Annotated in this window: 45 protein-coding genes (1 of these 45 running past the window's edge); 20 read left to right on the plus strand and 25 right to left on the minus strand. The window is 54.5% G+C overall.

Annotation, left to right across the window (positions count from 1 at the left end; translation table 11 throughout):
• Nucleotides 1-325 precede the first annotated feature (325 nt).
• On the minus strand, nucleotides 326-3,211 hold the full coding sequence (locus ABQ298_04100; protein MEQ9823545.1) for a DEAD/DEAH box helicase: 2,886 nt from the start codon (nucleotides 3,209-3,211) through the stop codon (nucleotides 326-328).
• Between the two features lie 226 nt (nucleotides 3,212-3,437).
• Here ABQ298_04100 and ABQ298_04105 point away from each other — a divergent pair, with 226 nt between their 5' ends.
• Genes ABQ298_04105 through ABQ298_04115 form a run of 3 tightly spaced genes read left to right on the plus strand, consistent with a single transcriptional unit; the run spans nucleotide 3,438 to nucleotide 6,811 of the window.
• Nucleotides 3,438-4,652 (plus strand): hypothetical protein, encoded by a 1,215-nt coding sequence (locus tag ABQ298_04105; GenBank protein MEQ9823546.1) that lies wholly within the window; start codon nucleotides 3,438-3,440, stop codon nucleotides 4,650-4,652.
• Nucleotides 4,653-4,678: 26 nt separating this feature from the next.
• The gene (locus tag ABQ298_04110; GenBank protein ID MEQ9823547.1) at nucleotides 4,679-5,122 is read left to right on the plus strand and encodes a hypothetical protein; all 444 of its coding nucleotides are present in this window, start codon (nucleotides 4,679-4,681) and stop codon (nucleotides 5,120-5,122) included.
• A gap of 27 nt (nucleotides 5,123-5,149) precedes the next feature.
• Nucleotides 5,150-6,811 (plus strand): methyl-accepting chemotaxis protein, encoded by a 1,662-nt coding sequence (locus tag ABQ298_04115; protein ID MEQ9823548.1) that lies wholly within the window; start codon nucleotides 5,150-5,152, stop codon nucleotides 6,809-6,811.
• 107 nt (nucleotides 6,812-6,918) lie between these two features.
• Here ABQ298_04115 and ABQ298_04120 read toward each other — a convergent pair whose 3' ends face one another.
• The 3 genes from ABQ298_04120 to ABQ298_04130 all read right to left on the minus strand — a co-directional run bounded on the left by ABQ298_04120 (nucleotide 6,919) and on the right by ABQ298_04130 (nucleotide 8,582).
• Entirely contained in the window at nucleotides 6,919-7,272 is a 354-nt protein-coding gene (locus tag ABQ298_04120) for a DUF6768 family protein (GenBank protein ID MEQ9823549.1), read from the minus strand.
• A 20-nt stretch (nucleotides 7,273-7,292) separates the two neighbouring features.
• Entirely contained in the window at nucleotides 7,293-7,886 is a 594-nt protein-coding gene (locus tag ABQ298_04125) for a sigma-70 family RNA polymerase sigma factor (protein MEQ9823550.1), read from the minus strand.
• A gap of 99 nt (nucleotides 7,887-7,985) precedes the next feature.
• Nucleotides 7,986-8,582 (minus strand): HD domain-containing protein, encoded by a 597-nt coding sequence (locus ABQ298_04130; GenBank protein ID MEQ9823551.1) that lies wholly within the window; start codon nucleotides 8,580-8,582, stop codon nucleotides 7,986-7,988.
• A 249-nt stretch (nucleotides 8,583-8,831) separates the two neighbouring features.
• On the opposite strand from ABQ298_04130, the gene ABQ298_04135 reads away from it, so the two are divergent.
• The 3 genes from ABQ298_04135 (at nucleotide 8,832) to ABQ298_04145 (ending at nucleotide 11,359) form a co-directional block, all read left to right on the plus strand.
• Complete coding sequence (locus tag ABQ298_04135; GenBank protein ID MEQ9823552.1) at nucleotides 8,832-9,134, plus strand: co-chaperone GroES; 303 nt, start codon at nucleotides 8,832-8,834, stop codon at nucleotides 9,132-9,134.
• A gap of 54 nt (nucleotides 9,135-9,188) precedes the next feature.
• The gene (gene groL, locus ABQ298_04140) at nucleotides 9,189-10,823 is read left to right on the plus strand and encodes a chaperonin GroEL (GenBank protein MEQ9823553.1); all 1,635 of its coding nucleotides are present in this window, start codon (nucleotides 9,189-9,191) and stop codon (nucleotides 10,821-10,823) included.
• A 179-nt stretch (nucleotides 10,824-11,002) separates the two neighbouring features.
• Entirely contained in the window at nucleotides 11,003-11,359 is a 357-nt protein-coding gene (locus tag ABQ298_04145; protein MEQ9823554.1) for a hypothetical protein, read from the plus strand.
• A gap of 113 nt (nucleotides 11,360-11,472) precedes the next feature.
• On the opposite strand, the gene ABQ298_04150 is transcribed toward ABQ298_04145, so the two are convergent.
• From ABQ298_04150 to ABQ298_04170, 5 genes are all read right to left on the minus strand, one after another.
• Complete coding sequence (locus ABQ298_04150; GenBank protein MEQ9823555.1) at nucleotides 11,473-12,540, minus strand: type IV pilus twitching motility protein PilT; 1,068 nt, start codon at nucleotides 12,538-12,540, stop codon at nucleotides 11,473-11,475.
• A 61-nt stretch (nucleotides 12,541-12,601) separates the two neighbouring features.
• Entirely contained in the window at nucleotides 12,602-14,275 is a 1,674-nt protein-coding gene (locus ABQ298_04155) for a GspE/PulE family protein (GenBank protein ID MEQ9823556.1), read from the minus strand.
• 94 nt (nucleotides 14,276-14,369) lie between these two features.
• Entirely contained in the window at nucleotides 14,370-16,397 is a 2,028-nt protein-coding gene (gene rho, locus ABQ298_04160) for a transcription termination factor Rho (protein MEQ9823557.1), read from the minus strand.
• Between the two features lie 130 nt (nucleotides 16,398-16,527).
• Entirely contained in the window at nucleotides 16,528-17,112 is a 585-nt protein-coding gene (coaE, locus tag ABQ298_04165; GenBank protein MEQ9823558.1) for a dephospho-CoA kinase, read from the minus strand.
• A complete protein-coding gene (locus ABQ298_04170) occupies nucleotides 17,109-19,385 on the minus strand; it encodes a hypothetical protein (protein MEQ9823559.1) in 2,277 nt (758 codons plus the stop codon). The genes coaE and ABQ298_04170 overlap by 4 nt, the downstream gene beginning before the upstream one ends.
• Nucleotides 19,386-19,540: 155 nt before the next feature.
• Between ABQ298_04170 and ABQ298_04175 the strand changes: the two genes are divergently transcribed.
• From ABQ298_04175 to ABQ298_04185, 3 genes are all read left to right on the plus strand, one after another.
• A complete protein-coding gene (locus ABQ298_04175) occupies nucleotides 19,541-20,050 on the plus strand; it encodes a nitroreductase family protein (protein MEQ9823560.1) in 510 nt (169 codons plus the stop codon).
• Nucleotides 20,051-20,307: 257 nt separating this feature from the next.
• On the plus strand, nucleotides 20,308-22,188 hold the full coding sequence (locus ABQ298_04180) for a 2-oxo acid dehydrogenase subunit E2 (protein ID MEQ9823561.1): 1,881 nt from the start codon (nucleotides 20,308-20,310) through the stop codon (nucleotides 22,186-22,188).
• Between the two features lie 181 nt (nucleotides 22,189-22,369).
• Nucleotides 22,370-24,046, plus strand: coding sequence for a GspE/PulE family protein (locus ABQ298_04185; protein MEQ9823562.1), 1,677 nt, complete (start codon nucleotides 22,370-22,372; stop codon nucleotides 24,044-24,046).
• Nucleotides 24,047-24,127: 81 nt separating this feature from the next.
• Here the strand turns inward: ABQ298_04185 and ABQ298_04190 are convergent, their stop codons facing one another.
• Nucleotides 24,128-25,060: a tyrosine recombinase XerC gene (locus ABQ298_04190; GenBank protein ID MEQ9823563.1), complete on the minus strand. Its 933-nt coding sequence runs from the start codon at nucleotides 25,058-25,060 to the stop codon at nucleotides 24,128-24,130.
• Between the two features lie 48 nt (nucleotides 25,061-25,108).
• A complete protein-coding gene (locus ABQ298_04195; GenBank protein MEQ9823564.1) occupies nucleotides 25,109-25,633 on the minus strand; it encodes an STAS domain-containing protein in 525 nt (174 codons plus the stop codon).
• Nucleotides 25,634-26,067: 434 nt separating this feature from the next.
• Between ABQ298_04195 and ABQ298_04200 the strand changes: the two genes are divergently transcribed.
• Nucleotides 26,068-28,497 carry an outer membrane beta-barrel protein gene (locus ABQ298_04200; protein ID MEQ9823565.1) on the plus strand — a complete coding sequence of 810 codons (2,430 nt, stop codon included), beginning with the start codon at nucleotides 26,068-26,070 and terminating at the stop codon, nucleotides 28,495-28,497.
• A gap of 204 nt (nucleotides 28,498-28,701) precedes the next feature.
• Here the strand turns inward: ABQ298_04200 and ABQ298_04205 are convergent, their stop codons facing one another.
• Nucleotides 28,702-29,715: a glutamine synthetase beta-grasp domain-containing protein gene (locus ABQ298_04205; protein ID MEQ9823566.1), complete on the minus strand. Its 1,014-nt coding sequence runs from the start codon at nucleotides 29,713-29,715 to the stop codon at nucleotides 28,702-28,704.
• Between the two features lie 173 nt (nucleotides 29,716-29,888).
• On the opposite strand from ABQ298_04205, the gene ABQ298_04210 reads away from it, so the two are divergent.
• From ABQ298_04210 to ABQ298_04230, 5 genes are all read left to right on the plus strand, one after another.
• Nucleotides 29,889-30,314, plus strand: a complete 426-nt coding sequence (locus ABQ298_04210) for a serine/threonine protein phosphatase (GenBank protein ID MEQ9823567.1) — start codon at nucleotides 29,889-29,891, stop codon at nucleotides 30,312-30,314.
• 19 nt (nucleotides 30,315-30,333) lie between these two features.
• Nucleotides 30,334-31,170 carry a protein phosphatase 2C domain-containing protein gene (locus ABQ298_04215; protein MEQ9823568.1) on the plus strand — a complete coding sequence of 279 codons (837 nt, stop codon included), beginning with the start codon at nucleotides 30,334-30,336 and terminating at the stop codon, nucleotides 31,168-31,170.
• 175 nt (nucleotides 31,171-31,345) lie between these two features.
• Entirely contained in the window at nucleotides 31,346-32,737 is a 1,392-nt protein-coding gene (der, locus tag ABQ298_04220) for a ribosome biogenesis GTPase Der (protein MEQ9823569.1), read from the plus strand.
• An 87-nt stretch (nucleotides 32,738-32,824) separates the two neighbouring features.
• Nucleotides 32,825-33,355 (plus strand): zf-TFIIB domain-containing protein, encoded by a 531-nt coding sequence (locus ABQ298_04225; GenBank protein MEQ9823570.1) that lies wholly within the window; start codon nucleotides 32,825-32,827, stop codon nucleotides 33,353-33,355.
• A 127-nt stretch (nucleotides 33,356-33,482) separates the two neighbouring features.
• Entirely contained in the window at nucleotides 33,483-33,959 is a 477-nt protein-coding gene (locus ABQ298_04230) for a dihydrofolate reductase (protein ID MEQ9823571.1), read from the plus strand.
• Nucleotides 33,960-34,005: 46 nt separating this feature from the next.
• Here ABQ298_04230 and cysN read toward each other — a convergent pair whose 3' ends face one another.
• From cysN to ABQ298_04255, 5 genes are all read right to left on the minus strand, one after another.
• Entirely contained in the window at nucleotides 34,006-35,958 is a 1,953-nt protein-coding gene (gene cysN, locus ABQ298_04235; GenBank protein ID MEQ9823572.1) for a sulfate adenylyltransferase subunit CysN, read from the minus strand.
• A 27-nt stretch (nucleotides 35,959-35,985) separates the two neighbouring features.
• Entirely contained in the window at nucleotides 35,986-36,354 is a 369-nt protein-coding gene (locus tag ABQ298_04240) for a four helix bundle protein (protein MEQ9823573.1), read from the minus strand.
• 51 nt (nucleotides 36,355-36,405) lie between these two features.
• Nucleotides 36,406-37,314 carry a sulfate adenylyltransferase subunit CysD gene (cysD, locus tag ABQ298_04245; GenBank protein MEQ9823574.1) on the minus strand — a complete coding sequence of 303 codons (909 nt, stop codon included), beginning with the start codon at nucleotides 37,312-37,314 and terminating at the stop codon, nucleotides 36,406-36,408.
• Nucleotides 37,315-37,557: 243 nt separating this feature from the next.
• Complete coding sequence (locus ABQ298_04250; protein MEQ9823575.1) at nucleotides 37,558-37,938, minus strand: signal peptidase I; 381 nt, start codon at nucleotides 37,936-37,938, stop codon at nucleotides 37,558-37,560.
• Between the two features lie 902 nt (nucleotides 37,939-38,840).
• A complete protein-coding gene (locus ABQ298_04255) occupies nucleotides 38,841-39,263 on the minus strand; it encodes an iron dependent repressor, metal binding and dimerization domain protein (protein ID MEQ9823576.1) in 423 nt (140 codons plus the stop codon).
• A gap of 243 nt (nucleotides 39,264-39,506) precedes the next feature.
• Here ABQ298_04255 and ABQ298_04260 point away from each other — a divergent pair, with 243 nt between their 5' ends.
• On the plus strand, nucleotides 39,507-39,797 hold the full coding sequence (locus ABQ298_04260) for a FeoA family protein (protein MEQ9823577.1): 291 nt from the start codon (nucleotides 39,507-39,509) through the stop codon (nucleotides 39,795-39,797).
• Between the two features lie 2 nt (nucleotides 39,798-39,799).
• Entirely contained in the window at nucleotides 39,800-41,968 is a 2,169-nt protein-coding gene (gene feoB, locus ABQ298_04265; protein ID MEQ9823578.1) for a ferrous iron transport protein B, read from the plus strand.
• A gap of 63 nt (nucleotides 41,969-42,031) precedes the next feature.
• On the opposite strand, the gene ABQ298_04270 is transcribed toward feoB, so the two are convergent.
• The 3 genes from ABQ298_04270 to galE all read right to left on the minus strand — a co-directional run bounded on the left by ABQ298_04270 (nucleotide 42,032) and on the right by galE (nucleotide 46,399).
• Nucleotides 42,032-44,029, minus strand: coding sequence for an ABC-F family ATP-binding cassette domain-containing protein (locus ABQ298_04270; GenBank protein MEQ9823579.1), 1,998 nt, complete (start codon nucleotides 44,027-44,029; stop codon nucleotides 42,032-42,034).
• Between the two features lie 70 nt (nucleotides 44,030-44,099).
• Nucleotides 44,100-45,152, minus strand: a complete 1,053-nt coding sequence (locus tag ABQ298_04275) for a hypothetical protein (protein ID MEQ9823580.1) — start codon at nucleotides 45,150-45,152, stop codon at nucleotides 44,100-44,102.
• 197 nt (nucleotides 45,153-45,349) lie between these two features.
• Nucleotides 45,350-46,399: a UDP-glucose 4-epimerase GalE gene (gene galE, locus ABQ298_04280; protein ID MEQ9823581.1), complete on the minus strand. Its 1,050-nt coding sequence runs from the start codon at nucleotides 46,397-46,399 to the stop codon at nucleotides 45,350-45,352.
• A 272-nt stretch (nucleotides 46,400-46,671) separates the two neighbouring features.
• On the opposite strand from galE, the gene ABQ298_04285 reads away from it, so the two are divergent.
• On the plus strand, nucleotides 46,672-47,799 hold the full coding sequence (locus tag ABQ298_04285; protein MEQ9823582.1) for a hypothetical protein: 1,128 nt from the start codon (nucleotides 46,672-46,674) through the stop codon (nucleotides 47,797-47,799).
• Nucleotides 47,800-47,816: 17 nt separating this feature from the next.
• Nucleotides 47,817-48,914, plus strand: coding sequence for a tRNA 2-thiouridine(34) synthase MnmA (gene mnmA, locus ABQ298_04290; protein ID MEQ9823583.1), 1,098 nt, complete (start codon nucleotides 47,817-47,819; stop codon nucleotides 48,912-48,914).
• Nucleotides 48,915-48,963: 49 nt separating this feature from the next.
• Here mnmA and ABQ298_04295 read toward each other — a convergent pair whose 3' ends face one another.
• From ABQ298_04295 to yajC, 5 genes are all read right to left on the minus strand, one after another.
• On the minus strand, nucleotides 48,964-50,697 hold the full coding sequence (locus ABQ298_04295; GenBank protein MEQ9823584.1) for a GspE/PulE family protein: 1,734 nt from the start codon (nucleotides 50,695-50,697) through the stop codon (nucleotides 48,964-48,966).
• Between the two features lie 176 nt (nucleotides 50,698-50,873).
• Entirely contained in the window at nucleotides 50,874-51,971 is a 1,098-nt protein-coding gene (locus ABQ298_04300) for a type II secretion system F family protein (protein ID MEQ9823585.1), read from the minus strand.
• A gap of 130 nt (nucleotides 51,972-52,101) precedes the next feature.
• Nucleotides 52,102-53,838 carry a single-stranded-DNA-specific exonuclease RecJ gene (gene recJ / locus ABQ298_04305; GenBank protein ID MEQ9823586.1) on the minus strand — a complete coding sequence of 579 codons (1,737 nt, stop codon included), beginning with the start codon at nucleotides 53,836-53,838 and terminating at the stop codon, nucleotides 52,102-52,104.
• 16 nt (nucleotides 53,839-53,854) lie between these two features.
• Complete coding sequence (gene secD, locus ABQ298_04310) at nucleotides 53,855-56,431, minus strand: protein translocase subunit SecD (protein MEQ9823587.1); 2,577 nt, start codon at nucleotides 56,429-56,431, stop codon at nucleotides 53,855-53,857.
• Nucleotides 56,432-56,469: 38 nt separating this feature from the next.
• Entirely contained in the window at nucleotides 56,470-56,820 is a 351-nt protein-coding gene (gene yajC, locus ABQ298_04315; protein ID MEQ9823588.1) for a preprotein translocase subunit YajC, read from the minus strand.
• Between the two features lie 252 nt (nucleotides 56,821-57,072).
• Between yajC and lgt the strand changes: the two genes are divergently transcribed.
• Nucleotides 57,073-57,671, plus strand: the 5' portion of a protein-coding gene (lgt, locus tag ABQ298_04320) for a prolipoprotein diacylglyceryl transferase (protein MEQ9823589.1). The gene runs 256 nt beyond the window's last position; 599 of the gene's 855 nt are visible here — the first part of the coding sequence; it begins with the start codon at nucleotides 57,073-57,075; the stop codon falls past the right edge of the window.

The following is a 57,671-nucleotide window of genomic DNA, read 5'->3' on the forward strand; positions in this document are numbered from 1 at the left end:
TACTGCGTAGATTGCATTGTCCATTTTTCCTGGGATGCGCCCGGCGATGCCTTCGGTTTCAAACTGCTGCCACAGCTTGCCACAGTCGCGGCTCGACTGCTCATCATGGTTTGTGGTTTGGCCCGGAAGGGCCAGACCGATCAATTTGAATGCGTCAAGTTGCAGGATGGTTTCCATCGACTTTGGAGAGGTGCTTGGATGCGATTTCTGGATCGCGTGAGTCTGCAAACACAAAATGAAGCCTGAGAAGGTGCAACCCCAAACTGCCCCATTGCGCTACCATGCGTCAGAATCTCCACATCGCATCCAAATGGCCAACCAGCCGTCAATCCTCGAGAAGTGATTGAATGTCTTCGAAACGAAGCCGGGCACTCAGGCTGGCACTTTCGTCAAAGAGCGCGTCAAGCAAACCCCGTTTTTCCTGCTGCATCAGCTGTACCTTTTCTTCGACCGTGCCACTGACAATGAGGCGGATTGCGGTAACGGTGCGCGTCTGCCCGATACGGTGAGCGCGGTCCGTCGCCTGCGCCTCGACGGCAGGGTTCCACCAGGGGTCAAAATGCACAACAACATCCGCACCCGTGAGATTGAGTCCTGTGCCCCCTGCCTTGAGCGAAATCAGGAACACAGGGATCCGAGAATCCGCATTGAAGCGGTCGGCCTCTGCGAGGCGATCCCTCGTACTGCCGTCGATGTAGGCGTAGGGCAGATCCAGCTGCTCCAGTTCCTGCTTGAGCAGTTGCAGTGCACTAACGAACTGGGAAAACACGAGCATGCGGTGTCCACCATCAATGGACTCCTGCAGCAGCTCCCGAAACGCAGCTAGCTTGCACGACATCGATGCATCCAGCGATGCGTCAACCAGGCGTGGGTCGGCGCAGACCTGACGCAGTCGCAGCAGCTCCGTGAATGCCGCCATCTTGAGTTGCCCCTGCGACACTCCGCCCATTTGCAGACGGTCAAGCGTCTGCGAGGACGATTTGCGGATGCGATCATAGAGTGAGCGCTGTTCCGGCTCCATGTCACAATAGAGCACCTGCTCCAGTTTCTCGGGCAGTTCGGGTGCCACCTGTGTTTTGGTGCGCCGCAGGATGTAGTGGGCGCAACGCTCACGCATGCGTTCCATGTGCCACTGTCGATCTGCGGACTTCCCGCGTGGGTTTGCAGTGGAGTTCAAATAGCCGGGCATGAGGAACTCAAAGAGCGAAAAGAGGTCGTCAACACTGTTTTCAATCGGTGTTCCGGTCAGCAGAAAACGCCCGTCACACCGAAGTTGCTTGAGCGAACGGGCATGCTGGGTGCGACGGTTTTTGATGTGCTGTGCCTCATCTCCGATCACAATGGACCAGTTCACTCCAGCAAATCCAGCCCTATCGATGGCGAGGGTGGAATAGGAGGTCACGACAACATCATAGGGAGCCGTCCACCCGTCAGTGGTTGCACTACGGGCCGCGCCATGGTGGCACGCTGTGCGCAGCCAGGGCGCAAACTGGCGAAGCTCGCGCATCCAGTTGCCCACGAGTCCGGCCGGACAAACCACCAGCGCAGGTGCTGCAGACTCCTGCGAAGCGATCACCGACAACAGCGCGATGGCCTGGATGGTTTTCCCCAGGCCCATTTCATCGGCGAGGATGCCACCCAACTGGTGACGGTAGAGGTGGTGCATCCAGGCCACACCGATTTTCTGGTAGAGTCGCAAGCGATCATAGAGCTGCCCAGGAACCGGAGCCTCTTCAAGTTTCGACAGGTTGCGGATCGCCGCGCTGCGGGAAGTCCACTGCTCCGGTGCCGCGTAGTTGAGGCCGGAGTCCTCAAGCAGCGCCTGCCAGTCACAGGCGTCGGAATTTCCACCGCGAACTGCAAATCCGATGATAGACTCCGCTGCAGGGTCACCAGTCAAGCGCTTGACGAGCAACTCCAGCTGCTTCAGTCGCTCCGGCTGGAGCAGCCACACGTTGGCATCGGACTCGAGATAGCAGCGCCCACGCGCGAGCTGTTGCCGCAAGGATGCCTCGGATATCCCTTCACTAGCGGTGATGCGAAGTTCCACCCCGTTGCCCAGCTCGATCACCTCCGCAGTCATTTCCAAAAACCGCACGTTCCGCAGACGCTCCGAAAAATTGCTGCTGAACTGCGCCTGAAACGCAGTGCGAAAACGTTCCCAGTGCTCAGCGAGAAAGTTCAACACGTGGTGTCGGTCGCGCAACCACCACTTCCCATTGCTCGGCTCAAGCCGAAAACGCCAGGCCTGCAGCAGGGCATGAATTTCAGAATAGGAAGGATCTTCACGCGAGGGAAGTGTCACTGCCAAAAAATGAGGAGAACCATCAACCTGGACGCGTTGCAGTCCGGCAGTGGATCGGTTTAGACGATCCGTGCGACGCGCATTCCCAGAGGCGGTGGAAGGTGCAACGGCACTTTGCATGCCTGGACCGTGCTGCACCCTGCTCTCAGACCCTGCTTCCCTGGGTTCCCGCAGGTGCAGGTGCACCCCATCAAGTTCGTCGCCCTTCCACGGGATCGCCTGCTCGCGCTCTTTCAGCCAGGCGACAACGGGTTGGCCAGCAACACAGCTGAGCAGATCCCGCAGCTGCGCACGCGTCAGCTGCAGCATGGAGTGTAGCTTGCCACCACAAAGCGATTCCACCATGCCCGCAAGGGCCTGATCCCATACAGCAAGCTGATACGCCTTGCCACGGTCGATCTGCTGCAGCAGGCAAGTCACGCCGGAAGCCAGCTCAAACTCGATGCGAACGGCGATTCGATCCTGCGGGGCGGCCCTCGCAAGGTTGGGAGGCAGCAAGATTCGGAATCGTGCGGAAATGCCCTTGCTTTCGGAGAGCACCAGGGATTGCACGGAGTGGGGTTTTGGGGTCGAGCCCTCCCCACCCTCACTGGCCTGGGCAGTCATTTCGGTGGGTTCTGCCTGCGTCGGTGTTTCCATGCTCGCCAGGCAGAGTGCAATGGCATGAGCGCAAACACTGCCCCGTCGACCTGTAGCACAGTTGCAGCGGTTCTCTGCAAAGGTGAGGGAGCGCAGATTCAGTCGAGGAAAAAACGATGTTCCGGCTCCGGCAACCTCACCTTTCAAGAGCTTATCCTGCCATTCAAAGTGTTTCACCCGACCCGCTTCATGCAGGACCCTTGCCTCCTTGAGCACGGACCAGCCCGCCAAATCCACCAACACATCCCTGTTCAGCTCCACCTTCACGCCTCATGCAGCAATATCCACCCAGTCGGTTCAACGTTTTTTTACCTGCACTACGACCATTCAGCCGAAATCTGTAAAAGTTCAGTTAATGAAAACACAACGGGAAAACCACCTAAAGCCCTCCCATCGACTACCGATATTCAGGTAAATTAACACCCACTCAAGAGTCAGAGTTACCGCTCCGGTGCTCTGACTGCTTTTTGGGAGAACTCACTACAAGGGGAACATGAAACAACGCTTCATTCAACGCCTGAGCCTGCTCAGCGCAACCGCAGCCATCTGCTTGACCACTCACGCGGTCGACATGGAAAATGTCTACATCAACGGATTCATCAGTCAGGGTTATCTGAAATCTTCGGATAATCGCCTGATGGGAGATACGGACGATGGTACCTGGGAATTCAACGAAGCCGCCATCAGCGTGAAGGCACTGCTCGCCGACAACCTGTCCGCAGGCATCCAGCTGATGAGTCGCGACTTCGGCAATTCCGGAAACAATGAACTCAAAGTGGACTGGGCTTTCCTGGACTATCGCCTCAACGACAGCGTCGGTGTGCGCGTTGGTAAGTTCAAGAAGCCGGAAGGCATCTACAATTCGATTCGCGATGCAGATGCGGTTCGCACGTCCATCCTGCTTCCACAGGGCATTTACAACGAACGGGTGCGCGACATCAACATCGCCATTCAGGGCGTCGGTCTGTATGGATTTGCGGATCTGGCAGGTGCAGGGTCACTGGACTATGTCATCTATCTCGGCAACCAACCGGTGGATAAAAACGAACCCATCATCAAGGATGCTCTGCTAGCAGGATTCTACGGTATCACCAATGGTGGCAGCATTGAGTTCAAATACTCAGCGGGAACCCAATTGTTCTGGAACACTCCGATTACCGGTTTCCGTCTGGGAGCGTCTATGAACACCGCCCTCATCGAAATCAACGGAACCAATCAGGCCTATCCCTGGTTCCAATCCAGCATTACCGAGGAAGAACTCAAGGTACCCCTCAAGTACATCCTTTCTGCGGAATACCAGCGCGAGAACTGGACCTTCACTGCCGAGTACATGATTGAACCCATCGAAGCGAAAAACTCTCCCATCGGAGGCACCCCCACACCCATGGGTTTCCCCTCAGGCGGTGAGTATGACATCGAGACCGAAAGTTACTACGTGCAACTCACCTACCAACTTTCAGAAAAATGGCAGATCGGCAGCTACTACTCCTGGTCCTACGGTAGCGCAAATGGGATTCTGGATCGCAACAATCCGGCCCAACACCTCAAGGACTGGGCCTTGAGCGCGAAGCACGCCATCAATGAATGGTGGGTCGTCAAGGCAGAGTTCCATCTCTTTCAGGGATATCAAGGTGTCGAGGCCGATGAATCCGGTGTCTTTGAAAAGGACTGGAACCTGATCGCCCTCAAATCCACCATCAGCTTCTAATTCAGCCAGCAGAAAGACTTCCAACCATGAAAACCATGCAAGATTTTCAACGACTCGTACTCGTGCTGGCACTGGCATTGTTCGGGTGTTCGATCCTGATGCAACAAGCCAACGCCGATGTGGTGCTGGTGGCACATCCGGATATTCCCGATGCATCACTCAGTGCAGCAGACATCGAGAACCTGTTTCTCGGTAAACGCAAAACTCTGCCCAGCGGAGAGAGCGTCAAAGTTGTTACCCTCAAGAGCGGTGATGCGCACGATGCTTTTCTCAGTGCCTATGTCAACCGCTCGGCCAGCCAATTCTCAGCCTTTTGGAAACGGAAGATTGTCGATGGCACTGGCATTCCACCCAAGTCCTTCGATTCGGAGGCAGAGCTGATCGCCCACGTGAAAGCCAATAGCGGTACGCTTGGCTACGTGTCCAACAGCACTCCCGCCGATGGAGTGAAGGTGATTCCTGTAGAATAGGTGTTTTCACCACAACCCGCTTGAACCATGAAAATTCTTCCTCAGCGCATCTCCACCAAGATTTGGAGCATCGTCGCCGTCTTTGTAGTGTCCCTGATGGGCATCATGGCGCAGTCCTTCCTGGTGAAGGGTGACCTGCAGCAACAATTGCAGCGTTTCTCCCACAACAGCAATATCGCCAATGTAGAGGGTCGCACACTTGTGGCGCAAATCGATGCGCAACTCAAGGCCTATGAAGATGCCGTGGTCAGCGGGGAAAGTGATCTCATTGTGGGCGCAAGTCGCTCCGCAGGTGAATCGCAGGATTCCCTGAACGGACTTGCGGCCATCACTTCCGCCAGCCTGAAGACCCGCATCCAGCGCTTTTCGAATCAGCTGGAGCGGTTCACTCGTCAGGCGAGTGAAGTGTATCCCAAATTCATGAGCGAAGACGAGATGGACGATTCTGTCTTTGAGCAGGCAGGTGAACTGGCTCGCGAAAAGACAGAGATCCGTGAAGAAGCAGTTGCGATCACGGTGGCCGTATCGGATGAACTGTCATCGCAAATGGCAACACTGGTGAAGGAACTGGGTTCCACCAAGACCTTCGACCTCGTGCTCGGATTTGCGGTCACCGTCGTGGTCATTCTCATGGTGTCGTTTGTGATCCGTATCGCCATCAATCGCCCCTTTGCAGATTTCATCCAAAAGGTCAAAATTCTGTCGGAAGGAGACCTGACGGTACGGTTTTCCGATCAGCGAAAGGACGAATTGAGCCAACTGGGAAACTATCTAAACCACTATGTGGATGGATTGCTCCAGTCGATCCGACAGATTTCGGATCACTCCGCTCTGCTCAAATCGCTAGCGGATGAAACCCACCAGTCTGCCGAGGAGATCCAGCTCAATACCAACAGCATGTCGACCCAGGCGGATTCGGTGAGCAATGCGGGCAATGAACTCTCGAGCGAGATGTCAACCATCGCAGGCAATGCGAAGGAGATGACAAGTTCAACGTCCTCCGTAGCGGCGGCCATTGAAGAGATGAGCGCAGCGATCAGTGAAGTTGCCATGCAGTGCAACCAACAGTCTCAGATTGTACTTGAAGCCAATCAAAAGGCCGATGGAGCAAGCAAACTGATGCACGAGCTGGGCGAAGCTGCAAAAGAAATCCAGAAGATCGTGGAGATCATCAACGCCATCGCAGCCCAAACCAATCTCCTCGCGCTTAACGCCACCATCGAAGCCGCCAGTGCGGGTGATGCAGGCAAGGGGTTTGCCGTAGTCGCCAATGAGGTCAAGGAACTCGCACGCCAGAGCAGTGATTCATCTGGACGGATTCGTTCGCAAATTCAGAACATCACTCAAAAGACCGAGGCTTCGCTCAAGGCGGTCGATGAGATTTCAGAGATCATGTCGCGAGTCAGCGAATATTCGGGAACCATTGCAACCTCAGTGGAGCAGCAGTCGTCAACCAATCGGGAAATTTCAAGCACTATGCAGACTGTCACCGGATTTACCGAAGAGGTCTCCTCGACGGTGACGGTTTCGTCCGAAAGTGCCAACGTCGTTGCCGAGAGCATCCGGGGAGTCAACGCCTCCATCGACCGGTTCAAGAGCGTGGCCGATACGACTCTGGATCGCTCAGGTCGTCTGACGAAGCTGTCCGAGCACCTGCTGCAATCAATTGCGGCATTCAAAACGCAATAACGCTGCGACGTGGAGTCCGGTATCGCATGACGGCAATTTTCGCATTCACGGTTGCGGGGTCATTCCCGATCCCGCAATCGTGAAAACCATCTGAGGCTGTTTCGCCATCAGGGTAACAGCTTCGCCAGCAGCAGCTCAACTCGCTTGACTTCACGCATCACGCGATTGCTGTGCATGATCATCCAGAACCAGACTTTCATAAACGAAATAAAGAGCAGGCAAAACAGGGAGGCCATGCCCCACTCCAGTTTCAATCCCAGATCCTCTGTCTGAATAAAACAAAGGCTGGTCCAGATCCAGAGTCCGAAAACCAACAGACTCATTACAGCCGCGACACTGTTCATCCAGCGGGATTGGCCGCGAAAGGTCTGCAGCAGCTCCTCAGCGATAGACAGATTCACATTACCCGAAGTGCCGTTTGATTCGAGTGCGGCACGAATGCGTTCATCCAGATTATTCATGATCGTGTTCATTTGGTGGTTCATTCCAGGTCACCCGATAGCATCGCATCGCGCAGGTGCTCCCGGGCATAAAAAAGTCGTGATTTGACGGTGCCGCAGGGAATTCCGAGCACGTCAGCGATAGCAGCAATGTCCAATCCGCTCAGGTAGAACAACTCCAGCACATCACGTTCAGACTGCTGCATCCGGGACAGTGCGATCTGCACCTGATCCCATTGCTCCGTCACCGGCGAGAACGCCGATGCATCCTGCTGTGGCAACACCTGCTCCGCCTCGCGTTCCAGCACATTCTGCCGATGACGTCGGCGCGACTCCCTTCGCACCCAATCGGCAGATCGACGAAACACGATCTGGTAGGCCCATCGCGGGAAACAGGCGGGGTCGTTCAATCTGGAAAGTCCCTTTGCGATGTGCAACCAGGCCTCTTGGGCAACCTCCTCCGCGGCGGTCTCACCCTGCACTCGTGAGCGGGCGTAGCGTAGCAGGTCGTGATGCCACAGGGAGTAGAGTTCACAAATCCCGCGTTCGTTTCCATCCTGTGCCTGCAGCACAAGATATTCGGTCAAAATCTGTTTGCGGTCGCGGTCCATTGCCTTTGCAAGAAAGGTCGCCACCAGCGCGGGTTTGGTTCAGAGTATCGATCAAAATTCGATTTCCGGAGTCGCGTGGAACCTTGCCTGCGTAACCCGTGCACTTCGCCCACCCCACTGCGTTTACGTCGACTCTGCTGCGAGATAACCCAGTCGCACTGATTCCTCGATCACTTCCCTTGCGGCCTTCCAAAGTTCCGTCGAGCCCTCTTCAATAACCTGATTGATCGCAATCACTTCGTGTTTCTGAATGCCATGCTCCTGCCAGCTGTGACCCTTGGCGTGGTAATTGTGCAGGAGTGGAGTGATGCGGTCACACGCACCGGCAAACTTCGCTTCCGGGGTCGCTTTGGCTTCAAATTCCTCCCAGAGTTCCAACAGTTCCTTCGCCTGCTCAGCAGGCAACAGACCAAAGATGCGACGGGCAGCGTCGCGCTCCCGCTCGACCTTGCCTTCATTGGCCTGCACATCGTAGATATACACATCACCCGCATCGATCTCCACAATGTCGTGAACCAGTAACATCTTGAGCACGCGCAGCAGGTCAATCGATTCGTTGGCATACTCTGCAAAAATCAACGCAACCACACTCACATGCCAGCTGTGCTCACCGGAATTTTCGAGGCGTGGTTCGTGGGTGAGCAGTGTGCGTCGAAGTACCGATTTGAGTTTGTCCAGCTCCATCAGGAAGCGGATCTGTTGCTGTAGTTTTTCGCTCATGAGCATCGCAAGTCTGCCCGGGTGGGCAATTGTGTCACACTTCGTGCAAAGCGTGACACGGAAATTGTGTCAGGATGCTGAACCTGACACACCCAAAGCTCAACATCATTCCCCTAACATGCTAACAACCAAAGACTTCTGTATTTTAACTCAAATGGCACCCCGTTTGCTCTATTGCCATTCGACGCCACACCTTCTGGCATTCAGCGTCAACACAACGAATCTTTTTAATCGAAAATCATAGATAACATGAGTCTATCACTACAATCCGCAAACCTCACTCCTATTGGAGATCGAGTTCTCGTTAAACTTGCCACCGTTGAAGAACAACAGGTCGGAGGCATCTACATTCCTGATTCCGCAAAGGAGAAGCCGCAGACCGCTGAGGTAGTGGCTCTGGGAACCGGAAAGAAGGATGGCGAGACCATCGCGTTCCAGGTCAAGGTCGGTGACAAGGTGCTGATCAGCAAGTATGGCGGCACTGAAATCAAGATCGACGGTCAGCTGCACAACCTGCTGCGCGAAGACGACATTCTGGGTATCATCGGATAATTCATCCGCCTTCACCCGATTCATTTAACCACAACCAAGAAATATTCACAGCATATGGCTAAACAAATTCTTTTCGAAGAAGATGCGAGAGCAAAGATCCTCAAGGGAGTCGAAGTCCTGGCCCGGTCCGTCAAGGTGACCATGGGACCTCGCGGACGCAATGTTCTCATCGACAAAAAATTCGGCGCACCAACCATGACCAAGGACGGTGTCACCGTTGCCAAGGAAATTGAACTTGAAGATCCCTACGAAAACATCGGCGCACAAATGGTCAAGGAAGTCGCTTCCAAGACCTCCGATCTCGCAGGTGACGGAACGACCACTGCAACCGTTCTCGGTGAGGCGATTTACCGCCAGGGACTGAAGAATGTCACTGCTGGTGCCAATCCAATCTACATCAAGCGCGGAATCGACAAGGCTGTTGAAGCCGGAGTCAACTCACTCAAGGGTCTTTCCAACCCCGTCAAGGACCGCGAGGAAATCAAGAGCGTTGCCACCGTATCCGCAAACTGGGATACCGAAATCGGTGACATCATCGCCGAAGCGATGGACAAGGTCGGCAAGGATGGAACCATCACTGTCGAAGAAGCAAAGTCCATCGAAACCACTCTCGATGTGGTTGAGGGAATGCAGTTCGACAAGGGCTACCTGAGTCCTTACTTCTGCACCAACATGGACTCCATGGAAGCCGTTCTGGATGATGCCTACATTCTCATCCACGAAAAGAAGATCAGCAATCTGCAGGACCTGCTTCCCCTGCTCCAGTCGGTCTCCAAGAGCGGCAAGCCTCTCCTGATCATCGCTGAAGATGTAGAAGGTGAAGCCCTTGCCACGCTCGTGGTGAACAAGCTGCGCGGCACTCTCAACATCTGCGCTGTCAAGGCTCCGGGCTTCGGGGATCGCCGCAAGGCCATGCTCGAAGACATCGCCGTGCTGACTGGTGGACGTTTCATCTCCGAAGACCTCGGAATCAAGCTCGAAAACGTACAGGTTTCCGACCTCGGTCAGGCAAAGCGCGTCTCCGTTGACAAGGAAAACACCACCATCGTGGAAGGTGCTGGCTCAGCCGCAGACATCCAGGCTCGCGTGAAGCAGATCCGCAATCAGATCGAGGAAACTTCATCTGACTACGACCGCGAAAAGCTGCAGGAACGCCTTGCAAAGCTTGCTGGTGGTGTTGCTGTGATCAATGTCGGTGCTGCAACTGAGCCTGAAATGAAGGAAAAGAAGGCTCGCGTTGAGGACGCACTGCATGCAACCCGCGCTGCCGTTGAAGAGGGCATCGTGCCCGGTGGAGGTGTAGCACTGCTGCGCGCCGCCAAGGCCATCGACGCGCTCAAGCTCGAGAGCGAAGAGGAAGCCATGGGTGCACGCATCGTTCGCCGTGCGATTGAAGAACCGTTGCGCCAGCTCTGTGCCAATGCCGGAGTTGAAGGTTCCCTCATTGTGCAACAGGTTCTCGCCGCTGAAGGACCGAACGGCTACAACGTTGCTACCGGAGCATTTGAAGACTTGCTCGCCGCAGGCGTGGTCGATCCGACCAAGGTCACACGCACTGCCCTGCAAAATGCTGCATCGGTTGCAGGTCTGTTGCTGACCACCGAAGCCGTTATCACCGACATTCCAGAGAAGGACAAACCTGCGGCTCCCGACATGGGCGGCATGGGTGGAATGGGCGGCATGATGTAAACTGTTCGCAGTTTCCACAAATCCTGAAAATCAGGATTTCACCCTTTGAGACCGGTGTCCGTGGACACCGGTCTCTTTGTGTGCGCATGTCGGAACTGTAACTTTTTGCACCACCTCAGCGTCTTGTCCTGTAGCCGGATCAAAACGACCGGCAAGTTTACATCCAACATCGACACATCATGCACCTTCCATCCTTTGTCCATATTCGGCAATCCGCCCTACTGCTCCTGCTGGCTCCGCTGGCAGCATTCGCTTCGAGTCCGAGCGAATCCCATCCCCCCGATCCCCCCGAACGCATTGAATCGAACGCAGCAAATCCCGCATGCCTCGCTATCGTGTGCGAACCCCATGATGCAGCGCTTGCGGAACTGAACTCCGACGTCGTATTGCAACAGCTTTCCAACGAGGTGGAACTGCATCTCGAAAAAGCCATTCGCAACTGCCTGGTGTTTTCGCCTGAACGATTCGAGCAACACATCCGCTCGCTCACTGCAGATCAATATCGGGCCAAACCCACCTATGTCGCCATGCGGTGAACCCATGGGTTCCGCCACACTTGCCTCCCGCAGTGAGTGACAAATGCACCCTTCAATGCCTTCGCTGGGTAGCCGACACCACACAAAAGCGAACTCGGCTACCTATTCGCTCCTTAGCTCAGCACTCCGCTGACTCGATCCTTCATCTCCATCGGGTTTTGAGCCTTGATGATCGCCTCTCCCGAGCTGATGAGTTTCTGATTGTAGAGGCTGAGCAGGTGGGAATCGAGCGTGATCATTCCATACTTTGACCCGGTCTGAATGTCCGAGGTGATGCGGTAGGTTTTGTTTTCGCGAATCATCTGCGCGATAGCGTTGGTGTTGACCATGATCTCAAAGGCGGCAACACGTCCTCCTCCAGTCTTCTTGCAAAGCACCTGGGAAATCACCGAAACAATGGAGGATGCAAGCTGGGTCCGGATCTGGTCCTTCGCCCCCGAAGGAAACGCATCCACAATGCGATCCACCGTGCGTGCACTGCCGGTCGTGTGCAGTGTTGCAAAGACCAGGTGTCCGGTTTCTGCAGCACTGATCGCCGCTTCCATGGTTTCGAGATCGCGCATTTCCCCTACGAGGATCACGTCGGGATCCTGGCGAAGCGCCGAGCGAATGGCATCGGCAAAGCTGTGCACATCAGTCCCGATTTCCCGCTGGGAGACCACCGATTTTTTATGGGTGTGATAATATTCGATCGGATCTTCGATGGTGATGATGTGTCCATTGCGATTCGCGTTGATCCAGTCGAGCATTGACGCAAGCGTTGTCGACTTTCCCGAACCCGTCGGCCCCGTTACCAGGATGAGACCTCGCGGACGCAACAGCAGTTCCTTGATTTTGTCCGGCAATCCAATCGAATCGAGCGTGAGAATGTCATTGGGGATCTGTCGAATAACGATCTCCGTATTGCCTTTGGAGCGAAACACATTCACTCGAAAACGCGCCTGGTTCTTGTAACTGAATCCAAAGTCCACACCGCCCTCAGATTTCAACTTCTGCATGTGCGCATCGGAGGTAATCGCATCTGCAAGCGCAACCGTATCATCCGACTCCAAGGCAGGTCCATCCACAGGTGTGATGGAACCATCGATCCGAAAACAGGGAGGTCTGCCCACATGAATGTGAAGATCGGAGGAACTTTCCTGAATCATGAGATCCAGCAGGTCGTGCATTTGGTAATTCATGGGCAAAGCAATTGGATATACAGAAATCGAACATTCGTTCCAACGACCACTCACCCGGAGGTCAGCCTGTCGCGGGATCGACCGGTAAGGTGACAGCGAAGACCTCGTCCAGCGTGGTCCACCCCATCAATGCTTTTTCTACCGCATCCTGACGCAGCGAGGCAAACTCTCTGTCATGTAAAAATCGACGCAGCCGTTGCAGCGACAGATGGGAGTCCATGAGTTCGCGCAAGGCTTCATCGACTTCCACGATTTCAAAAATCGCCAGCCTTCCCCGGTATTGTGAGCCATCCTGCCCTGCCTGAAAAAAGGTCGCACCCGCGAGTTCCTCAAATCCCGGACCGAGCATTCGCACCTGCCACGGTTGAATCACAAATGGCAGCGCTGCCTGTGCCGCGATACGACGGACCAGTCGCTGGGCCAGCACGGCGCGTAACGCAGCGGCCAGCAGCGCTGGGCGAACGCCCATGTCCATCAATCGAGTGAACGCACTGGGCGCGTCGTTGGTGTGCAAGGTGCTGAATACCGCATGTCCCGTCAACGCAGCGTGCACCGCAATGTCGGCAGTTTCAGTGTCCCTGATCTCCCCAACCATGATCACATTCGGAGCCTGGCGCAGCATCGAACGAAGGGCTGCACTGAAGGTGAGTTCCACCTCGGGTCGCACCTGCACCTGATTGATACCATCCATCTGGATTTCCACCGGATCTTCAATCGTGAGAATCTTGCGTGAAGCCTCATTGAGATGACTCAATGCGGAATACAGTGTAGTGGATTTCCCGGACCCTGTCGGCCCCGTGACCAGCACCATTCCGTCCGGCGCGGTGATGGCTCGTTCGAATGCATCCCGATGCGCAGGCAGCATTCCCAACTCATCGAGATCGAGCTGCATACTCTGTGTATCGAGGATGCGGATCACGATGCCTTCACCGTGAGTCGATGGCACCGTCGAAACCCGAAAATCCACCGAACGTTCCGCGTCATCCACCTGAAAATGACCATCCTGTGGCAATCGTTTTTCGGCAATGTCCATGCCTGCCATCAGCTTGACCCGTGAGAGGATCGCTTCCTGACGCTCCAACGCGGGTTGGTCAAGGCGCTGGAGCACACCATCCACACGACACCGGATCTGGAAGTGTTGCGCCATGGGTTCAAAATGAATGTCCGATGCCCGGCGCCGCATGGCTTCCGTCAAAATCCAATCCACATAGCGACTCACCTGGCCCTCCAGATCCCCATCCCGCGCACTTCTTGTGCTTGGAGGCGATTCCTGCACCATGCCGAGTTTTGACACTTGCATCGCAGCCGATGTGGTTTCATCCACCCGCACCCTTTCTTCCGGGACGTTCGCTCCATAGAGGCGATTTCGCCAGCTCTGAAAGCTTGCCTTCGGGACCAGCACCACTGCCACATCCATATCGAGCTGACAGGCAATCCGATCAAGCGCATCATAATCGCAGGGATAGGTCTGCGCGAGCGTGAGTTCTCCTTCTGCAGACTCCAGGGGGATCACGGAAAATTCATCGACAACCGCTGCGGGCACCCATGCGCGCAGATGCTGCGCTTCAGATTCCGACAGAGCCTCATCCAGATGACTGCGAAAGCCTATCCCTTCCCGATCCGCAATGCATTGCAGCAGTGCTTCCTCATCCAGCCACTGCCGCTCGATCACCGCATCGTACACCGCTGACTCGCGACGCATGGGATGGGTGTCAACGCCAAGACTCTCGATCAAGGCGTTGGCATCTTCGCTCGTGCAATAACCCTTCCCGATCAGAAGGCGGAGGAGAAAACTGTGAACAGGAGGCACAACGCGCCATCCTGTGTCATCACCTCGCCGCTGTCATCAAAAATTCCGCATTCGATCCGGTTTTTTTCACCTTGGAAATCAGCATTTCCATCGCATCGGTGGAGGGTACTCCCTTCATCGCACGTCGCAGACCATAAATTTTCTGCAACTCATCCGGATGGTACAGCAGTTCCTCCTTGCGGGTACCGCTCTTTTCCATGCTCAGCGAAGGAAAGACGCGCTTGTCCACCAGGGCGCGATCCAAATGAAGCTCCATGTTACCCGTTCCCTTGAACTCCTCAAAAATGACTTCATCCATTTTGCTTCCAGTCTCGACGAGCGCGGTGGCGATGATGGTGAGGCTGCCTCCTCCTTCGATATTGCGTGCCGATCCGAAGAATCGCTTGGGTTTTTGCAGCGCATTGGCCTCAACTCCCCCCGAAAGGATTTTGCCGGAGTTCGGCATGACCGTGTTGTAGGCCCGGGCCAATCGGGTGATCGAATCGAGCAGAATGATGACATCCTTGCCCGCCTCCACCATGCGCCGGGATTTTTCGATCACCATTTCAGCAGCGTGCACATGGCTCTCGGCATTTTCGTCAAAGGTCGAACTGATGACCTCACCGCCCTTTACCCTGCGCCGGAAATCCGTCACTTCTTCGGGGCGCTCGTCGATCAGCAGGATGATCAGGTGTGCGTCAGGATAGTTTCGCTGAATCGAATTGGCCATGCCCTGCATCAACACCGTTTTACCCGTGCGGGGTGGCGCAACAATCAATCCCCGCTGACCAAATCCGATCGGTGAAATCAGGTCGACCACCCGCATGGAAACCTTGTTGGCATCCTCCTGCTTGTCAGACTCCAGAAAAATGCGACTGGTCGGATAGTAGGGAATCTGTTCCGTGAAGGGGACCAGTTCGTTCGCCTTTTCCGGTTCCATGCCCTGCACCTGCAGCACTTCGACCACCAGCGGACACGACGCTTCCTCTACTGGCGGGATGACCCGGCACTTCAATTCATGCCCCCGCAGCAATCCAAATTTCTTGATGAAAAAGGCGGGTACAAAAGCGCTGTGCGCACGAAGCCGATAGCTGTCCGAGCTGTAAGTGAGCAAACCGTTGCCATCTGCAAGCACCTCAAGAATACCCCGCAACTCGATGCGCTGCTGTTTCCCGTGAGCATGGCTCAAGAGTCGCTCAATCAGCTGCTTGCGATTGGGTGCCGACGGAAGCTGCTCACCAGTCGCTTGTGCCGCCTCACGCAACTGGTCCAGCGGCAGTGTATACGCTTCGTCAAACGCAAAAACCTCATCTGTCAGTTCGGGCTGCTGTTCGGCAATGTAGCTGGCAAGCGCAGATTCACTCTGGATGGTTTCCCATTCGGGCAGTTGCCCCAGTTCCAGGGAATTGTCGATATCAGCGTTGAGGCCATCAATCTTGAAGCGATCTTTCTTTCCTTTTTTAGGACCACCACCTTGCTGCTGTTGTTTGTGCTTCTGCTTCCACTGCTGCTGTTTTTTCTTGCGATTGGACATCTGCCCCTGCTGGCCGCCATGACCATGAGGTCCCTTGTTCGGTTTGTTGCCCTTGTTGAAATGGGGGTGGTTTCCCTTTGAAAAGCCCTGTCGGTTTCCAGAGTTGGATTCTCCATCAGCGCCAGAGCCAGCGTCGTCATTCGATCCTTGCGCTGATTCTTTTGTTCCGTTGTCGCTGTGCTTTTCCGCATCCCCAGCCTTCTCGGACCGCTCTTTCGCTGCATCAGCTGCTTCCACTTCGTCGCTGCTGAAAAGGAGTTGGCGCTGACCTTCCGAGTCCTTTTTCTTTGTCGCCGCACTGCGACGGACCGACCCTTTCTCCGAGCGTTCAGAGGCCCCATCCGAAGCTTCAGGGGCTACTGTGACCCCATCGTCGGCTTTTTTTCTTCCCCGTCTCACTGGCTTTGGAGCAGATTCACCCTCGGGTGCTTCCGCTTTCTTGCGCGTGGTCGTGCGCTTTGCCTTGGGTTTCGGGGTTGCATCCGACACGTCAATCGGACCAGGTACAAATGCATCTTGGTTTTCGTCACTCATGAATGAAATATCGTTACTGTCAGAAAGTGAAATTTCGCTGAATGGGCTGGCATGGATTCAATCGACTTGGCGATTCGACGGCAGCTCACGCCCACGTGCGGGAGGAAAATGGGGAAAATCGGACCGGAACTTACGGATGCTGGATGTTGTGGAGACAAACGCCTACCTGCTTCCGCAAAAAATCTAACGAACCATTGTTTAAAATTAAAAAGTCAGAGCGGCTTGCCTTGCTTTCCTGATCCAGTTGAGCTGCAAGCCTCGCCCGGATGTCGGATTCCTTCATACCACGGACGATCAGCCTCTCGATCTTTGTCTCCAGACTTGAATAAACTGTTACACTGCAATCGAAGGAAGTTTCAAGCCTTTTCTCGAAAAGCAGTGGAATTTCCACCACTGCAATCTTCTCCAAATTCGTCTCAAGAAACTGCTGCCACATTTGCCGCACACGGGGATGGATGAGGTGTTCGAGTTCTTCACGCTCAGCAGTCGAGCCTGCAAACACACAGTCACCGAGTTTGCGTCGGTCAATTCCGCCTTCCTGGTCGCGAAGCTCTTCTCCCCAGCGCTCACAAATGGAATCGATCAGCTCCCGATCTGTGCGCAGCAGCTCATGCACTCCCGCATCCGCTGAAAAAGTGGCACAGCCTGCCTCTGCAAATTGACGCAGCACCGTGCTTTTTCCAGATCCAATATCACCTGTGAGCGCAACGTTCACGGTCTGGTTTCCGACGATTTGCCTTCCGGAGCGCTCGCGAGGTGGCGCATCTGCCCATCAGCCCGGGCCCGATGTTCATTGGATTCCTGCAAATGATAGGGTGTTGAATTTTCCCAGGCTGGCCGCCGGAGTCCCTCGTAGGAATCCCACACCATCGCCGGAAACTGCAAGTGTTCGTATTCCTGCTTCAGCTCCGTCTCGCCCCATTGGGCCTCAGGGCAAAGCACCCATCGAAACGTGTGCACCCCAAGATCACCCGCAACCGAAAGTGATGGGCGCTCTGTCGGTTGCCCTGAACGCTCTTGCGGGGAGCGCAGCAGCAGCAGGCTCAGGCATTGCGCCTCATGTCGAATCGCCAGCGCATCGGTCGAAATCAGCGCCAGTGAACAGGATGAGCCATGCGCGCGCGTCCACCCATGAAAGGGATACACCGCCCCGCCTGAATCACGCAGCTCCGGTTTGGTACCGGCAGCATCCAACCATTGGGGAACCTCCTGATCGAGGTAAAGGTTGAGTTCCAGATGATGCCGAGGTTCCACATACGCGATCCGCAACGTCTGGTAGATGCGGGGATCACCCTCACAGAGCTGCAGGTGCCATTCGAACGGAGAGTTTCCAATGCGTCCTCGATTGACCATGCCAACACGAAGTCTGCCCTCTTCCACAATCTCCCATCCATCACTCTCGACGCCCGCTCCATAGACCTGCGGCCCGGATGTGCGATCCAGCACGCCGGCATCCATGCGATCTTCATAGAGCGTCAGCGACATGCCCAGCTTGCCCAAGAGATTCATTTCACGGTCGCGCATGGGTGCGATGCGGTTGATGCTGCGCGGGCTGACCCTCAGGCACCAGTGATCATTTTCAATCGTCGTCTTGAGCACTCGCAAGTGTCCCTCAGGAACAACGGGTTCAACGCCTCCGGCATCCACGAGAATGTCGGGAAACTCTCGCAGCAGGTAACGGGCAACGCCGGATTCTGGAATCTTCGCGCGAAACAGCAGGCGGTGAATGCGTGGGTCGCCACTCGTGCTCGGCAACAGGTCAAAAGGCACGGGATTGCCTTCACTGTCGCAGAGTTGACGCTTTCCCCAGGGATCAAAATCCAGATTTGGCTCGTGTTCGATCCAAACCTCCTGTGCAAGCCGTCGGCTTTGCATCACAATCAATTGCTGGTAGTTGAGCGGTTCCAGATGCTTGCGTGCCCAGGAGCGGCTGATCCCGTACATCCAGTCCCTGGCAGTGCGCGCCACGCGCAACTGGAATGTTTCAAGATCCTCCACATCCTCAAACCGCAGTCTGCTACGCTGCAGGCAGGCATGGGAAGCATCCATGAGGTCCTGCCAAAGGTCATCCAGTCCGTTCTCCACCTTTTTCACCATCGCCCGGTCACCCCGCAATTCACTGAGTTGCTCGACCTGCTCGAGCATGGATTCCACCTTTCGCTGTTGCACCTGAAGCCGCCGATGGTTCAACAGATCGCACAACAGTGGAGCTCCGATCGGACCTTCATGCACCGGAAAACTGTCCGACATCAAAATGGCGTGTGCAAAAAAGTCTTCCAACGTGCTGAATTTGAGTTCCACGTTCTCAAAAGCCTCCCGGTGGGAACGGATGTACTCGATGTTTTCTTTTGTCGGACCTCCCCCATGATTACCGACGCCATAGAAACACAGTGCATGCGCCAACACGATGTTTCCTGCTTCCACGCTCTCCATGATCTGCCCGTACAGCTCGTGAGAACGCGTTCGGTAGTGGGGATGCAGACGATAACAAATCAGCTCCCGTTCAGAATCACAGCGCCACCGAAAAATGGAACTTCCCGCCACCGCTTCCTCCGCCTCGTTCGAAACATAAACCATCGCCTGGTATCCTGCATCCAGCAGTTGCCGACAGGTTGCCATCGGGAAGCTCCGTGCCTCCAGATTCATCGCAACCTGGGGTTGAGTGCCAAAGCGCGAGAGACAGTAACGATGCCCTGTCCAGACCTGACGCTTCCACATCGCATCGGTGATCAAGTGCGGGTCGGACAGACCGTAAGTTCCCTGGGCAATGCTCCATTGTCCCTTTTTCGCAAGGCGTCGGATGCGTTTGAACAGCGAGGGATCCAGCTGCTCCACCACTTTCAATGCCCAAACGTCTCCGAAGGTGAATTTGAAATCCGGGTATTCTTCACAGCGTTCTGTTGCGGAGCGCAGTGTGGCCATGGCCTCATCCCTGCCCGCTTCATACGACCACGCGCCGGCCGGTTGCAGGTGGGCATTTCCTATCATGTGCACGATCATGGTAACAAACCTTGTGGCGGGTGACGGCATTGCAGGGCAGGACGGATTCCGTTGACCAACCTGCAATTCCAAATGGGTTGAACCCATTGCAATAATGCGTTTCGATGGTGGCTGTAAAGACAACTTACCCAACTCATGCTTTCATGAACCTTCTCGAAGCCATTCGAACCCGCCGCAGCATCCGCAAATTTCTCCCCAAAGCCGTCGAGAAAAAAGATCTTCAAACGATGCTTGAAGCGGCGATGGACGCACCCTCCGCCCTGGATGAACAACCATGGCAGTTCATTGTGATGACAGAATCGGCAATGCTTCAACGCCTTCCCGAACACCACAACCACTGCGACCTTGTGCGCGGCGCACCCGCTGCCATTTTGATCTGCGGAGACCAATCCCTCGAAAAACTACCCGGATTCTGGGTACAGGACTGCGCAGCCTGCACGCAAAACTTGCTGCTTGCCGCTCATGAACTGGGCTTGGGTGCCGTATGGGTGGGGGTCCACCCGACCCCATGCAATGTCAACTCCCTGCAAACCTGGTTGAACCTTCCCGATTCCGTTGTTCCCTTTGCACTCGTCGCGGTTGGCTACCCCGACGAACCCTATCCCGAAAAAATCAACTTCAAGCCAGAACGCATCCACTGGAACCGCTGGTAGAGCAGCAGGAGCTTCTCACGCCTTCACCGTAGACATCACTGCACCCAATGCTTGGCCGGGACTTACCGGAAACGAAGCGAGCACCTGCCCCCACCATTTCAACACAACTGGGTGCGTTCAGCAGCAGGTTCCCTTGTTTCTGTTCTTGATGGGGACTCAAAGTTCAAATACAACCATTGCCATCTCAAGTTGCCAGACTGCGTTAAGCCTCAGTCCTGCTGTCCCAATTCACCAACTGACTCTCTGACCTTGCTGCCATGATTGAAATTCGTCTCCCAAAACCCGGCCCGGAAATCGAAAATGCAACCATCACCCGCTGGCAGTGCAAGGAGGGGGATAAAATCCAGATCGGAGCGATCCTGGCCATCATCAAGACTCCGATTGGTTCCTTCAAGGTCGCTGCAGAGGAACAGGGCATCCTCGAAAGCATCCTGCAGGGAGATGGCGCAACCATCGATTTTGATGAACCGATCGCGATCATGCATCCCGATCTGACCATCACCGATTTCCCCAACATGGATGACGAGCAGGACCATACGCTGCCACTGCCCATCGACACAGACGCATCCGAAAGTTCGCCGCCGGAAGAAGAAGTCCCGGAATCCGTCGGGCAGGCATCCTCAGAGCCGGAAAACCCGGAAGACAGTCCCGATACTGCGCATTCCGCGATTGAAGATTCCTCCGTCTCGTCAGAAACCGATTCCACTGAGATCGAATCGGGTGCATTGCGCCTGAAACTCGATCCCGAGGCATCGCTTGATTCGCAGGATGTCGAACAGGAGACCGACACACCTGAACATGCCGATGCACCGACCAGCGAAGTATCAGCCGAAGAGACCGAATCTGGCCCCGAAGTCTCTCCGGCAGCTCGAAAGATGGCGGAGCGCATGGGACTCGATTTGCGTTCCATCCGTGGTAGCGGTGACCATGGCAAAATCCTTTATATCGACGTCGAAAACGCCATTCAGGAGCGCGATCAGGCAAAAGAAAACCCACCCGCCCCGGAAACCGCCGAAACTCCAGCACCCTCCCTCGACGACGCAGCCCCAGTCATCCCATCCGAAGCAACTGAATCTCAGCCCACCCTCACTCCCATTGCGGAGCATGAAGCACCCGTTGAACCCGGGGGGAACGATTTTTCCGATCCGCTTCCCGAGACTGCACAGTCACAGGATTCCGATTCATCCACCCCTGCACAAACGACACCTCCGCAATCTGAGGACGCGTCCATCACCAACAGCATGGAATCGGATTTCGACTTCGATCCCACTGCCAGTTCCGATCCAACTCCCGACACGCGGCTGGCAAATGCAAACCCGAAGGACAGCACTTGGGAGATCGGTTCCATCGAACCCGAACAGACCCCGGATGCCCCGATGCCCGATTTTGGGGAAGTTGCCTCACAATTCCACCTCTCCAAACGGGACGATCTGATCATCCCGTTTAACGCAACCAAACGTGCATTTGCCGAAAGCCAACTGGAGAGCACACGCTCCGTCCCCCACTTCTACCTCTTTGCCGAAATCGATTGGACGGATGCGCTGAAATGGTTGCATGAGCAGCACCAGCGCGCCGGCATCAAGGTCAAACTTACCGATCTCATCGTAAAAGCAACTGGCCAGGCCCTCGCGATCATGCCGGAAATGAACGCCTGCGTGCGCAATGACCGCATGATTCTCAAGCGATCCATCAATATCGGCATCTCAACACCCTGCGATGATGGGGTCGTCACTCCAGTGATTCCCGATGTCTACCACAAATCCATCGAAAAGATTGCCGAGGTTGTGAAAAAAAACACCGATCTCGCCGTTCGCTCCAAGGTGCTGCTCGACTATGATACCACCTTCACGGTGACCGTGATGGAGCACCCTGCCATCCATCGCATGATTCCACTCATTACCGCTCCCCAGACTGGAGCTCTTGCCGTGGGCAGCATCCGCCCTCAGGTGGTTCCGTTTGGGGACTTCATCGCCATTCGGAAACGCTCCGAACTCACACTTGCCTGCGACAGCCGAGCAATTGACCCGCAAAATGCCGCACGCTTCCTGCAGACCATTTGCAATTTGATCGAAGCGCTCAAACCTGGCGAAGCTGATCCCGACTGGACCTGTGGAAATGAGCAATTGCGTCTCATTTGAACGGGCACGTCACGTCTGCATTCATCCCACCTCAAACACCCAATTCCCTGATACTGCGATCCTCCCTGTCACAATGTCTTCGTTTCACGGCGTAAATGCACACGCCCAGCATGCACACGAGAAGCGTCAGCGTCGATGACACTCGCACACTGCGTGCCTTCAACCTCCTCCATCCTCTGCCATGTTCGACCACCGAAACCGTGATCTTGCTGCTGCACTTTCCTCCCATTCCTCATTCCGCGACGATGTGCTGCAGACGTTGCTTGACGAAGCAAGGGAACAGCAACGCAGCCTGGGCGAACTGCTACTTGCGCGTGGCAGCATCTCTCGCCTGGAGTTGCTGACTGCGGTTTCAACATTCCTCGGCATCCCGTTTCGGGATCCCGATGCCGATCCGGAGTTCGAGGCAAATCTCAGTAAGGCACAATCCTGTATCCCGCTCGAGATCGCGCAGGCTCGCGGTGTGCTTCCGCTGCGCAGAGAAGGCGATTGTCTCTGGATCGCTGCCATTGATCCGTTCGATCCTGATCTGTGCACCGATTTTGCGCATCTGCTCGGCTGCAGCGTCAGACTCGAATTGATCGATCCGGACTGGGTTCACCAGCAACTCTCTCATTCGTACAGCACAGCACCAACGACCTCGATCCGTGAATCAGGCGATGCTTCCGACGCCCCTGCGTCCGTGATCGAGTATGTGGATTTCCTACTGCAAACCGCCATCCTCGACGGGGCATCCGACCTGCATCTCGAACCCATGCAGCAAAGCTTTCGCATCCGCTATCGCGTGCATGGTGAATTGCGCCACATTCCCACTCCGTCCCGTCTCGAAGGCGCTTCCATTACCGCACGCCTCAAAGTCATGGGACATCTCAATGTGACCGAAAACCGTGTACCTCAGGACGGACGGCTGACAGTGTCTCTGCAGGATCGTCAGGTGGACGTTCGTATCTCAACGCTACCGACCCATTGCGGCGAAAGCATTGTGCTGCGTTTTCTCGATCAGGCACGCATTCCCCTGTCTTTGGATCAACTGGGTCTACCCCCGGACATGTTGCATGCCGTCCGAAAAGTCATCCGTCAACCCAACGGAATTCTTCTCGCAACCGGTCCCACCGGGAGCGGGAAAACCACCACACTCTACAGTGCGCTGCGCGAGTTGGATCTCGATGGAAGCAAACTGCTCACCGTGGAAGATCCGGTGGAATTCGACATCGATGGCATGGTGCAAGTCCAGACCCAAGCCTCCATCGGACTCGATTTCGCTCGCACGCTGCGTGCGTTTCTCCGGCACGACCCCGATACACTGTTCATCGGAGAAATCCGGGATGCCGAGACCGCCAAAATCGCCGTGCAGGCATCGCTCACGGGTCACCGCGTTTTCAGCTCACTGCACACTCAGGATGCAGCAGGTGCAGTGCCACGATTCGTGGACCTCGGAGTGGAACCGTACCTGGTTGCGGCCGCGCTATCTGGAGTCATTGCACAGCGTCTGTTGCGCAAACTGCACCCGCAATGCAGCGAAAGCTACGTGCCCGATGATGCCGAACTGGACGCCCTCGGACTGGATCGTGTCACGCTCGCAGGCCGTCCGCTGCAACGCGCCATCGCACACACTCCCGGGCAGCACCATGTCGACGACATGGGTCGAATTGGCATCTTTGAATTCCTTCCCATCTGCGATGCACTGCGCGAGGAAATCAGCGCGGGAGCCTCCCACCGACAACTCCGTACCTTTGCACGGCGCCAGGGCATGCGTACTCTTCGTGAACACGGCATTGCCCTTTTACTGGAGGGAATCACCACCAGTCAGGAGCTGTTGCAACACCTCGGCATCGCTGAAAGCGAACCCCCAAAATGATACAACCCACAGCCAGTTATTTCAGACTACAGGCGTTGCTTCTGCTTTCATTGCTCCGTCAGGCTATCGCTGCAGCCGATTTCATTGCTGCGCTCGCGGATGCGCCTGTCGGTGTGCATGGCGCAGGCGTTCGAGCGTGACGTGCGTGTAGATCTGGGTGGTCGAAAGGCTCACGTGCCCGAGCAATTCCTGCACCACACGGATGTCGGCCCCGGCATCGAGCAAATGCGTCGCATACGAATGGCGAAGTTTGTGAGGACTGATGTCGGCGGGCAGCCCTGCCTCGCGCAAGTATCGCTTGAGCCGTGCCTGCACACCACGTGCGCTGAGATGACCTCCCCGTTTCCCGGGAAAAAGGAAGGACCCCAGCCCATCTCGTTCAAGGCGCACTGCCCGATATTGCTGCAGGGCATGAACACATAGTTTGCCCACAGGGCACCATCGCTCTTTGTTTCCTTTACCAATGACCCGAACAACGCCTTCGTGCAGATCCACATCACCCCAAGTCAGCTGAATCACTTCGCTGATCCGAAAACCGCCTCCATAAAACAGTTCCAAAATCGCACGGTCCTGCCATGCGACCACTGAATCGATGCGTCCATTCTGCTGCAATGCCAGGGGAGCCTGCAGCAATTCCTTCATCTGATTCACTGTCAAGTAGACGGGTAGTTTGCGCGGCAACTTCGGCAGCATGAGATCCGCACAAGGGTGTTGCGACACCCAACCCTGTGCCATCGCGTAGTGAAAAAACCGCTTTATGGCGGAAAATCGATTGTGCACGGTTCGCCGGGAGAGCGTGGTCTGTAATGTGATCGTGTAATCCCGCAGCACACGAGGGTTCAGGCTGAACCAAGTGTCTTGCAAGTTCTGCTGCTCCAGCCAGGCGGCGAAGGCATGCATTGCTGCCAGGTAGTTGCGGATCGTGTAGGGCGACATGCGCTTTTCATTGCGCAACCAGGCATCAAATCGAAGCTGCGCTTCATCCAGGGAAGGAATCGGTTCAAGGCGCGCCATTTCAAAACATTTCGCGGAACAGAATCCTCCGGAACAGGTTGCTCGAACTCAGGACTCTGAAGATTTTTCTGCCTCTCTTCGGAGAAATTTCACCACATCCTGAAAGCGCTTTTCATTTGCCCGATTGAGCTTCATCAGGCGTTCGTGCGCTTCCAGAATCATATCAGCACTTGCCTCTTTGCAGTCTAGTCCTTCGCTGATTTGCTTCTGGTTTCCGTTCTGGAAGGTGACTTCAATTTCGTCCAGAAACTCAACGCTCGGCAGATGATGAAGCCCCAAACCCCGGATCAATTGCTTATTCGAAGCATTCAGATTTGCCAGACTGAGCCGCCCCATGGGGTCCTTGTGCATTGCCCGTGTGGCAACACCCGCAAGCACTCCGAGAAAGGTGCTGTCCATGCCCAGGCAGTTTTGAAAATCCACGAGGAAGTGACTTGCTCCACGGCTGATGACGCAATCAAAAAATTCGTTCACAGGTGAGCAGTTCAGGTAGTTTGCCTTTCCGTTGATCTTGACGATCACCGGATCGGAATCAGCGCAAACGATAAAATCTGGAGCATTCTCTTCGGGCATTTCAATCCATCAGGTTTTGGGCGGTTTTAGGGTCTCCCTCCATTATCGTATCATCCGGTCAAACAATTAGCGAAAATTAATGAAGATCCCCCCTTGTGCAAAACTTTATTCCCAACTCCTGGCATTTGACAGTCAGCACCCCCTATTTTTTGAAGCCAGTTGGGTATACAAAGCCTCCTGAATGCTAGCCGCTGTTCTGTCACCGTCTACCTAAAAAAGGTCAAGCGAAAGGCTTACTCACGCATCGATGCACCCTATAAGGTGAGAGACGGTTGGCCCGGTTCACGAACGGAGATGATTCCGCATTCAGATCGGGCCGCCACCACATCCGTTCTCTCGTCCCAACAACCCGTTGAATGCAAAACCCACCGCAGGCAGATTCGGGAACGGGTCCACTTTGAATCCAAGACTACGACTGATTGATGCAACAACCCATGCCCTCCAACGCTGCAATCTGGAGATTGTGGGCCGCAATGGCCTGTCCGTTGACGCATTACTTGCTGGCCCTTGCCCTCGCTCCTGCATTGCTTCTGGCACAGAGTTCCGAAGAACCAGCGCCACTGCTTCCGGACCGCAAGGATGCATCCGACCGGGCACTCATCAGTGACCGGGAAGCCGTCGAATTGGTCGACGACTCAAACGTTGCGGAAGCTTTGTCCCGGCGTCCGGATCTTCAGTTCAGCAACCTCACCATCGACGGTGAAAAATCCAATCTGGCACTTGAAGACATCCCGGCGGATGCCGTTAGTGAAATCGAATTGCTTCGCGCCGTAACAGCAGACCTCGATGCAGACTCCAGGGGCGGCTCGCTCAACTTAAGCTTCAGTCCAACCTTTCTGCTGGAAAAACCCGTGTTCCAACTCGATGGGTGGGCTCGCTATTCGGAAGGCGAGTCAACCTGGATGCAGGGTGCCTCAGCCAGCTACAGCCGGGCCTTTGGTGACTTCGGCTTTCGCATTCAGGCATCTCACTCCCACGGGCACGATACCTTTGAAGGCTACTACCTCAATTGGGAACCGAAGGATGCAGACACCCAGCTCTATACGCCAAACTATCTCATCCAGAACCGTGAGGAAGAGTGGCAGCAGAATCGAAATCTCAGTGTCTCCATGGACTATCGCTTTTCCGATAAGCTGCATGCTTTCATTCGCGTGAACGCCAGCCGACGGGAAAAGGAACTCTATCAGCCCCGCATCCTCTACCATTTCAACCGGGGTACCTATGAGTCTGCGAGCCGAATACTTGGGTCGGTCTCCAATTCCTACGCCGACCGTGACCTCATCGCCTACGAAACGGAAACCGATCAAACCGACTTTCTCGCCGGATGGGTCTATGAGAGTGACAGCTGGCGGGCTGATTTCCGCATTCTGGGAGAGTTTCAGCGTTATCAGGAACCCGACTGGGTGGAACTTCAGTTCCGGACTCACCCCATCGAATTGCACTACCGACTGAATCATCAGTTTCTGCCGCGCATTGATAGCGCTTCGGTCGACCTCAACGAACCCGCACAATTTGCATTTGATGAGTTGCTGCGTGAGCGCACGCACCGCACAAATGACCGCTGGGTGATCGCATCAAACCTGCGTCATGACTTTGAGGTTTGGGGTCTGGATGCTTATCTGAAAGCGGGCCTCAAATGGACCCACAAACTGATGGATCAATCCGTTCAAAGTCGCATTTTCACAGGATTCGATGGGGTATTCACACTTGCCGACCTGGCGTGGAACTATGGGGCAGACAGTTTGCTGGTGCCCGGGGTCAATTGGGGCTATTTTCCCACCCTTGCAGATGCGCGTGATTTTGCCTCACAACATGAGTCATCCTTCCAATTCAATCTCATGCGCTCCGCGCTGAAGGCGGATCCCGCAACTTATCGCGCGGAAGAAAATCTGGGGGCCGCCTACGCCATGCTCAACCTCAAGGGAGAACGCCTGCGCACCATCCTCGGCTTCCGGGTGGAACGCACATCTCTGGACTACCGGGCGAAAACCGTGATCATCAATGAAGAAGGGGACTATGTGACCACCGAACCCGGGCGCGGGAGCAACAACTACACGGACCTCTTCCCGTCCGTACACCTTCGCTACTTCCTCGGTTCACGCACGACCCTCATCGCATCGTGGACTGGCACCATCGAACGACCCTATTTCGGATACACCGTGCCCTACCGCTACATCGACTACAACTCCCGTGAAATTGCAGAAGGGAATCCACAATTGAAACCTACGCTCTATCAGAACGTCGATGTTTCAGTAGATGTAAAACTCTCCGAATCCAGCCTGTTTTCACTCGAACTCTTTTCCAAAGAGGTCGACGATATTGTTTTCTGGGAAGTCTCCCAGATCACGGACGGAACGTTCTCCGAATTCACCCGAGGCACTCACGCCAATGGACCCAGTGCAACCGAACGTGGAATTCGAGCCATTCTGACCCAGGATCTGGTGGAACTCAACGATGCACTCGACGGGTTCAGCCTTTTGCTCAAATACAGCTATCAGGATTCCCAAACCCAATATCCCGGTCGGGAATCCGAAACACTGCCAGTGACCTACCGCCCGCGTAACCGCTATGAGGCGACACTGAGCTATGAGCGCCAACCATTCTACCTGCGCATCGACTACGCCTATGAAGATGCAGAGCTGGTTGCGGTTTTTGGCGCAAGCTGGCAGGATCGCTACGAAATCCCCCAGGAACACCTCAGCCTGCACCTCAGCTACCAGTGGAGTCCGTCCGCGAGAATCTATTGCGAGGTAAGCGGTTTGCTGGAAAGCTACGCAAAGACCTACTACGGGAAAACATCCCGTCCCTCCGGAATTGCCTGGCGCTCAAAACAACTCGAACTCGGTCTCAAAATCCGCTTCTGATTCTGTATTTCCTGTCCGTGGACCCAAACGTCGGGATAGAACAGGCACTCCCTTCACTGCCCGTAGTCGCAACCCCATCAGCCACACGGATTCACGACCACAGCAAGACATCGTACAGAAACAACCCCAGCATTATTCAGGCCGGGGTTGTTGTCAGAAAGCAACGTCCTCACAGGACGTAAAGCCTTACATTCTACCGAAATCTCATTCGGTTGGGACTTCCGTGATCGTCTTGAGCACGCGCGAAACGATGCGGTATGGATCTCCCTGAGAATTCGGACGACGGTCTTCGAGGTAACCCCGATACGCACCGTCCTTGACAAAGGAATGCGGCACCCGAATCGACGCTCCACGGTCGGCAATGCCCCAACTGAACTTGTCGATCGACTGCGTTTCATGCAGACCCGTCAGGCGCAGATGGTTGTCCGGTCCATAGGCTGCGATGTGCTCGTCACGATTCTTTTCAAATGCATCCATCAGACGCAGGAAGTAATCCTTACCTCCCACCTCACGCATGAATTTTGTCGAAAAGTTACAGTGCATGCCAGAACCATTCCAGTCGCCCTGGTAGGGCTTGCAGTGCCACTGCACATCCACCTGGTACTTCTCACACAGACGCAACAGGAAGTAACGCGCTACCCACACGTCATCTGCAGCCTTGGCGGAACCTTTACCAAAGACCTGGAACTCCCACTGGCCCTTCGCCACTTCGGCGTTAATGCCTTCATGGTTGATCCCGGCTTCAAGGCAAAGGTCAAGATGCTCCTCAACGATTTCACGAGCAATATCACCCACGTTGTTGTATCCCACACCCGTGTAATACTTGCCCTGCGGTGCCGGATAACCGTCTGTCGGCCATCCCAACGGCTTTCCATCCTGCATCAGGAAATACTCCTGCTCCAGTCCAAACCATGCATCTGGGTCTTCAATGATCGTTGAACGGTAGTTGGAGGGATGTGGAGTGCCGTCCGGATTCATCACTTCGCACATCACAATGTAACCGTTGGTGCGTCCAGCATCAGGATACAGCGCCACCGGCTTCAACAGACAGTCCGAATTGCTTCCGGGTGCCTGCTGCGTGGAGCTTCCGTCAAACCCCCACCACGGGCAATCTTCGACGCTCTGCGGAGCCGACGAGGCAATGCGGGTCTTTCCACGAAGGTTAGCGACTGGTTGATATCCATCCAGCCAGATGTATTCTAACTTGTATTTTGGCATATTGTTTCGGATTAATAGTTCCTGTTTGCAGGATACTCAATTCAAGGGTTTTCTGGAAATGATGCTGATAGCTGGATCAGCATGGCTGCAACCAAAATAGCAGCCAGTGGGCCAATTCAAAAAAAAGTATGAAATAAACTCAAAGCTGCCCAAAATAATACTATTCCATTCTAATGCGCGAGGTAAAAGATACGAAAAGAGCATCTGTTCGGGTCGGATATGACGGTAAAGTACACAAGCAGTATTTCGGACCCGGTGCGGAATTACGATACGAAAACGAGGTCAGAGTCCTGAAATACCTGGCTCAGCAAGGCTGTGATTTTGTGCCCCGTCTGTTGGAGGAAGATCCCGAAACCCTGACCATCGTCACCACCAATGTCGGGCAAATCGTGCAAAAAATCAGCCAGGAGAAGCAGGATTCGATGTTTCGCGCTCTCGAGCAGTATGGAATCGAACACGGCGATCCTTTCGCACGCAACATCACCTACGATGACCGGCTCGGTCGTTTCTGCGTGATCGACTTCGAGTTTTCCACCAATCTCGCCACGGGCGAGGGTCTCAAAATCGAGGATATAAAAAATCCACGTCAGCTTTCCTGATTTTCCACCCGTGACTGCCATGCAACGCATCCACTGGTCCGGCATGACCCATCCGGGCCGATTCCGCCCGAACAACGAAGACGCCTTTCTCGGTCTCATTCTTAACGAACAGGAAGTGCACTACCTCGGCAAGGAGGGGGACGCACCGCTCCAGGATTCCCAGTTTCTCTTTGCCGTGAGTGATGGCATGGGTGGAGCCAATGCCGGAGATTTTGCCAGTCGCCTCACCCTTCAGGGTCTCACCAAACGCCTGCCTCTCGCCCTGCGAAAAACCGATACCCGCACTCCGGAACTCCGCCAGCAGGTACTGCGCAACATCATTCTCGATATTCATGAGGAGGTGATGGCAACGGGACGCTGGTACGAAGAGTGCAAGGGCATGGGCGCAACCTTGAGTCTCTGTTGGATCCATCCGACCGAGGGCTTCATCATCGGTCATGTCGGAGACAGTCGCATCTACCAAATCCCCAATGGGGAAACGATCATCCAGCGATCCGAGGATCACTCCGAAGTCGGACGCCTGTACCGCGAGGGCAAAATCAACGAACGCGAATCCAAAAACCATCCCGAGCGACACCTTCTCGATCAATCCATCGGAGGCCTCCGTCGTGAGGTCGATCCGCAGATTGCCCATTTTTCAATGCAGCCCGGCGATCACCTGATTCTCTGCTCCGACGGCATCTGTGACGGCCTCTACGACCGCAGCATCGAGAGCACCCTCCTGCGCCCCACTCCCAACATCAAGGATCTACGCCCCTCAGAACGTCTGGTCAGGGAGGCTCTCTTCTCCTCAGGCCGGGACAATCTCACATCCATGGTCGTCTGGTTCACCCAGGAGATGGGAGAAGCATCGTAGCGGGAACTTCCTGCTCGCTTCACCCAACACCCCTAACGTAGCGGAAGCTTCCAGCTCGCACCTTCTTCATCCTCTCGCAAATTCCGCATTCCATGATTGCTCTGACGAGTCGAATTCCTGTATGGTCGCCGGTTTTCAATTCAACCACAGACGCCCCGCCATCCATTCCAGCAACATGAACGAAACCAAAGTAGTCGCCATCGTCGGTCGTCCCAATGTGGGGAAGAGTCGCCTGTTCAACCGACTTTCCCATCGAAGGATCTCCATCGTACACGACCGCCCCGGGGTGACGCGTGATGTCGTAACCACCGACATGCCCGATGGTTATGTGCTCATGGATACGGGAGGCATCGGGTTGGAAGATAAAAACACACCGCAGGTGATCGCCGAGGCCATGGCCACTCAGGCGATGATTGCCGTGGAAACTGCGACGCTCATCCTTTTTGTCACTGATGGTCAAGAGGGTCTCACCCCGCTCGACATGGAAATTGCCCACCGTCTCCACAAGCATCATTCCAAGGTGTTGCTCGTGGTGAACAAGATGGACAATCCCGAGAACACCCATGCCGCCTACGATTTTGCACGGCTTGGATTTGGCGAGCCTCATTCCGTTTCCGCCGAGCACAACCATGGTCTCAACGAGCTCGAACAGGAAGTGCTCGACCAGCTGGGGCCGCTTGTACCTTGGCAGGAATCTCACAACCCCAAGCTCACGTTCTCACTCGTTGGCAAACCCAATGCGGGGAAATCGTCGCTCGGGAACCGTCTGCTCAACTCCGACCGCTTCATTGTCGCCGATATCGCTGGTACGACGCGCGACATGATCGAAACCACGCTGCAGTACACCGATCCCCAGGGCAATACCTGGGACCTGCACCTGTTTGACACGGCAGGCCTGCGGCCCAAGAAAAAGATGGACAGTTCAGTGGAGTATTTCTCGTCGGTGCGCACCCAGCGTTCGATCGAGCGCAGCGACATTGTACTGCATCTGGTGGACGCCAGGGAGGGTGTATCCAAGCAGGACAAAATCATCGCTGGCCAAATCCTCGAAGCTGGCAAGGCCCTGATTGTTGTGGTCACCAAGTGGGATCTTGCCGTCAGCGCGGTGAGCGAGGGTGATATTGAAGGTTGGGAGAGTATTCGCGCGTTTCGCGAGGCCTATGAGGCCAACCTTCGCAAACAGTTTTTCTATCTTCCTGATTCCCCGGTGATCTTCACATCGTCCAACTCAGGTGAGGGAGTGGACCACCTGCTTAAGGCAATCCTCAAGGTGCACCGCACGCTCGACACGCGCATGACTACTCCCAAACTGAACAAGCTGCTTCAGGATCTGTTCGACCGGCGCAACCCTTCCAAGGTAACTGGCAAGCGCTTCAAAATCTTCTATGCGGTACAGACCCGCAACCGACCCTTTCGCATCAAGATGTTTTGCAACCGGGCTGAACGCCTGCAGGACAGCTACCGGCGATACCTTGAGAAGAACCTCATCGACCACTTCAAACTTTCGGGTTGTCCGATTCAGTTTGAACTCATCGGCAAAGAACAGCGTTACCGCGACGAGGAGTAACCCATCCCTCCGCTCCGTCTGGTGCATGCTTACGCATCGCCATTTCCAAACTTGCGCAATCGCCCAGTTTCCATACCATCCACACTCATGAAATGTCCTCGAACCGGCACCGATCTCAAGACCATCACGATCAGTGGTATCACGGTCGACTTCTCAGAAGCATGCGGCGGAGTCTGGTTTGACAACTACGAATTGATCAAGTTCGACGAAGCACACGAACAGGGCGGAGCCGAATTGGTCGCGCTCATGGAACAGCATCGCAATGATGCGGTGGATCTCAACGCGCGCCTGCACTGCCCCAAGTGCAAAACCATCGTCATGGCACGCCACTTCTACTCCCCACTTCGCGAGATTGAGATCGACCGCTGCCCGAACTGCGGCGGCGTGTGGCTCGATGCAGGTGAACTGGCAAAGATTCGCGAAAACTTTCCGTCGCAATGCGACCGAGAGCGTGCATCGCAGGCGCTCGTTGATGCCGCCTTTGCCGATCCGGCCTTCCAGGCGCAGCTCTCGGACAGCCAGGCCAAGGTCGATGCTGCTCGCAAGTTTGCCCATCTGTTCGCCTGGCTGTGCCCCTCACGTTATCTTCCGGGCAAGCAGGATGGTGCCGCCTTCTGACGACATCTCCGCTCGCTGGAATCCACCGCTGCAGTGGCACTGACAAGGAAAAGCAACCCGCAACGGTCGAGGATCGGGATGCAACTCCCGCTTGCCAACGCTGACATCCGTCCTTCATAAAGGCGTCATGCTAAACGCTCGCCGTAAACCCATCCATCTCATTGTCGCCTGCTCCGAAAACCGCGTCATCGGAAAAAACGGCACACTTCCATGGCGCATCCGGGAAGACCTTCGATACCTCTACGACTGCGTCAGCGGTGGAATCGTGATTGAAGGCCGACGTGTGTGGGATGAACTCCAAAAACCCTTCCCCGGCACTCATACCATCGTGCTAACCCGTAATCCCGAACTGCAGTTTGAGGGCGCAACCAAGGCAGGCAGTCTGCAGCAGGCACTCGAGCAGGCTCAGGCAATCGAGGGATATGACACCATCTGGATTGGTGGTGGGCAGCCCGTCTACGAAGAAGCCCTGCACCTGGCAGATCGCCTCTATCTCACGCTCGTGCACACCGAAGTTTCCGACGGCGATACCTTTTTCCCCGAGTGGAGGGAAACCTTCACCGAAGTTGTATCCGAGCGCCGTTCGCGCAACAAGTCCCTCTAATACACCTTCTACGTCCTGAAACGACCCGATGATGCGCCGACGACTTCTACAAGCCCAGCTCTGCGATGATCAAGTCCGCACAGGCTGTGGGAGTCATGCCGTGGGTGTTCACTTTCAACTCGGGCTGCTCCGGCACTTCATAGGGGGCAGTCACTCCGGTGAATTGCTTCACCTCACCTGCTCGGGCTTTGGCATAGAGTCCCTTCACATCGCGTGCCTCGCAGACCTCAAGCGGAGTATCCACAAAGATCTCGTGGAAGCGCTTGCGCTTCGCATCCGCAGTCGCGCGGTCCACAATGCCACGGGCAGTGTCCCGGTCCTCCTGGTAGGGTGAGATAAATGCAGTGATCACAATCAGGCCTGCGTCATTCATCAGCGCAGCAACCTCCGCGATGCGTCGAATGTTCTCCTTGCGATCCTCAGGGCGGAAGCCGAGGTCCGAATTGAGTCCGTGACGGATGTTGTCCCCATCGAGGATGTAGGCCTTTTTCCCCATCGCCACCAACTTGGCCTCCAGATGCTGGGCGATCGTGGACTTCCCGGAACCCGACAGTCCCGTCAGCCAAATCGTAGCGGGTGCATGCCCCATCAGATCCTGGCGATCCGACGTGCTGACCATGCCCTTTTCCCAGTTGAGGTTGTGCTTGCCCGTCACTTTCTTCTGCGGAGCAGCACGCTGCTCGGTGATCATGCCAGCCGCAACCGTCGCGTTGCTGAGCGGGTCAATCAGCACGAAGGAACCCGTCTTGTCATTGCGACTGTAGCTGTCGAAGCAGAAACTGCGGTGTGCGGTAAATCCGACGCGTCCGATTTCATTCATCTCCAGCGCATCCCCATCAAGTCGGCTCAGGCTATTGATATCAAACTTGTAGCGCACCCCGTCCAGCGTGACTGGCAAGGTCTGCGTGGTACTCTTGAGCAGGTAGTTTCGTCCCGCCTGCAACTTCTTTTCGTGCATCCACACAACTTGAGCGTCAAATCCACTCTCAATGGTCGGACGGTTGTTCGGGTGACTGAGAATCGACCCACGGGAAATGTCCACCTCATCGGTCGTGGTCAGCGTCACCGCCATCGGCGCAAACGCCTCCTTCAACTCGCCATCATAGGTCACGATGCTCTTGATCCGTGTCTCCTTGCCCGATGGATTTACAACCACCTTGTCCCCCACACGCACCACTCCAGATGCAATGGTTCCACAAAATCCGCGAAAGTTCAGGTTCGGGCGCAGCACATACTGCACAGGAAAACGAAAATCGATCAGGTTGCGGTCGGCTGTGATTTCCACCGATTCCAGATGACTGAGCAGTGGGCGACCCTCAAACCACGGCATGTTCGTGCTGCGCTCGACCACGTTGTCCCCCTTGAGCGCGGACATCGGGATGAAGTGCAGGTCGATGGACTCAAACTTTGCCGCAAACCCGAGATAATCCTTGCGGATTTTTTCAAACACGGCCTCATCAAAACCCACCGCATCCATCTTGTTCACCGCCACCACCAAGTGCTTGATGCCCAGAAGGCTTGCAATAAAGCTGTGACGCTTGGTCTGCGGCATCACCCCGTGGCGCGCATCAATCAGCACAATCGCCAGGTCGCAGTGACTCGCACCCGTGGCCATATTGCGCGTATACTGCTCGTGACCGGGCGCATCACAGATGATGAAACTGCGCTTCTCAGTCGAAAAATAGCGATAGGCCACATCAATGGTGATGCCCTGCTCCCGCTCCGCCTTCAACCCATCAGTCAGCAGCGCTGGGTCAAAGTCATCACCCGTGGTACCGTGCACCTTGGAGTCCTTCAGCACCGCCGCCAGCTGGTCCTCATAGATCATCTGCGAATCGTAGAGCAGTCGTCCAATCAGCGTGCTCTTACCGTCATCGACGCTGCCGCAGGTCAAAAACCGCAGCATGTCCTTCTCCTCATGGCGCTTGAGGTAGGCACTGATGTCGCTGCGAATGAGGTCTTGTTCGCGGATTTTATAGTTTCGATTTTCCGATGTCATCGTAAAATAGGAGTTAGAAGTTAGGAGTCAGAAGTTAGCTTTTTCCATCAAAACTGAATTCCTGTAGGCATTGAGAATGCGTCCAACTTCGTTTGCTTGTTCTTTCACTTCTCGGGTATCTCCATAACCGAGATCATTGATTAATATAAGATAATATTTCACCTCTTCGAGGGAAGCTTGGGCAATATTCAAGTATCTTGCCTTGTCAGCAACAGACTCTTTTGCAAAGCCTTCGGCAATGTTGGCAGGAATCGAAACTGCAGCGCGCCGAAACTGAGAAGTCAGACCGAAATCTTCATTTCTCGGAAAAGAAGCACTGATCTTGTAGCTCGCCAAAACCAAAGCATGCGACTTCTGCCACAGGACCAAGTCCTCGAACTTCTTAGCCTTTTCCATGCTTTCTCCTGACTCCTGGCTTCTTGCTTCTGTCTGAACCTTGGTTCAGATCTAGAAATACCCATCCCGCTTCTTGTCCTCCATCGAGGCGGCGCCGTCGTAATCGATCACGCGTCCCTGGCGCTCAGAGGTGGTCGTGAGCAACATCTCCTGCACAATGTCTTCGAGCGTTTCCGCCTCGGACTCCACCGCACCCGTCAGCGGGTAGCACCCCAGGGTGCGGAAGCGCACCTTTTTCATCACAGGCTGTTCGCCCGGTTCCAGGCGCATGCGCTCATCGTCCACCATGATCATCACACCGTTGCGCATGACCACTGGTCTCTCCTTCGCAAAATACAATGGCACAATTGGAATCTTCTCGATCTGGATGTAACGCCAGATGTCCAGCTCCGTCCAGTCTGACATGGGAAATACCCGGATCGACTCACCTTTGTTGATCTTGGTGTTGTAAAGGTCCCAGAGTTCCGGACGCTGATTCTTCGGATCCCACTGGTGAAACTGGTTGCGAAAGCTGAAGACACGCTCCTTTGCTCTGGATTTTTCCTCATCGCGCCGGGCCCCACCAAATGCCGCATCAAAGCCGTGCTTGTTGAGCGCTTGCTTCAGCCCTTCGGTCTTCATGATTTGCGTATGCTTCTCCGATCCATGGTCGAACGGGTTGATCCCCGCTTCCACGCCTTCCGGATTCTGGTGCACCAGCAAATCAAACCCCACATCGTTTGCCATCTGCTCCCGAAACGCATACATTTCCCGAAACTTCCACCCCGTATCCACATGCAGCAGCGGGAATGGAATCTTGCCGGGATGAAAGGCCTTGCGCGCCAGATGAAGCAGAACCGAGGAGTCCTTTCCGATGCTGTAAAGCATCACCGGATTCGAAAACTCCGCAGCCACTTCACGCATGATGTGAATGCTCTCAGCCTCCAGTTGACGTAAATGAGTGATCGTATAGTCGGGCATAGCTGAATTCATACGAATGCGAGTTTCGCTGGAAGTTCAAAGCAAAAGTGCCCCAAAGCGTCGCTTTCTGCGAATTTCGCACGCTTTCGAGCACTGTTTTAAAAAAAAGAACGGTTTCCACCGAAACCGTTCTCCTCATTCGATTGAAGCGTTGCCGGACAATCTGACGGCATTCAAACCCACTCCGTCAGGCGGGGCTTCTTCAACGAACTTGCATACTGCTGGCTATCATCATCTGGAGCCTTAGGAAAGGGAACGTCCCCCAATGTGGGTGACCTTGCCCAAAAGATTTTGATCTGAAATGAACCCACGATCCCGAAAGCGGTTGTTGTCCCCTTTCGACTTTGCCCGACCGTCCTCAATCTCAACGATGCGGTGGCACACGCGCTCCCCCGTTTGCGTATCCACAAAGACCACGATGTCCCCTGGTTTCAGATTCGAAAACTGGGTTTTGCGATACACAACATAGTCACCGCTTTTGATCGTCGGATACATCGAAAATCCATGCAACTGCGACCGCACTACCGCTGGCTCAGATGCCGACAACGCAGAGGCTTGACTCGAAATCGGCGCAATAGCGTTAACGCAAAGAAGCATAAATACATAGCGAAACAAATTCTTCATGGCGACAAACTTAAACAAGGACTAAAGATTGAAATTCAAAAATCGACCACCCGCTAATTTCTCATCCTCATAGACTTATGAATCAGAAAACTGGAATGACTTGATCTATATTTCGAACTTAAACCCAATTCTTTAAGTCATTTTTTGCGTCACCCACTTCTTTAAAAGATTTTTTATTTACAAAACGTAAAAGCCTTCATTCCCCTAAATGTAAAATTTTATTTATATTATAAATTTATTATAAAATTCATCTTTTCATTGGTAAACTTCTCTTCAATTCACTCCTCAATTCAAAAGTTTTTGTAAATTCGTCCCCTTCTCACTCAAGCGCGATCCAATGACACAGGCACCACCTCAAACTGGATACCTGAAACATCCCTTCGCAATCGCTTTTCACAAGCGGAAACGATCTACAAATCCCTCGACGGGTTTTGGCGGAGCCGAGGGTTTCTAGCTGATGCAAACTGGGCTTTCCTTAAAGGAAAACGATGCGAGACTCGTCATATGATTACTCAACTGAGTGCAGATGAAACTTCTCCGACTGAAAAGCCCTTACTGATCCTGAGAATTCTCCGAAACGGGGTCAAAGATCTCTTTTTTGGATACGGGGAAAGCCTTTGGAGAATTTTCTTCACTTACGTCTTCGTTGCGTTCGTATTCACGATCCTCTTTCGATACTTCATGAACGAACTGACATTCCTCAGGACGCTCCGTGAAAGTATCTTCAACATGATCGGTCAAGGTTCAGATGATTTTAAGTCCATCAAAGAACCCCTGCTCTTCGACATGCTGAAATGCTGCAATCAACAATCGGAGTTCTCCTGACCGCGATTTTTGGTTTCGTATTGGCCAACCGAATCCGAAATCAGTGACTTCCTTTGCCAGCAAGCTACACTCTGTAACTACGATTTCGAGTCGAGGAAGCGCTGAATTGCCTCAACGGTTTCCTCGCTGAGGTGGTGTTCGATGCCCTCGGTATCGGCTGCAGCAGTCTTTTCGGAGACACCGAGGGAGCGCAGGAACTCCATCACGAGATTATGACGGCGATAGGCCTTGACCGCAATTTCCCTACCCGTATCGGTGAGGGTGACCGAACCCTGTTGTTTGACGAGCAGCTCGGCTTCCTCCAGACGTGCAAGCGTGCGGATGACCGTGACGTGGGACACCCCAAATACGCCTTGAATATCCGTGACGCGTGTGCCCTTTCCCTCCTCCTTCAAACGATAGATGGCCTCCACGTAATCCTGGGTAATCTCCGACTGGTGCTGTCGGCGAACGCGCTTGTGATTGCGGGCCGTTTGTTTGCCTAAATGAAGGGATTCCATGGGTGCGTTCGAAAAACCGGGATTTTCACCCAGAATCGCAAAAGGGTCAAGAGTTCTAGGCGCGAGCCGATTTGACAGCGTTGACGCAGCAAGGGCGAGCCGCGCACTCCTCCAGTGCGGAACTGTTTGCTCTGTTTTTGTCCAGTCCCGGAAAAATGTTCAAAATGCAATTGACAGATGCAAAATGTAGCCTAGGCTACAGGTATCAAATGTAGCTTTGTCTACATATTTTGATCGAATACCATGAAAAACTTTTTCCAAATTTCAGATTCAATCCACCCGGAACCCGGATGCAAACTGATGGGGTCGCTGGAGGGTCTGGACAGGGGCCGATCCGCAACCATCGATGGCATCGATGCGCATTGCACGGGCCTTGCGCGCCGTCGCCTGCTGGACCTTGGGTTTGTGCCAGGCACCCGCGTAACCAAGTTAGGAGAAGGCCTCTTCAACGGACCGAGCCGCTTCCAGATCCGCGGCAACGTCATTGCCCTGCGCCGTGAGCAGGCCGCGCACATCCTGGCCCAACACGATTGATCATGCACGCCCGCAATGCGAAAGCATGTGAGTCGTGTCTGGTGGGGAGAGAGTCGGTGCTGCGGCACCTGAACCTGAAACTGGAACGATGGGACTATGTGGTCGCCCTCGCTGGAAACCCCAACACGGGCAAGAGTACGGTCTTCAATGCGTTGACCGGACTCAAGCAACACACGGGCAACTGGCCGGGCAAGACCATCACCCGCGCAGAGGGTGGATTTGAATTCGACTCGAAAAAATTCAAACTGGTGGACTTGCCGGGAACCTATTCTCTGCACACCCAATCCCCCGATGAAAGTGTCGCTCGGGATTTCATCCTGAACGGACAACCCGATGTCACAGTGGTGGTCTGCGACGCGACCGCAATGACACGCAACCTGAACCTCGCGATCCAGATTCGCCAAATAACGGGACGTGTCGTCATCGCGCTCAACCTCATGGACGAGGCGCGCCGGAGTGGTATCGAAATCGACTGCGAGGAACTATCGCATGAACTCCAGGTTCCGGTGATTCCCATGGTCGCTCGTCGAAAAGAAGGACTCGAAGCCCTGATGCAGGCTGTCGCGGATTGCGCAACTGATGGCACCCCGCCATCGCCGCTTCCAGTCGAGTGGCTCAACGCCGAAGCGAGGAATTGTTTCTCACAAACCCGCACTGCGCTGGCGGCACATCTGCCGGACACCCAAACACTGGACTGGCTGACACTTCGAGTACTACAGGGATTTTCGTCGGAATTGCAGGAATATCTGGCCCCGGAAATCCTCGACCCCATCGCCCAACAGGTTCGCCAGGATATTTCCGAACATCGGCTTCAGATTGACGATCAGGTGACGGGTGCGATCTTCGCCAAGGCCGATGCCATCAGTGCCCGAATTTGCAGGGAAAACCACTCGATGAACTACCTTCGCATGAAGGCATGGCTGGACACCCTGCTCATCGGAAAATGGACAGGCATCCCCATCATGGCACTGATGTTTGCTGGAGTGCTGTGGTTGACTATTGTCGGTTCCAACTATCCCTCATCCATGCTTTCAACGCTTCTGGTAGAGCATGGCTACACCCTACTGCGCACGGGTGCGGAACAACTCTCACTGCCACAGTGGCTGATCGGACTCTTCGTTGACGGCATGTACCTCACTGTCGCCTGGGTTGTCAGCGTCATGCTGCCTCCCATGGCCATTTTTTTTCCATTATTTACCCTGCTGGAAGATTTTGGATATCTGCCCCGGGTTGCGTTTAACCTCGACGGATTGTTCAAAAAATCGGGCGCGCACGGCAAACAGGCGCTGACCATGGCGATGGGCTATGGATGCAACGCCGCAGGCGTGATCGCCGCACGCATCATCGAATCCCCCCGAGAGCGACTGGTTGCAATTCTGACCAACAATTTTGCACTCTGCAATGGCCGATGGCCAACCCAGATTCTGATCGCATCACTCTTCATCGGCGCACTGGTGCCAGCGCACTATGCGGGCCTCGTCTCTGCATTTGCTGTGGCAGCAGTGGCCTTTCTGGGTGTTTTGCTGACCTTTCTGTCATCGTGGCTGCTAAGCCGCACGCTGCTTCGTGGCGAAAGCTCGGCCTTCAGCCTCGAACTGCCACCCTATCGCCCTCCCCAGATCCTGCGCACCCTTTATGTATCCCTCATTGACCGTACCCTGTTTGTGCTTTGGCGAGCTATTGTCTTCGCCGCACCCGCCGGGATTGTGATCTGGGGCATTTCCAATCTGCAAATCGGAGACCAGTCATTGGCCCTGCATGCCATCGCATGGCTGGATCCCATCGCTATGGTCTTTGGACTCACGGGAGTGATCCTGTTGGCCTATCTGATTGCGATTCCGGCCAACGAGATTGTGATTCCAACCATCCTCATGCTCACGGTTATGCAGACCGGGCTATCCATTGATGGCGCCTCGGGTGCGGGCGTGATGTTCGAAAGTGAAGAATTTCATGCGCTCAGTGCATTGCTGACCGCCGGAGGATGGACAACCCTGACTGCGGTTTGCCTCATGCTATTCAGCCTGTGCCACAATCCCTGCTCGACCACCATCTTCACCATCTACAAAGAGACGCACAGTGTGAAATGGACTACAGTTGCCACATTGATGCCGCTCGCCTTTGGATTTGGCATTTGCGCGCTCGTCGCTACCCTCTGGCGAGGGATCGCCTGACCCCCTGCCTCAGAACAACAAGGCCTGGCTAACCTCCATCTGCGCAAAAGCGCTGACCCCAGCTCACGCGTCTGGCAAAGGATCCGACTGCTCGGCTTCCATCAGTTCACACTGTGCCTGTTCCCACTCCTCCATGGCTGACTCCAGATCGCGCTTTGCCTGATCGTAGGCCTGGAGATCACGCTGCTGATCCGGTCGGTTGGAAAAGAAGGAAGGGTCTTTCATGCGCTCCTCCCAGTTCTGAACCTCCTGCTCAAGCTCAAGCGCACGCTGTTCCCACTGCTGCACCGCTGCCCGAAGCGGACGCAGGCGAGCCTGTCGCTCAGCGCGCAATTTGCGTATCAACTTTGGATTGCTGCTGCTCGAAGCATCATTGGTGCCTGCTGCCTCAGAAACCCGACCTGCGGTGGGCACACGCGCTTCTTCTTCCACCTTTTCAAGATACTCCGACACGTTGCACCAGAACATGCGGTGCCCCCGTGGATTGATTTCGAGGGTCTGCTGCACGATGGGGTCGAGAAAATCGCGATCATGGGAAATGATGAAAAACGCTCCTTCGTAGCACTGCAATGCCTGCTGCAGAATCGCTTTGCTCTGAATGTCGAGGTGATTGGTCGGCTCGTCGAGGATCAGAAAATTCGCTGGTTTGAGCAACATGCGGGCCAGTGCCAGGCGATTCTTCTCCCCACCGCTGAGCACGGCCACCTTTTTGAACACCGCATCACCGGAGAACAGGAATGAACCGAGGATGTCCCGCGCACTTTGCTCCCGCGTACACCCACTTCCCATCGCTGACTGCAGCACACTTTGCTCGGGATCGAGCTGATCCGTCTGGTGCTGGGCAAAATAACTCAACTGTGTTTTTTCCCCAAGTTGAATCTGCCCCTGATCCGGAGCTTCCTGGCCCGCAATCATGCGCGCAAGCGTGGACTTGCCAGCACCATTGGCACCAACAACAGCGAGTCGCTGACCGCGCTCAAGTTTGAGATCAAAGCCATCAAACAGGCGAATGGGACCGTAAGCCTTACAGATCTGCTGCACGGACACGATGACCTGATTGCTTCGCGGAGGCTCCGGAAAGCGGAAAAACACAGAAGATTCATCCTCTTCCACCTCGATTCGATCAATCTTTTCGAGCTGCTTGATACGACTCTGAACCTGTGAGGCCTTGGATGCCTTTGCACGGAAGCGGTTGATGAATCGCTCGGTGCTCTCAATCTGTCGCTCCTGCGTTTCCTTTTGCGCAAGCAACTGTTCCCTTCGGATGCGTCGCTGCTGCTCGTAGTAGGAATAATTCCCCGCATAGACCTCCAGCTTTCCACGCGAAAGCGCATACGTGCGATTGGTCAGCAGATCGAGAAATGCGCGATCATGAGAAATCAGAACCAACCCGCCCCCGTAAGACTGCAGGAAGTTTTCCAGCCAGCGCTGTGACGGCAAATCCAAGTGATTGGTCGGTTCATCCAGCAGCAAGTAGTCCGGGTGTTGCAGCAGCAGTTTGGCGAGCGCGATGCGCATTTGCCAGCCACCAGAAAATTCCGATGTCGAACGTGACAGGTCCGAGTGTGAAAATCCGAGTCCAAACAATATCTTCTCTGCACGAGCTCTCAATTTGTGGGATTCACGGAGCCTGAGTTCATCCTCAATGCGACGGATGACCTCCCACACATCGGATTCGGTATCCTCTGCCTTTGAAACCGCCTCTGACCCCATCTCGGCTACCTCCGCATAAGCCTGCTCCAGGTGGCGCTGTAGATCCTGAATGGAAGTCTCCGCCGCCTCGACTTCCTCGATGAGCAGTTTTCCTTCGCCCGATATGCCATCCTGTGGAAGATAGCCGATGGAGATGCCCTTTCCGATGGTCACCCGACCACCATCCAGTTCCATGCTTCCCAGTAGAACCTTCAAAAAACTGGTTTTACCCGCACCATTGCGACCGGCAAGGCCGATGCGATCACGCGTTGAAAGGTTGCAGGTGATGTCATCAAAAATCACCTGGGGTCCAAATCGCAACGACAATGCATGCACCTCAATCACGTCGGCAGCATGCAGTGAAATCACCGCTCGGGTAAAGTCTTTTTCACGGGAGATGGCACCGTTATCCTCAGCGGAAGCTTGGCGAGCCGGCGGGTCAAGGAAGCTGATCCAACAGCTTGCGCGCCTCCCGATAGGTATCCCGATCCCACTCAGACCGAACGACTTCCAGATAGGAGCGCGCCCGGTCGATTTCGTCCAACTCAATGAGGCATTGTGCCATTTTCAATGGCAGTAAATAGAAGTATTCCTGCTCCACCATTTCTGCCGTCAGCCGCTTCTGCAACCGTTGGTACTCCTCAACAGCCTCCTGATAAAAATGCTCCCCCTGAAGAATCGTGCCGATGCGAAATGAACTCCAGTTGCCGATATCCTCCGCACCCGCCTGGTATGCAAGATCCCGACTGCGTTGGTACACTTCGAGCGCATCCAATGGCTTGTGGTTGATCTGGTGGGAACGCCCGAGAAAATAGGCAAACAGAGGATTCGCCGGGTATTGCCGGACCAGGGGTTCAAATCCGGCGATGGCCTTTGGCCCGTCCTCCGCAATACTGTAGTGAAAATAGGCCACATAGTAGCTGGCCTCCACGATGGTCCACTCCCCTTCTTCCATGCAGCGCTGAAGCTTTTCGATTCCCGCCTGCGCTGCACCGCGAAAGCCCAGTAATCGGGCAAGCGGTTTCAGCAGAGTCGGTGCATCTGAAAGAAAAGCTTCCGCAACGCCCAATGCAAAATAGGCGTCAGCATAATTGGGTTCTTCTTCAACCAGTGAACGCAGGATGCTCAAGCCCTCCCGTGCATCGAGATAGGCACGAAACCACGAAGATTCCTCCACATAAAACCGGGCGCGGTTGCAGCGGTTGACGCCATAAAAAAACCGCGCCTGCAGGTCGGATTTGTCTTCTTTGTACCAGCGCTGCGCAAGATCAATGGACTCCGAAAGTCGCTCCTCCGCACGTTTGCGTTTGGCTTCGTCAATTCGATCAGCCTGATAAATCCAGTAGGCAGCAGTCGATGCCACAAACGCATGCACGGGATCATTCCGGTCAAAAGCCTCGGATTCATACCAGTCAAACGCCTGTTGCTCAAAATTGTAGGCCCGTTCGATTGATTCCATCAACCGCTCCCGTTCCACCTCAGAAGCGGCCATACTCCATCCGCCAAGAAGGAGGCATATCCTTAAGATGCAACTGAATCGTGAGCAAAACATGAGGGTCTATTTAGAAAGCTGATATGAGCACGTGAGAAGGACGCAATGCGAACGCCAAAGGTTCTGTAGAAACTGAAATCGTTTTTTCGTACATGCAACCCTGCACAGGATTCCATGCAAAACAATATTGTCACGATTCAGGATCGTTGGGTGGCGAGATATTGCCGGATCCTCTGCTCCCACACCCAAGCCGAACGCAAGGAATCGGCCAGTGATGTTTCGGCTTTCCAACCCAGCACTTCATTGGCGACACGTGTATCCGCCCAGACCTGCTCCACATCACCAGCTCTGCGTCCGACGATGCGGTGAGGCACCTTCACACCTGTCACCGATTCAAAGGTTTGAATCACTTCGAGGACCGACACTCCCCTGCCAGTTCCAAGATTAAAGAATTCAAAAGATTTCGAAGTCTTGCCCTGCAACAGACGGTCGACTGCCACCACATGTGCTTTTGCCAAATCAACCACATGGATGTAATCGCGGATACAGGACCCATCGGGAGTTTGGTAATCATTTCCAAAAACCTGGAGTTCCTTTCGCAATCCCAGTGCAGTTTGTGTCACAAATGGCACCAGATTATTGGGAACCCCACGGGGAAGTTCACCAATCAACCCGGATTCGTGAGCACCGATCGGGTTGAAATAACGCAGAGCGATGCTCTTCAGAGATGCACTTGCGCGAACCGTATCCGCGATGATCTCCTCACAGATTTGCTTTGTATTGCCATAGGGGGATTCGGCTTTTTTGATGGGAGCACTTTCATCCACGGGTAGTTGATCAGGCTGGCCATAAACCGTGCAGGAAGAGGAAAAAACCATATTCGCGATCTGGTGATCCTGCATGTTTTCGAGCAGGTGCAGCAGCGATGTCAGGTTATTGCGATAGTACAACAGTGGGTTTTCCACACTTTCACCGACCGCCTTGCTCGCTGCAAAATGCACGATACCCTGCAGATCTGAAAACCGTCCCATGAACACTTTCACGGCTTGGCGATCAGCAAGATCCACCTGCTCAAACACGCAATCTTTTCCGGAGATCTCGCGGATGCGATCCAGAACAAAGGGTTCGGAATTTGAAAAATTGTCAACGATCACTACCTCGTATCCGGCAGCCATCAATTCAACTGCGGTGTGCGAACCAATGTATCCAGTTCCACCCGTCACGAGTATTCTTCCCTTGGATTTCATAGCTTTCCTGTGTGTTAAACTTCACCTAATCAGAGCGATGCGATTCAGGAAAGTCCTATTTTAACAATTCCGTCGCACAGGTGGAAGGAGAAGAAAATCCATACAGCGGAAGCTTGCAGCTCACGTTCATCCGAAGTAGCGGGAGCTTCCATCTCGCGCCTCACCCTGTGCAATTCCCTTCCTCCCACCTTCAACGTTGACTCTGCAATCAAACTTCCAGCTTCGCTCATTGCTTGCAACAATTCCAAACGACCCTTCGTCTAGGAAAAGACATGCACGTTCACGCACCCAACACCCTTTCCGCAGCCAGCCCTGTTCAACCCCTGGCGTCAACGTTCCTTGCACGATTCACCGTCCTGGTCGCGCTGGTACTGATGGCAATGCAAACTGCATGCAATCCTTTCGCCAAAAAAGCTCCCGAGCTTGAACAACTGATGGATGCAGATTCCATGGCGGTGCTCTGGTGGGATGTTGCCGCAACTCCCATGGATTGGGAAAAAATCCGCAAAACCTGGCAGCAACACGAACCCGCCATGCGTGATGCACTGGGGGATGGTTTCAGCGATTCTCTCGAATCCGCTGGCATTCAGCCTGAAGATTTTTCCAAATTCATTCTGGTCGCTGACACACTGGATTTCTCTGAAAATGGAGACATCGAAGAGGCGTTGCTATCAGCATCGTGGATTCTCGGCATCGACTTGAACGGATACCTGGCGGCGGATGTGCTTGCGTTTGCCATCAATGCTCAAAGCGCACGCACCGGGCTGACAGCGCGCCAGTCAAGCAGTGAATCCCCCGGATTTGAACGAGTGGATCTGTATGATACGGAGAGCCATACCCTGCGCTACTCGATTGCGGTCTTTGCAGCAGAAACCACCCAACTGCGCATCGGCACTCCCGAGAGGGTTCTGCGTTCGATTCATGCCCAGCCCGATGATCGCATGCCCATGCCCGAACCAACGCTTGCCCAGGAACCTTTCTGGTTTTTACTCAACACACCTGAAGCCCTTGCCGCGCAAGCTCGGGAATGGGAGAGCGCTCTGCCCATTGACACGGGCATGCTGTTGAGGGGGTTTGAATCCCTTCGAATCGCCAGCCAATGGAACGGTCAGGCACTGGAATCCGTCGTCAGCCTTAACTTCGAAAACATCGACGGCGCAGACACTGCCTACTCCATCCTGAACCTGGCCCATCGCTTTGCGTTCAAGCCCGTCCTTCGCAAAAGCATCGGTGACGCCGATCACTTTCTACGGTCCCTTCGGCTCGAACGCAGAGGAACCCACGTGCACTACCGCTCGCGCTTGAACCCGGAAGACGCCGCCGTCATACAGGCCTGGGCCGAACGCATGAACGCCTCGCCCGTTGTGCAGTTTGCTTTGGATTTGATTCAGACTCCCTGATTCGCCAAGGTGGGCGCATGTCGCGGATTCTCGTAGGTATGTCAGGTGGAGTGGACTCCACAGTTGCGGCCCTGCTACTGATCAAGCAGGGGCACGAGGTTTCCGGTGCCTACATCAAGACCTGGGCCAATGAATATGATGTGTTCGGAGATTGCCCGGCAACAGAAGACATCGAATACGCCAGCTCCGCGTGCAAGCAGCTCGGAATCGATTTTGAGGTCGTCAATCTGGTCGACACCTACCATGAACAGGTCGTGCAATACCTGGTCGATGGCTACCGTCGCGGCATCACACCGAACCCGGACATCATGTGCAACCGTGAGATCAAGTTTGGTGCCTTTCTTCAATATGCGCTGAAGCAGGGTTATGAATCCGTTGCCACGGGACACTACTGTCAGCGCGTTCAGCACAATGCTCTCCCATGGATCGCCGAGGGAGTCGACTCGAACAAAGACCAGTCCTACTTCCTTGCCATGGTGACATCCGGGCAGCTTCGGCATGCACAATTTCCCGTGGGGGCACTGACCAAACCGGAAGTGCGACAGCTTGCCGCAACACATCAATTCCCCAACGCCAACCGAAAGGACAGTCAAGGAATCTGCTTTCTCGGCAAGGTAAAAATCAATGATTTCCTGCGAAGCTACATCCCCGACAAACCAGGTGCGATTGTTAACCTGCAAGGGAAGTTGCTTGGTGAACATCAGGGATTGCACCACTACACCATCGGACAGCGCAAGGGCATTGGCATTCCCAGCAATCATGACTTCAAGGCCTACGTGGTGATTGCAAAGGATCTCGAACGCAACGAACTGATCGTCGCATTTGACGAAGCGGATACCCCGGGACTGTACTGCGAATGGGTGCGCGTGCACAGTGTTTCCCATGTGACCCTCCCATTTCTCGGCGAGATCTCTCCGCTGACCTGCAGGGTTCGCTACCGCGATCCCAAAGTTGCCATCCAACAGGTCGAAGCGCTCGATGATGGTTCATACAAGGTGCATTTTGCACAACCACAGCGAGCACTTGCAGCGGGTCAGGTGCTTGCGTTTTACGAAGACAACCGACTCCTGGGTGGAGCCATCATGATTCCTCCCCACTTCCATCCGCAGGACTGAGCAGGGAACGGCATTGCCAGCCGCAGGCAGTGAAGGCTGCGGATCAACTTCAATCGGGCCAGACGTAGGCTTCCATGTCGGGAGGAACAGTGGCCAACGCCTCTTCCATCGTCGTAACCCCTTCCTTCACTTTGAGAATACAGTCCTGATGCAGTGTTTTCATGCCATTGCGCATGGCGATGCGCTTGAGTTCGGCAGTTTCGAGTCCATCGTTGATGCCTTTGACCAGTTCTTCCGTCACGAGCATCAACTCGTGTACACCGACACGTCCCTTGTATCCACCCGTAGCTGCATTGGGTCCCGTTGCGCTGGCGCGGTAGATTTCTCCGACCCAGCGCAATGCACGCTCGATGATCTCGGCCTCATTTCCCTCTGGCACATAAGGTTCACGGGAAATCTTGCAAACCCTCCGCATGAGGCGCTGGGCGCAGACGCAGAGCAGGGATGCCGAAATCATGAACGGTTCGATGTTCATGTCCGTCAGTCGAGCCACCGCACTGGGCGCATCATTGGTGTGCAGAGTACTGAAGAGCAAATGCCCGGTCAGCGCCGCCTCAACTGCAATCTGTGCGGTTTCTTTGTCACGAATTTCCCCCACCAGAATGATATCCGGGTCCTGGCGGAGAAAGGCGCGCAGCGCGGCAGCAAACGTTAACCCGATCTTTCGATTCATCTGCATCTGGCAAAGACCGTTGAGTGTGTATTCAATGGGGTCCTCGGCCGTGCGAATGTTGATGTCGGGTGTATTGATCTCGTTGAGTGCAGAATACAGGGTCATGGATTTCCCCGAACCGGTGGGTCCGCAATGCAAGATCATGCCATAGGGACGCTGAATAACGTCACGGTAGCGCGTGAGATTGAATTCTGAAAATCCGAGAGCAGTGAGTGGCAGCGTACTCTTCTGTTTGTCCAGGATTCGCATGACCACCCCTTCACCATGGTTGAGCGGTGCGGTCGCTACCCGGAGGTCAATGTCGATGCCTTTGCGATTGAATTGCTTGTACACGATGCGCCCATCCTGAGGGATGCGTTTCTCAGCAATGTCCAGATTTGCCATCACCTTGAGTCGCGCAAGCAGTGAACTGCACACCTTTACCGGAATATTCAGCTTCTCCTGGCAAACACCGTCCACGCGCACTCGCACGCGTGCTTCGTTTTCAAAAGGTTCGTTGTGGATATCACTTCCGCCTGAATAATAAGCGTCTTCGATGATTCGATTGGCCAACTGAATGATGGGTGCCGACTCTTCCGATCCCTCATCATCCTCCTCAAAAACCGAATCCTCGATCTGGAACTCCATACCGAGCTTCTCAACCACGTCACTGAACCCGATCGAAGCAGGATTCTGCTCAGGTTCCGATAGAATGTGATCGAGAACACCCTCAAGCGCGAGCAGTACAACCACTCGCATCCGTGTTTTCTGGGCAATCTGATTCGTGAGCTGCAGTTTGAAAGGGCTGTTGAGTGCGACAACAAAATACTCCCCTACGACTCCGACCGGAAGCACCTTGTTCTCGAAACAAAAATCCCGGTCAAGCTTCTCAAATGTGAATTCATCAATGACAAAATTCCGAGCATTGAAGGGGTGCAGATCAAAGGCCCTTGCGCGTGCAATCAAGAGGGTTTCATCCGTGACACGGTGCTCTTCAAGCAGGAGTTTTTCGATCGCATCTCCCGACAAATCATTCTCAGAATTGATGATGGAATCAGCGACATTGGGCGCGAGCACATTCAAATCCACCAGTTCCCGGATGATTTTGGTTTGGATTCTTCCTAAAGGCACAGCAACAGATCTGGGAATTATACAAGTGAGTCGAACCGAGGCATTTGGCCATTTGATTCCATCACGGACGAGACAAAAACTGGGGAGCACTCTACGTCACCGACTCCCTGAAATCAAGCTGCCATCGCCACAGGATCGCAAGTATTTCGTCGCGACCCAACAAAGCAAAGCGGGTTTCAGATTCCCAAATTCTGCATCAATTCCACCATGGGTAGAAAGAGAGCAATCACCAGAAACCCAATGCTGAATGCCAGAAGGAGTATCAAGGCAGGTTCGAGCAGGGTCAGGAGATGGTCGAGGCGCTCTTCAACCTCCGTTTCAAACAGCTGAGCAATTTCGGTCAGCATGGAAGCCAGAGAACCCGTTGTTTCACCGACATGCACCATGCCTGCAAACGCTTCCGGCATGCGTTCATCCCGTTCCAGGCACAGTGCAATCGAACGGCCATCGCGGACCTGCTTTCGCAGCTTGTGCATGCTCTGCTCCAAAACGCGGTTTTGAAGGGTCGCCGATGCAGTTTCCAACGCCTCAAGCATGGGGACTGCACTTTCCAGCAAGGTTGCCAGACAGTGACAGAAACGAGCAAGAGCAGTTTTTTTGCGAAGATCCCCAAACACGGGGAGCGCAAGAACCAGAGCATCCCACCGCTCCCGAAAGGACTCCACCCTGAGAAGAAATCCGACAAGCGGCAAAGCAAAGAAAAGTCCTGCGATACCCCAGCCTATATGGGAGGACACCCCATCGCTCACATCGATGACCCATTGTGTCATTCCGGGCAAACGAGCACCCTGAAGCATATTGCTGAACATTTCCTCAAATTGTGGAACCACCCACACCAACATTGCTCCCACTATGCTCAGCGAAGCCGCCAATACGACTGCCGGGTAAACCATTGCAGAGCGCAGTCTGCCGTACATGCGTACTCGATGGGAGTCATAGCGAGCCAAGCGTTCCAACACCGAACTGAGGACCCCTGCACGCTCACCGGCAACAATCAACCCCACATACATGGGACCAAAGACTCGAGGCCAAACCCTCAGCGACGCCGAAAAGCTCTGCCCATGCTCGAGCATGTGAATCTGCTCCGTCACGATTCTGTTCATCGCTCCTTTCGAATGCTGGCGCTGCAGAATTTGAAGGGCCTGAACAATGGGCACACCCGCTTTCAGCAAAGCTGCAAGCTGCTTGGAATACAGGGCGATCAGATTGGTCGGAATGCGCAACCGCTCGCGCGATGACGCAAACCATGCAATGTGGGACAAGGCACGGAGCATGAGGAGATGAACTGGAGGGTCCGCAAGGAGGCGAAAACCTCACTGCACCTGAAAGGCGGCTTATGGGCAAGTGCAAAGACCTTCGCTATCCGTTATTTGTATTTCGCCATTGCAGATTCGCTGCATCAGCTCACAAGGAATAACGCCAATCAATCAGTGTGGCCTGGGGATAACCTCGCCCTTTCCATTCATGCCATTTGAGGTGAAACAGAATATCCAACGGGTAGCGGCTCTCGGGGATTCGGGAGGGAAATCCCCACCCAAGGCACATCAGATCATAGTCCATTCCCCACAAACTCACCCAACACTTAAAATTGTCCGCTCCAAACCGGGACACACGCGAGGCGAGCTGAGCTCCCCGCATTGCGAGCACCGGATCCGGGTTTCCCACCCCAAACGGTCCCAGGCGGCGCAGTTCTGCCATGAACGGCAGCGTCAAATCCGCAGCCTGCACCCACGCGTCCACTTCGACACTCATCGGTTCCACAGGTTGGCACTGCTCACCTGAAGGATCGACCTGAACAGTGATCGCTTTCGAAAAGGTTCTCCGGAACACATCAAGGTTTTCCGGTCGCACGCTTAACCCTGCCGCCATGGGATGACCACCCCAACTCTCAAGATAATCCTCGCACTGAGCCAATGCATCGATGATGTTCACCCCTTCGATACTGCGGGCAGATCCCCTGGCCAAATCCCCTTCCAATCCCAGCACAACGGTCGGTACACCAAACTGTCTCGCGATTCGACTGGCTACAATGCCAACCACGCCGGAATGCCATTGGGAATCGTAGAGCACTACAGACTCGTGTGGACTCTTGCGAGAGAGATAACTGATCGCCTGCTCATGCATCTCCCGCTCGGTCGACTGGCGGTCCTGATTGAGCGAATCCAGCTCGTGAGCGAACTTGACACACGCACTGTACTGCTGACAGGTCAGCAGGTTCACGGAAGTCGTTGCATCGGCCATGCGCCCGCCCGCGTTGATTCGCGGACCGATCTTGAAACTCACGTCGCTGACATCGAGATCCTGCCCATAAGGAAGTCCGCACACATCCATCAGCGCCTGAAGCCCCATGTTCTTGCTCTTGCTCATGCGGTGCAGTCCATGACTCACCAATACCCGATTCTCACCCGTCAGTGGGACCAAATCGGTCACCGTACCCAGTGCCACCAGATCGAGTTGATCCTTGAGGCTCAACGCATCAGCGGCCGTATGACCGGAAGACCTCAGGCGCATTAGCAACGCTTGCATGAGCTTGAACGTCAGTGCCACCGTACAAAGCATGATCGCTTCCTGCGCTTCGTCAGGATAGAGGTGCGGATTCACAATAATCGCTTCCGGATGCACTGTTGATCGCACTTGATGGTGGTCGATGATGAGCACATCGAGTCCGTGTTCACGCAGTGCCTCGATTGACTCCCGATCATTGCTGCCACAATCCAGCGTCACGACGAGATCAAAATCCGCCTTATCGTGCAACAGACGCGACTGCACAAGTCCGAGGCTTAGGCCGACTCCATCATCGGATCGCTTGGGGACCGAGTGATGCGGCTCCAAGCCCAATTCCCGCATGACGTTGACAAAGAGGGCGGTGCTGGTCACCCCATCCACATCGTAATCCCCCAGCACAAATACGCGTTCCTGTTTCTGAATTGCCTGGATGAGCCGCTGCACGGCCTTCTCCACACCCGGAATGCTGAAAGGACTGGCCAACTGGGACAAACGGGGCTGAAGAAAGCGTTTCACGGTCTTCAGGGATGCCGTTTGCCGACGCGCCAGGAGCACTGCGGTGGTACGGCTGAGGCCGAACTCCTTCATCAGAAGTTCGGCCCGTTCGTTATCAAAGGCCTTGAGGGTCCAACTCAATCAACCGGACTCCCTCTCATTCTTCAGCGCTTTTGGAAGACGCCTGCCAATCGTATTTGGGAAGAATTTCCCGCTCTTCGACATGCTTGCGATCCCCCTTGTGCCACCAGTAAAAGATCGGGCTGGCAATGAAGATGGAAGAAAAGGTTCCAGTGAGAATGCCCACCATGAACACGAAGGCAAAATCCTTGATCACCCCTGCACCAAAAATGAAGAGAACCAGGGCGGCCAGCAGCGTGGTCAAACTGGTCAGTACGGTGCGGGCGAGCACCCGATTGATTGACATTCGAATCACATCCCAAAGCGATGCATCGGGGTTGAGTCCAAGTTCCTCACGAATGCGGTCAAAGACCACAATGGTATCATTGATTGAATACCCGAGAATCATCAGCACGGCCGCAATCATCGGTGAAGTAAACTGGCCACCGAAAAGTACAAAGATCCCGAGTGTCATGAGAACGTCATGAACCGTCGCAACAACTGCACCGACACCATATCCCACCTCAAAACGCACAGCGACATAGAGCAAAATGCCGATCAGGGCGATGGTGATTGACAGGATCGCCTTGCGCTGGATTTCCCCGCTCACCGATGCACCGATCTGGGTTTCACCCAAAAGTTCAAGTCCACGGTCGGGAAACGCGAGGGACAACGCCTCAAAGTATTCAACACCTCGGTTGGGTTCGGTTTGCACCTTGATCAGGGAGGTGTCGTCCCCAATCAGATTCTGATAGATCGCATTGACCTCACCAAAATTTCCCTTTTGCGCAATATCCTGAAACTCCGCCATGGAAACTTGTTCCTGATATCCCACGGTCAGTTCATCTCCCCCCACAAAGTCGATACCAAAAATATGCTCGTGGTGGAAGACCAGCCACCCGGAACCGAACAGCACGATGCTCCATGAAATCACGAATGCAGGCACTCGCAGCTTGAGAAAATCGATATTCGTCCGACCGATCAGGTTCAAGCCGAGGATGCGCTTTACCTTGATACCATCCACCAGCACATCGAGTACCAGACGACTGATCACCAAGGCGCAAAACATGGAAGCACCAATACCAATCGCCAACGTGACCCCAAATCCCTTCACCGGCCCGGTGCCCAGGTAGATCAAAATCACCGCAGTGATCATCGTGGTAACGTTTGCGTCCACGATGGTGGAAAGTGCCTTGTCAAAACCACCCTTCAATGCAACCGATGGACTCTTGCCCGCCTGGAGTTCTTCGCGAATACGCTCGAAGATGAGAATGTTCGCATCCACGGCCATGCCGATCGTCAATACCAGCGCGGCCACTCCCGGAAGCGTCATGGTGGCACCAAGGCTCGCAAGAATGCCAATGAGGATGATGATATTACAGCTCACTGCGATCACTGCCGCCAGACCTGCCAGCCAGTAATAAAGGATCATGAATCCTACCACAAGTGCAGCACCCAGAAGTGCCGCCTTCACGCTGGCATCTCGTGCATCCTGCGCAAGCGAGGGTCCGACTTCCGACATTTCGGCAACCTCAAGTTCCACCGCCAGCGGATTGTTGAGCACGTTGGCCAGTTCAATCGCCTCGCGCTGCGAAAAGTTGCCCGAAATCACGGCACTGCCGCCACCGATGCGCTCGCGCACAGTCGGAGCACTGTAGAGTTTTCCGTCCAGCACAATTGCCAGCTGTCCGGTGCTTTGGCGTCCAGTCTGACTGTAAATTTCCTGATTTTCCTGTGCAATGCGTCCGGTGAGTTCAGCAAAACGGTCTGCACCTTCCGACGTAAAACTGAGACGAATCTCGTAACCACCTGTCTGGTTCATGGCCGGAAATGCCTGATCCAGAATATCGCCAGTGGCCTCGGGAATCCGCTTGATGAAATAGGGAACAAAGGTGATGTCTCCCGTTGCGGGATCTTCAATCTCCTGCACCATGCGAACATATCCGGGAGGGGAAGATTCGTTGGGATTGTTGGGATTGGGAAATTCGGTGCGGTGGACCAGTTTGAACTCCAGGCGAGCTGGCTTTTTCACAGCGTCAACCACATCTGGATTCTGACGCAGGTCCAGGCCGGGCATTTGTACTTCGATGCGGTTGTCACCCACAGCACGGATGAGCGGTTCCGATACCCCCAAACCATCGATACGGTTGGCCATGATGTCGATTGCCTTGGAAAGTTCCTCCTGGCGAAGGTATGCATCCCCAGACTCCCCGGCAGGCTGACTCATTGCAAGGGTGAACGAAACCCCGCCCTCAAGATCGAGTCCACGCTTCAACTTCCCTTTTGACTTCCCATACAGGTATTTCAGCAAAACCTCGTTGCGGTGACTGAGGTTGCGAATGTCACGCAAATTCACGTGAGGAAAATATTTCGCAAAGTCAGTCTCTTCCTGATCGCCGAGTTGGCGCAGCGCGATGTAAACTGAAGGCACTTCCCCGGCTTCCACCCGCTGTTCGGCGGCATCAAGAATCTGATTAAACTCCTCCTGGTGTGCACTGACGTGCTTCGACAGGTAGGTCGAGAAGTCAATATCATTGAAAGGAAGGAAACTGATGACCGACCAGACCAGTATCGCGAGCGATATGCCTAGTTTCCAAAGCGTTTTTGTTATCATTGAATAGGGTTTTGAATTTGCAAAGGGGATGCTGCGAATCAGGACTTTTTCTCGGTACTGGTGCGCACAATCTTCTGATGCACGTAGGAAGGATTCATCTCAACCTTGGTGTTTTCAGCAATCGACACCACGATCCGGTCATTCTTGACACTGGTAACCTTGCCAAAAATTCCCGATGCAGTCATCACTTCGTCACCTGCCTTAAGTTCCTTCACCATTTTTTCGTGCTCATTCTGCTTCTTGCGTTGAGGTGCAATCAGCAGAAAATACATGCCTCCGAAAAGCAGCACAATGAAACCGATCTGAAACATGGGGTTGGGTTGTGAAGCAGGTGCTCCCTGCTGTGCCAGAAAAATGCTGGACTGTAGAATATCGAATGAACCAATCATAATGTAATAAAAAGCGAAAATTTGAACCCTCCACCGAATCCAAAGTCAAGATTTAAGGAGGAGGGAAGCCAAGTTCTGCAACGATGCAACGCGATTACACCGAACGAGATGCAACAGCCCCTGCCTGGCACTGAGCCAACACTCCCATCCCATTACGAGAGATTTGGGTTCTCTGATTCTCACCCCGTCAAAAAGAAGGGTTGATTTTGCCTTGGCATTACTTCCATGCTCTGAACCGGTCAATCGTATCCCATGAATGCCATGCTCGAAACGTCCCGCGCAGTCAACTACTGGACTCACGACCTGAGTCCCTTTCTGGTTCAATTTCCGGACGCTTGGCCCTGGCCTCTAGGCGGCAACGGTATCCGGTGGTACGGACTAGCCTACATCGCCGGATTTGCCATCGCTTACCTGCTCTTGCTCTGGTATCACCGAAAAAAGCAGTCTCCCTACGGAGCCGCAAGCGTGGCAGATCTCGCAACCTATCTGATTCTCGGAGTGATGATTGGAGGGCGATTGGGGTTCATGCTGTTTTACGACTTCGAGTTATGGCTGCACGAACCGCTTTCGATTTTCCAAATCTGGCGCGGCGGCATGTCCAGCCACGGTGGAATGATCGGGGTCACCATTGCGGCGATTCTCTTTGCACGCCAACGCCAACAGAGCGCCTGGCAAATCGGAGACCTGATTGTGACCATCACTCCACCTGGACTCATGCTCGGACGGCTTGCCAATTTCATGAACGGCGAACTCTGGGGTAACCCCACAACGGTGCCATGGGCGGTGATTTTTCCTGAGGCTGATGGATTGCCCCGACATCCCTCCCAGCTCTATCAGGCCGCTACTGAGGG

It is taken from the genome of Puniceicoccaceae bacterium, assembly GCA_040224245.1.
Taxonomy (GTDB): domain Bacteria; phylum Verrucomicrobiota; class Verrucomicrobiia; order Opitutales; family JAFGAQ01; genus JAKSBQ01.

Excerpts from the sequence above, each read along its gene's own strand:
- ABQ298_04105 (MEQ9823546.1), top strand. The coding sequence starts at position 3,438 with ATGAAACAACGCTTCATTCAACGCCTGAGCCTGCTCAGCGCAACCGCA.
- ABQ298_04110 (MEQ9823547.1), top strand. The coding sequence starts at position 4,679 with ATGAAAACCATGCAAGATTTTCAACGACTCGTACTCGTGCTGGCACTG.
- ABQ298_04115 (MEQ9823548.1), top strand. The coding sequence starts at position 5,150 with ATGAAAATTCTTCCTCAGCGCATCTCCACCAAGATTTGGAGCATCGTC.
- ABQ298_04120 (MEQ9823549.1), bottom strand. The coding sequence starts at position 7,272 with ATGAATAATCTGGATGAACGCATTCGTGCCGCACTCGAATCAAACGGC.
- ABQ298_04130 (MEQ9823551.1), bottom strand. The coding sequence starts at position 8,582 with ATGAGCGAAAAACTACAGCAACAGATCCGCTTCCTGATGGAGCTGGAC.
- ABQ298_04135 (MEQ9823552.1), top strand. The coding sequence starts at position 8,832 with ATGAGTCTATCACTACAATCCGCAAACCTCACTCCTATTGGAGATCGA.
- groL (MEQ9823553.1), top strand. The coding sequence starts at position 9,189 with ATGGCTAAACAAATTCTTTTCGAAGAAGATGCGAGAGCAAAGATCCTC.
- ABQ298_04145 (MEQ9823554.1), top strand. The coding sequence starts at position 11,003 with ATGCACCTTCCATCCTTTGTCCATATTCGGCAATCCGCCCTACTGCTC.
- ABQ298_04150 (MEQ9823555.1), bottom strand. The coding sequence starts at position 12,540 with ATGAATTACCAAATGCACGACCTGCTGGATCTCATGATTCAGGAAAGT.
- rho (MEQ9823557.1), bottom strand. The coding sequence starts at position 16,397 with ATGAGTGACGAAAACCAAGATGCATTTGTACCTGGTCCGATTGACGTG.
- ABQ298_04170 (MEQ9823559.1), bottom strand. The coding sequence starts at position 19,385 with ATGATAGGAAATGCCCACCTGCAACCGGCCGGCGCGTGGTCGTATGAA.
- ABQ298_04175 (MEQ9823560.1), top strand. The coding sequence starts at position 19,541 with ATGAACCTTCTCGAAGCCATTCGAACCCGCCGCAGCATCCGCAAATTT.
- ABQ298_04180 (MEQ9823561.1), top strand. The coding sequence starts at position 20,308 with ATGATTGAAATTCGTCTCCCAAAACCCGGCCCGGAAATCGAAAATGCA.
- ABQ298_04185 (MEQ9823562.1), top strand. The coding sequence starts at position 22,370 with ATGTTCGACCACCGAAACCGTGATCTTGCTGCTGCACTTTCCTCCCAT.
- ABQ298_04190 (MEQ9823563.1), bottom strand. The coding sequence starts at position 25,060 with ATGGCGCGCCTTGAACCGATTCCTTCCCTGGATGAAGCGCAGCTTCGA.
- ABQ298_04195 (MEQ9823564.1), bottom strand. The coding sequence starts at position 25,633 with ATGCCCGAAGAGAATGCTCCAGATTTTATCGTTTGCGCTGATTCCGAT.
- ABQ298_04200 (MEQ9823565.1), top strand. The coding sequence starts at position 26,068 with ATGCCCTCCAACGCTGCAATCTGGAGATTGTGGGCCGCAATGGCCTGT.
- ABQ298_04205 (MEQ9823566.1), bottom strand. The coding sequence starts at position 29,715 with ATGCCAAAATACAAGTTAGAATACATCTGGCTGGATGGATATCAACCA.
- ABQ298_04210 (MEQ9823567.1), top strand. The coding sequence starts at position 29,889 with ATGCGCGAGGTAAAAGATACGAAAAGAGCATCTGTTCGGGTCGGATAT.
- ABQ298_04215 (MEQ9823568.1), top strand. The coding sequence starts at position 30,334 with ATGCAACGCATCCACTGGTCCGGCATGACCCATCCGGGCCGATTCCGC.
- der (MEQ9823569.1), top strand. The coding sequence starts at position 31,346 with ATGAACGAAACCAAAGTAGTCGCCATCGTCGGTCGTCCCAATGTGGGG.
- ABQ298_04225 (MEQ9823570.1), top strand. The coding sequence starts at position 32,825 with ATGAAATGTCCTCGAACCGGCACCGATCTCAAGACCATCACGATCAGT.
- ABQ298_04230 (MEQ9823571.1), top strand. The coding sequence starts at position 33,483 with ATGCTAAACGCTCGCCGTAAACCCATCCATCTCATTGTCGCCTGCTCC.
- cysN (MEQ9823572.1), bottom strand. The coding sequence starts at position 35,958 with ATGACATCGGAAAATCGAAACTATAAAATCCGCGAACAAGACCTCATT.
- ABQ298_04240 (MEQ9823573.1), bottom strand. The coding sequence starts at position 36,354 with ATGGAAAAGGCTAAGAAGTTCGAGGACTTGGTCCTGTGGCAGAAGTCG.
- cysD (MEQ9823574.1), bottom strand. The coding sequence starts at position 37,314 with ATGCCCGACTATACGATCACTCATTTACGTCAACTGGAGGCTGAGAGC.
- ABQ298_04250 (MEQ9823575.1), bottom strand. The coding sequence starts at position 37,938 with ATGAAGAATTTGTTTCGCTATGTATTTATGCTTCTTTGCGTTAACGCT.
- ABQ298_04255 (MEQ9823576.1), bottom strand. The coding sequence starts at position 39,263 with ATGGAATCCCTTCATTTAGGCAAACAAACGGCCCGCAATCACAAGCGC.
- ABQ298_04260 (MEQ9823577.1), top strand. The coding sequence starts at position 39,507 with ATGAAAAACTTTTTCCAAATTTCAGATTCAATCCACCCGGAACCCGGA.
- feoB (MEQ9823578.1), top strand. The coding sequence starts at position 39,800 with ATGCACGCCCGCAATGCGAAAGCATGTGAGTCGTGTCTGGTGGGGAGA.
- ABQ298_04275 (MEQ9823580.1), bottom strand. The coding sequence starts at position 45,152 with ATGGCCGCTTCTGAGGTGGAACGGGAGCGGTTGATGGAATCAATCGAA.
- galE (MEQ9823581.1), bottom strand. The coding sequence starts at position 46,399 with ATGAAATCCAAGGGAAGAATACTCGTGACGGGTGGAACTGGATACATT.
- ABQ298_04285 (MEQ9823582.1), top strand. The coding sequence starts at position 46,672 with ATGCACGTTCACGCACCCAACACCCTTTCCGCAGCCAGCCCTGTTCAA.
- mnmA (MEQ9823583.1), top strand. The coding sequence starts at position 47,817 with ATGTCGCGGATTCTCGTAGGTATGTCAGGTGGAGTGGACTCCACAGTT.
- ABQ298_04300 (MEQ9823585.1), bottom strand. The coding sequence starts at position 51,971 with ATGCTCCGTGCCTTGTCCCACATTGCATGGTTTGCGTCATCGCGCGAG.
- secD (MEQ9823587.1), bottom strand. The coding sequence starts at position 56,431 with ATGATAACAAAAACGCTTTGGAAACTAGGCATATCGCTCGCGATACTG.
- yajC (MEQ9823588.1), bottom strand. The coding sequence starts at position 56,820 with ATGATTGGTTCATTCGATATTCTACAGTCCAGCATTTTTCTGGCACAG.